Origin of the sequence: Stenotrophomonas sp. MMGLT7, assembly GCF_021168555.1 — a bacterium.
Classification (GTDB): Bacteria; Pseudomonadota; Gammaproteobacteria; order Xanthomonadales; family Xanthomonadaceae; genus MMGLT7.
The window spans coordinates 57,672-113,862 of the sequence record NZ_JAJOZS010000010.1; the positions used below are offsets into that span (position 1 = coordinate 57,672).

General features: G+C 65.1%; 51 protein-coding genes and 4 pseudogenes (1 of these 55 running past the window's edge). 18 read left to right on the forward strand and 37 right to left on the reverse strand.

Annotated features, from left to right (window positions below; translation table 11 throughout):
* Nucleotides 1-18: 18 nt before the first annotated feature.
* From LRX76_RS13105 to murU, 3 genes are read left to right on the forward strand one after another with little or no spacing between them, the layout of a single operon-like run.
* The gene (locus LRX76_RS13105; RefSeq protein WP_231805919.1) at nt 19-288 is read left to right on the forward strand and encodes a GlsB/YeaQ/YmgE family stress response membrane protein; all 270 of its coding nucleotides are present in this window, start codon (nt 19-21) and stop codon (nt 286-288) included.
* Nucleotides 289-327: 39 nt separating this feature from the next.
* Nucleotides 328-1,362 (forward strand): phosphotransferase, encoded by a 1,035-nt coding sequence (locus LRX76_RS13110; protein WP_231805921.1) that lies wholly within the window; start codon nt 328-330, stop codon nt 1,360-1,362.
* On the forward strand, nt 1,359-2,066 hold the full coding sequence (gene murU, locus LRX76_RS13115) for an N-acetylmuramate alpha-1-phosphate uridylyltransferase MurU (protein ID WP_231805923.1): 708 nt from the start codon (nt 1,359-1,361) through the stop codon (nt 2,064-2,066). Before LRX76_RS13110 ends, murU begins: the two co-directional genes overlap by 4 nt.
* 117 nt (nt 2,067-2,183) lie before the next feature.
* On the opposite strand, the gene hda is transcribed toward murU, so the two are convergent.
* From hda to LRX76_RS13130, 3 genes are read right to left on the reverse strand one after another with little or no spacing between them, the layout of a single operon-like run.
* Nucleotides 2,184-2,885 (reverse strand): DnaA regulatory inactivator Hda, encoded by a 702-nt coding sequence (hda, locus tag LRX76_RS13120; protein ID WP_231805925.1) that lies wholly within the window; start codon nt 2,883-2,885, stop codon nt 2,184-2,186.
* Nucleotides 2,882-4,048, reverse strand: a complete 1,167-nt coding sequence (locus LRX76_RS13125; protein ID WP_231805927.1) for an AI-2E family transporter — start codon at nt 4,046-4,048, stop codon at nt 2,882-2,884. The genes hda and LRX76_RS13125 overlap by 4 nt, the downstream gene beginning before the upstream one ends.
* The gene (locus tag LRX76_RS13130) at nt 4,045-5,151 is read right to left on the reverse strand and encodes a DUF2066 domain-containing protein (RefSeq protein WP_231805929.1); all 1,107 of its coding nucleotides are present in this window, start codon (nt 5,149-5,151) and stop codon (nt 4,045-4,047) included. Before LRX76_RS13130 ends, LRX76_RS13125 begins: the two co-directional genes overlap by 4 nt.
* Nucleotides 5,152-5,276: 125 nt before the next feature.
* On the opposite strand from LRX76_RS13130, the gene purM reads away from it, so the two are divergent.
* The 5 genes from purM to LRX76_RS13155 all read left to right on the forward strand — a co-directional run bounded on the left by purM (nt 5,277) and on the right by LRX76_RS13155 (nt 10,755).
* Nucleotides 5,277-6,302, forward strand: coding sequence for a phosphoribosylformylglycinamidine cyclo-ligase (gene purM / locus LRX76_RS13135; protein ID WP_231806046.1), 1,026 nt, complete (start codon nt 5,277-5,279; stop codon nt 6,300-6,302).
* Between the two features lie 98 nt (nt 6,303-6,400).
* Nucleotides 6,401-7,066, forward strand: coding sequence for a phosphoribosylglycinamide formyltransferase (purN, locus tag LRX76_RS13140; protein WP_231805931.1), 666 nt, complete (start codon nt 6,401-6,403; stop codon nt 7,064-7,066).
* A gap of 68 nt (nt 7,067-7,134) precedes the next feature.
* The gene (locus LRX76_RS13145; RefSeq protein WP_231805933.1) at nt 7,135-7,902 is read left to right on the forward strand and encodes a DUF3108 domain-containing protein; all 768 of its coding nucleotides are present in this window, start codon (nt 7,135-7,137) and stop codon (nt 7,900-7,902) included.
* Nucleotides 7,903-7,904: 2 nt separating this feature from the next.
* The gene (locus LRX76_RS13150; protein WP_231805935.1) at nt 7,905-8,588 is read left to right on the forward strand and encodes a DUF3108 domain-containing protein; all 684 of its coding nucleotides are present in this window, start codon (nt 7,905-7,907) and stop codon (nt 8,586-8,588) included.
* A gap of 163 nt (nt 8,589-8,751) precedes the next feature.
* Nucleotides 8,752-10,755 (forward strand): M13 family metallopeptidase, encoded by a 2,004-nt coding sequence (locus LRX76_RS13155; RefSeq protein ID WP_231805937.1) that lies wholly within the window; start codon nt 8,752-8,754, stop codon nt 10,753-10,755.
* Nucleotides 10,756-10,978: 223 nt separating this feature from the next.
* Here the strand turns inward: LRX76_RS13155 and LRX76_RS13160 are convergent, their stop codons facing one another.
* The 5 genes from LRX76_RS13160 to LRX76_RS13180 all read right to left on the reverse strand — a co-directional run bounded on the left by LRX76_RS13160 (nt 10,979) and on the right by LRX76_RS13180 (nt 15,920).
* Nucleotides 10,979-11,644 (reverse strand): rhomboid family intramembrane serine protease, encoded by a 666-nt coding sequence (locus LRX76_RS13160; protein WP_231805939.1) that lies wholly within the window; start codon nt 11,642-11,644, stop codon nt 10,979-10,981.
* Nucleotides 11,645-11,828: 184 nt separating this feature from the next.
* The gene (locus tag LRX76_RS13165) at nt 11,829-12,218 is read right to left on the reverse strand and encodes an MGMT family protein (RefSeq protein ID WP_231805941.1); all 390 of its coding nucleotides are present in this window, start codon (nt 12,216-12,218) and stop codon (nt 11,829-11,831) included.
* Between the two features lie 235 nt (nt 12,219-12,453).
* The gene (gorA, locus tag LRX76_RS13170) at nt 12,454-13,809 is read right to left on the reverse strand and encodes a glutathione-disulfide reductase (protein WP_231805943.1); all 1,356 of its coding nucleotides are present in this window, start codon (nt 13,807-13,809) and stop codon (nt 12,454-12,456) included.
* 267 nt (nt 13,810-14,076) lie between these two features.
* On the reverse strand, nt 14,077-15,303 hold the full coding sequence (locus LRX76_RS13175; protein WP_231805946.1) for a DUF418 domain-containing protein: 1,227 nt from the start codon (nt 15,301-15,303) through the stop codon (nt 14,077-14,079).
* Between the two features lie 137 nt (nt 15,304-15,440).
* On the reverse strand, nt 15,441-15,920 hold the full coding sequence (locus LRX76_RS13180) for a peptidylprolyl isomerase (protein ID WP_231805948.1): 480 nt from the start codon (nt 15,918-15,920) through the stop codon (nt 15,441-15,443).
* A gap of 74 nt (nt 15,921-15,994) precedes the next feature.
* Between LRX76_RS13180 and LRX76_RS13185 the strand changes: the two genes are divergently transcribed.
* Both LRX76_RS13185 and LRX76_RS13190 read left to right on the forward strand, forming a co-directional pair.
* Nucleotides 15,995-16,582, forward strand: coding sequence for a C40 family peptidase (locus tag LRX76_RS13185; protein WP_331716779.1), 588 nt, complete (start codon nt 15,995-15,997; stop codon nt 16,580-16,582).
* Between the two features lie 152 nt (nt 16,583-16,734).
* Nucleotides 16,735-17,463 carry a C40 family peptidase gene (locus tag LRX76_RS13190; RefSeq protein ID WP_231806048.1) on the forward strand — a complete coding sequence of 243 codons (729 nt, stop codon included), beginning with the start codon at nt 16,735-16,737 and terminating at the stop codon, nt 17,461-17,463.
* 364 nt (nt 17,464-17,827) lie between these two features.
* Here LRX76_RS13190 and LRX76_RS13195 read toward each other — a convergent pair whose 3' ends face one another.
* The gene (locus LRX76_RS13195) at nt 17,828-19,252 is read right to left on the reverse strand and encodes a pitrilysin family protein (protein WP_231805952.1); all 1,425 of its coding nucleotides are present in this window, start codon (nt 19,250-19,252) and stop codon (nt 17,828-17,830) included.
* Nucleotides 19,253-19,263: 11 nt separating this feature from the next.
* A complete protein-coding gene (locus LRX76_RS13200; RefSeq protein WP_231805954.1) occupies nt 19,264-20,655 on the reverse strand; it encodes a pitrilysin family protein in 1,392 nt (463 codons plus the stop codon).
* Between the two features lie 148 nt (nt 20,656-20,803).
* On the opposite strand from LRX76_RS13200, the gene bla reads away from it, so the two are divergent.
* A complete protein-coding gene (gene bla, locus LRX76_RS13205) occupies nt 20,804-21,685 on the forward strand; it encodes a subclass B3 metallo-beta-lactamase (RefSeq protein WP_231805956.1) in 882 nt (293 codons plus the stop codon).
* A gap of 19 nt (nt 21,686-21,704) precedes the next feature.
* On the opposite strand, the gene LRX76_RS13210 is transcribed toward bla, so the two are convergent.
* On the reverse strand, nt 21,705-23,036 hold the full coding sequence (locus LRX76_RS13210) for a dicarboxylate/amino acid:cation symporter (protein ID WP_231805958.1): 1,332 nt from the start codon (nt 23,034-23,036) through the stop codon (nt 21,705-21,707).
* Between the two features lie 152 nt (nt 23,037-23,188).
* Here LRX76_RS13210 and LRX76_RS13215 point away from each other — a divergent pair, with 152 nt between their 5' ends.
* A complete protein-coding gene (locus LRX76_RS13215; RefSeq protein ID WP_231805960.1) occupies nt 23,189-24,874 on the forward strand; it encodes an alkaline phosphatase in 1,686 nt (561 codons plus the stop codon).
* 548 nt (nt 24,875-25,422) lie between these two features.
* Here LRX76_RS13215 and LRX76_RS13220 read toward each other — a convergent pair.
* Complete coding sequence (locus tag LRX76_RS13220; protein ID WP_231805962.1) at nt 25,423-27,075, reverse strand: M28 family metallopeptidase; 1,653 nt, start codon at nt 27,073-27,075, stop codon at nt 25,423-25,425.
* A 140-nt stretch (nt 27,076-27,215) separates the two neighbouring features.
* Here LRX76_RS13220 and tilS point away from each other — a divergent pair, with 140 nt between their 5' ends.
* Genes tilS through LRX76_RS13235 form a run of 3 tightly spaced genes read left to right on the forward strand, consistent with a single transcriptional unit; the run spans nt 27,216 to nt 29,677 of the window.
* The gene (gene tilS / locus LRX76_RS13225) at nt 27,216-28,517 is read left to right on the forward strand and encodes a tRNA lysidine(34) synthetase TilS (RefSeq protein ID WP_231805964.1); all 1,302 of its coding nucleotides are present in this window, start codon (nt 27,216-27,218) and stop codon (nt 28,515-28,517) included.
* A gap of 31 nt (nt 28,518-28,548) precedes the next feature.
* Nucleotides 28,549-28,809, forward strand: coding sequence for an exodeoxyribonuclease VII small subunit (locus tag LRX76_RS13230; protein WP_231805966.1), 261 nt, complete (start codon nt 28,549-28,551; stop codon nt 28,807-28,809).
* Nucleotides 28,799-29,677, forward strand: coding sequence for a farnesyl diphosphate synthase (locus LRX76_RS13235; protein WP_231805968.1), 879 nt, complete (start codon nt 28,799-28,801; stop codon nt 29,675-29,677). Before LRX76_RS13230 ends, LRX76_RS13235 begins: the two co-directional genes overlap by 11 nt.
* Nucleotides 29,678-29,759: 82 nt before the next feature.
* Here the strand turns inward: LRX76_RS13235 and LRX76_RS13240 are convergent, their stop codons facing one another.
* The gene (locus LRX76_RS13240; protein WP_231805970.1) at nt 29,760-30,173 is read right to left on the reverse strand and encodes a DUF4870 domain-containing protein; all 414 of its coding nucleotides are present in this window, start codon (nt 30,171-30,173) and stop codon (nt 29,760-29,762) included.
* A 182-nt stretch (nt 30,174-30,355) separates the two neighbouring features.
* Nucleotides 30,356-31,735, reverse strand: a complete 1,380-nt coding sequence (gene pmbA, locus LRX76_RS13245; RefSeq protein WP_231805972.1) for a metalloprotease PmbA — start codon at nt 31,733-31,735, stop codon at nt 30,356-30,358.
* A gap of 76 nt (nt 31,736-31,811) precedes the next feature.
* Between pmbA and yjgA the strand changes: the two genes are divergently transcribed.
* The gene (yjgA, locus tag LRX76_RS13250; RefSeq protein WP_231805974.1) at nt 31,812-32,369 is read left to right on the forward strand and encodes a ribosome biogenesis factor YjgA; all 558 of its coding nucleotides are present in this window, start codon (nt 31,812-31,814) and stop codon (nt 32,367-32,369) included.
* A 148-nt stretch (nt 32,370-32,517) separates the two neighbouring features.
* Here yjgA and tldD read toward each other — a convergent pair whose 3' ends face one another.
* From tldD to LRX76_RS13265, 3 genes are all read right to left on the reverse strand, one after another.
* Entirely contained in the window at nt 32,518-33,963 is a 1,446-nt protein-coding gene (gene tldD / locus LRX76_RS13255) for a metalloprotease TldD (RefSeq protein ID WP_231805976.1), read from the reverse strand.
* Between the two features lie 260 nt (nt 33,964-34,223).
* A complete protein-coding gene (locus LRX76_RS13260; protein ID WP_231805978.1) occupies nt 34,224-34,904 on the reverse strand; it encodes a hypothetical protein in 681 nt (226 codons plus the stop codon).
* A gap of 701 nt (nt 34,905-35,605) precedes the next feature.
* Nucleotides 35,606-36,121, reverse strand: coding sequence for a hypothetical protein (locus tag LRX76_RS13265; RefSeq protein WP_231805980.1), 516 nt, complete (start codon nt 36,119-36,121; stop codon nt 35,606-35,608).
* 452 nt (nt 36,122-36,573) lie between these two features.
* Here LRX76_RS13265 and LRX76_RS13270 point away from each other — a divergent pair.
* Nucleotides 36,574-37,239: pseudogene (locus LRX76_RS13270) on the forward strand (IS1595 family transposase).
* A gap of 85 nt (nt 37,240-37,324) precedes the next feature.
* Here the strand turns inward: LRX76_RS13270 and LRX76_RS13275 are convergent.
* The 13 genes and pseudogenes from LRX76_RS13275 to LRX76_RS18830 form a co-directional block, all read right to left on the reverse strand.
* Nucleotides 37,325-38,089, reverse strand: a complete 765-nt coding sequence (locus LRX76_RS13275) for a hypothetical protein (protein WP_231805982.1) — start codon at nt 38,087-38,089, stop codon at nt 37,325-37,327.
* Between the two features lie 440 nt (nt 38,090-38,529).
* Nucleotides 38,530-39,312 (reverse strand): SH3-like domain-containing protein, encoded by a 783-nt coding sequence (locus LRX76_RS13280; protein ID WP_231805984.1) that lies wholly within the window; start codon nt 39,310-39,312, stop codon nt 38,530-38,532.
* 257 nt (nt 39,313-39,569) lie between these two features.
* Nucleotides 39,570-40,148, reverse strand: coding sequence for a hypothetical protein (locus LRX76_RS13285; RefSeq protein ID WP_231805986.1), 579 nt, complete (start codon nt 40,146-40,148; stop codon nt 39,570-39,572).
* Nucleotides 40,149-40,155: 7 nt separating this feature from the next.
* Nucleotides 40,156-40,380 (reverse strand): hypothetical protein, encoded by a 225-nt coding sequence (locus tag LRX76_RS13290; protein WP_231805988.1) that lies wholly within the window; start codon nt 40,378-40,380, stop codon nt 40,156-40,158.
* A 75-nt stretch (nt 40,381-40,455) separates the two neighbouring features.
* Entirely contained in the window at nt 40,456-40,830 is a 375-nt protein-coding gene (locus LRX76_RS13295) for a hypothetical protein (RefSeq protein ID WP_231805990.1), read from the reverse strand.
* Nucleotides 40,797-41,582, reverse strand: coding sequence for a hypothetical protein (locus LRX76_RS13300; protein ID WP_231805992.1), 786 nt, complete (start codon nt 41,580-41,582; stop codon nt 40,797-40,799). Before LRX76_RS13300 ends, LRX76_RS13295 begins: the two co-directional genes overlap by 34 nt.
* A 96-nt stretch (nt 41,583-41,678) precedes the next feature.
* The gene (locus tag LRX76_RS13305) at nt 41,679-42,995 is read right to left on the reverse strand and encodes a hypothetical protein (RefSeq protein ID WP_231805994.1); all 1,317 of its coding nucleotides are present in this window, start codon (nt 42,993-42,995) and stop codon (nt 41,679-41,681) included.
* A gap of 22 nt (nt 42,996-43,017) precedes the next feature.
* Nucleotides 43,018-43,428, reverse strand: a pseudogene (locus LRX76_RS13310) (DUF2345 domain-containing protein); the annotation flags it as partial.
* A gap of 15 nt (nt 43,429-43,443) precedes the next feature.
* Nucleotides 43,444-44,160, reverse strand: coding sequence for a hypothetical protein (locus LRX76_RS13315; RefSeq protein ID WP_231805996.1), 717 nt, complete (start codon nt 44,158-44,160; stop codon nt 43,444-43,446).
* Nucleotides 44,129-46,525, reverse strand: coding sequence for a hypothetical protein (locus LRX76_RS13320; RefSeq protein WP_231805998.1), 2,397 nt, complete (start codon nt 46,523-46,525; stop codon nt 44,129-44,131). The genes LRX76_RS13315 and LRX76_RS13320 overlap by 32 nt, the downstream gene beginning before the upstream one ends.
* Nucleotides 46,526-46,579: 54 nt before the next feature.
* Complete coding sequence (locus tag LRX76_RS13325) at nt 46,580-47,437, reverse strand: M23 family metallopeptidase (RefSeq protein ID WP_231806000.1); 858 nt, start codon at nt 47,435-47,437, stop codon at nt 46,580-46,582.
* Nucleotides 47,438-47,452: 15 nt separating this feature from the next.
* Nucleotides 47,453-47,929 carry a hypothetical protein gene (locus LRX76_RS13330; RefSeq protein WP_231806002.1) on the reverse strand — a complete coding sequence of 159 codons (477 nt, stop codon included), beginning with the start codon at nt 47,927-47,929 and terminating at the stop codon, nt 47,453-47,455.
* Between the two features lie 63 nt (nt 47,930-47,992).
* Entirely contained in the window at nt 47,993-48,907 is a 915-nt protein-coding gene (locus tag LRX76_RS18830) for a type VI secretion system Vgr family protein (RefSeq protein WP_331716780.1), read from the reverse strand.
* A 13-nt stretch (nt 48,908-48,920) separates the two neighbouring features.
* Between LRX76_RS18830 and LRX76_RS18835 the strand changes: the two genes are divergently transcribed.
* Nucleotides 48,921-49,244, forward strand: coding sequence for a hypothetical protein (locus LRX76_RS18835; RefSeq protein ID WP_331716781.1), 324 nt, complete (start codon nt 48,921-48,923; stop codon nt 49,242-49,244).
* A 308-nt stretch (nt 49,245-49,552) separates the two neighbouring features.
* On the opposite strand, the gene LRX76_RS13340 is transcribed toward LRX76_RS18835, so the two are convergent.
* The 7 genes and pseudogenes from LRX76_RS13340 to LRX76_RS13370 form a co-directional block, all read right to left on the reverse strand.
* Nucleotides 49,553-50,113, reverse strand: coding sequence for a hypothetical protein (locus tag LRX76_RS13340; protein WP_231806004.1), 561 nt, complete (start codon nt 50,111-50,113; stop codon nt 49,553-49,555).
* 44 nt (nt 50,114-50,157) lie between these two features.
* Nucleotides 50,158-50,601 (reverse strand): annotated as a pseudogene (locus LRX76_RS13345) (phage baseplate assembly protein V); the annotation flags it as partial.
* Between the two features lie 213 nt (nt 50,602-50,814).
* Entirely contained in the window at nt 50,815-51,606 is a 792-nt protein-coding gene (locus tag LRX76_RS13350) for a hypothetical protein (RefSeq protein WP_231806006.1), read from the reverse strand.
* A complete protein-coding gene (locus tag LRX76_RS13355; RefSeq protein WP_231806008.1) occupies nt 51,603-53,267 on the reverse strand; it encodes a LysM peptidoglycan-binding domain-containing protein in 1,665 nt (554 codons plus the stop codon). Before LRX76_RS13355 ends, LRX76_RS13350 begins: the two co-directional genes overlap by 4 nt.
* A pseudogene (locus LRX76_RS13360) lies at nt 53,264-53,958 on the reverse strand (DUF2345 domain-containing protein); the annotation flags it as partial. The gene LRX76_RS13355 and the pseudogene LRX76_RS13360, both read right to left, overlap by 4 nt.
* A 34-nt stretch (nt 53,959-53,992) precedes the next feature.
* On the reverse strand, nt 53,993-54,550 hold the full coding sequence (locus LRX76_RS13365; protein WP_231806010.1) for a hypothetical protein: 558 nt from the start codon (nt 54,548-54,550) through the stop codon (nt 53,993-53,995).
* Nucleotides 54,547-56,191: the 3' portion of a LysM peptidoglycan-binding domain-containing protein gene (locus LRX76_RS13370; protein ID WP_231806050.1), read on the reverse strand. The gene runs 110 nt beyond the window's last position; the window shows 1,645 of its 1,755 coding nt (coding positions 111-1,755); its start codon lies off the right edge, out of view; the stop codon is at nt 54,547-54,549. The genes LRX76_RS13365 and LRX76_RS13370 overlap by 4 nt, the downstream gene beginning before the upstream one ends.

The following is a 56,191-nucleotide window of genomic DNA, read 5'->3' on the forward strand; positions in this document are numbered from 1 at the left end:
CACTACTCTCCTCGCGCAATGAACGGACTGTTCGGCAGCAGCAGCTGGTTGTACATCATCCTGGTCGGCTTCGTGGTCGGCCTGCTGGGCCGCTTCGTGATGCCCGGCAACAACCGCATGGGCTGCCTGCTGACGATCGTGCTCGGCATCGCCGGGGCGATGCTGGCCGGCTGGTTCGGCCAGTACATGGGCTGGTACATGCGCGGCGAGCCGGCCGGCTTCTTCGGTGCCTTGCTGGGCGCGGTGGCGATCCTGGCGATCCTGCGGCTGTTCAGCGACCGCCGCTGACCCGGGCGGCCGATGGCACCCGGTTTTCCTGGATATTCGATGAGCGATACCCCGCCCCCGCTCGCGCGCGAGCAGGCACGGCTGCGCTGGACGCGCCAGGTGCTGGACGACGACGGCGCGCTGCCGCAGCGCGCATCGGTCGATGCCGGCTTCCGCAGCTACTGGCGCGTCAGCGCCGGCGATGGCCGCACGTTCGTGGTCATGGATTCGCCGCCCGAGCGGGAGGACGTGCGTCCCTGGCTGCACAGGCGCGAGCTGCTGCTGGGCGGCGGCGTGCGCGTGCCGCAGGTGCTGGCGCAGGACATCGCGCAGGGCTTCCTGCTGCTGGAGGACCTCGGCCCGCGCACGCTGGCGCAGTTGCTCGACGCGGACAACGCCGACGCGCTGTTCGATGCGGCCTTCGCGCAACTGCTGCGGCTGCAGCGGATCGCCGCGCCGGCCGGGCTGGGCCGCTTCGGACCGGCGCTGCTGGCGCGCGATGCCGGCCTGTTCGACGAATGGTTCCTGCAGCGCCACCTCGGGCTGGCGCTGGACGCGGGCGAGAGCGCCATGCTGGCGCGGATGCAGCAGTTGCTGGCCGACAACGCGCTGGCGCAGCCGCAGGTGCTGGTCCACCGCGACTTCATGCCGCGCAACCTGATGCCGGCGGCCGATGGCCCGGCGGTGCTGGATTTCCAGGACTGCGTGCTCGGCCCGGTGGCCTACGATCCGGTCAGCCTGTTCAAGGACACCGCGGTGAGCTGGCCGCTGGCGCGCGTGGACGCCTGGCTGGCGCGCTACCACGCGCAGGCCGGCGCGGCCGGCATCGAGCTGCCGCCGCTGCCCGCGTTCCTGCGCGATGCCGACTGGCTGGGCGTGCAGCGCCACCTCAAGTGCCTGGGCATCTTCGCGCGGCTGAACCACCGCGACGGCAAGGCCTGGTACCTGGACAACGTGCCGCGCTTCCTCGGCTACCTCGAGCAGGTGCTGCCGCGCCACGCCGAGCTGCATCCCCTGCTGGAGCTGCTGCAGCGGCGGGTCCGCCCGGCGATCGAACGGCGCGACGCGGCCCTGCCGGGCACCGCCGGCGCATGAAGGCGCTGATCTTCGCCGCCGGGCTGGGCGAGCGCATGCGCCCGCTCACCGAGCACACGCCCAAGCCGCTGCTGCGCGCGGGCGGCAAGCCGCTGATCGCCTGGCACCTGGAAAGGCTCGCCGCGCTCGGCGTGCGCGAGGTCGTCGTCAACCTCTCCTGGCTGGCCGAGCGGTTCCCGCAGGCGCTGGGCGAAGGCCAGGCGTTCGGCCTGCGCATCCGCTACTCGCGCGAGGGCGAGGCACCGCTGGAAACCGGCGGCGGCATGCTGCATGCGCTGCCGCTGCTGGGCGAGGCGCCGTTCATCGCCATCAACGGCGACATCTGGAGCGACTACGACCTGGCGCGGCTTCCGGCCGAACCCGAGGGCGATGCGCACCTGGTGCTGGTGGACAACCCGCCGCACCATCCACAGGGCGATTTCCTGCTGCACGACGATGGCCGCGTGACCGACCGGCAGACCACCAGCCCGGCCCTCACCTTCGCCGGCATCGGCGTGTATCGGCCGCGGCTGCTGTCGGACTGGAAGCCGGTGATCGGCGAACGTCCGGGCGCGGACCTGCAACCGCCCCGCTTCCCGCTGGCACCGCTGCTGCGCGCGGCGATGGCGCGCGGCGCGGCGACCGGCGAGCACCACCGCGGCCGCTGGACCGACGTCGGCACGCCGCAGCGACTGCAGGAGCTCGAAGCGGCGCTCGGCACGTAGGTCGCGCACGGGGTCGCAGGAGCCGTTGTAGGAGCGACTTCAGTCGCGATGGGGCGTTACCGGCAAAGCCCCATCGCGACTGAAGTCGCTCCCACGGGAGACCTGCGTGGTCCCGGCCTACCCGCTGCGGCCGTCCAGCACCTGCCGCAGGAACGGCACCGTCACCCGCCGCTGCGCGGCCAGCGATTCGCGGTCGAGCCGGTCCAGCAGCGCCACCAGTCCGCCGAGCTCGCGCCCGGTACGGGTCAGCAGCCATTCGATCGCCGCCTCGTCCAGCGCCAGCCCGCGGCGTTGCGCTCGCTCGCGCAATACCTCGGCACGCTGCGCGTCGTCCAGCGGCGAGAGCGCGATGCGGTTGCATTGCGACAGCCGCGAGCGCAGGTCCGGCAGGCCGAGGCCGAGTGCGTCGGGCATCGCCCGCGCGGTGTACAGCAAGGTGACGCCGGCGCTGCGCGCGCGATTGTGGAAGTCGAACACTGCCACCTCGTCGTCGCGGTTGCCGGCGATCGCCTCCAGCCCGTCCAGCCCGACCAGGTCGCTGCCCTCCAGCGCTTCCAGCGCCGCCCGCGCGCGGCCGGCGGCCGCATGCAGCGGCAGGTAGGCGACCGCGCGCCCGGCCTGCTCGGCGTCGGCGCACAGCGCCAGCGCGAGATGGGTCTTGCCGGTGCCGGCAGGCCCGCTCAGGTAGATCCAGTCGTCGGCCTGGCCCGCGGCGATGGCGCGCAGCTGGGCGATGGCGCCGGCCGGGGCGGCGACGAAGCTGTCGAAGCGCTGGTCCGGCGGATAGCGCAGCGCCAGCGGCAGTTGCGGAACGCTCACGTCGGGTCCGGGCCTTTCGGCAGCTCCACGATCGCCGGCCGCTCGGGCTTGGCGCCGACCATGATCGCCGGGCCGCCGCCGCTGTACAGGTCGCTCTGGGTGTAGCGCTCGTGCGCGTAGCGCAGCAGCACGTTGAACACCGCCGCCACCGGCAGCGCCAGCAGCATGCCGAGGAAGCCGAACAGCTGCCCGCCGGCCATCACCGCGAAGATCACCGCCACCGGGTGCAGGCCGATCTTGTCGCCGACGATGCGCGGGGTGAGCACGTAGCTCTCCAGCAGCTGGCCGACGGTGAAGGTGACGGCCATGCCGATCATCAGGTGCAGGTCGAAGCCGCGCGCCTGCACCAGCGCGGCCAGCACCGCCAGCACAACGCCGGTGGTGGCGCCCAGGTACGGGATGAAGCTGATCAGCCCGGCGACCAGGCCGATCAGCAGGCCGAGGTTGAGGCCGGTGACGGACAGGCCGATGGCATAGATCGCGCCCAGCGCCACCATCACCACGAACTGGCCGCGCATGAACGCGCCCAGCACCTCGTTGGATTCGCTGGCCAGCCGCCCGACGGTGCCGATGTAGCCGCGCGGGATCAGCGAGGCGACGCGCTCGACCAGCTTGTCCCAGTCGCGCAGGAAGTAGAACGTCAGGATCGGCAGCAGCACCAGGTTGACCACCCAGGTGACCATGGCGAAGCCCGAGCGCGAGACGTAGCCGAACAGGGTCTTGGCGAATCCGCCGGCCTGCTGCCAGTGGCTGCGCACCCACTGCACCAGGCGCTCCGGGTCCAGCCACGAGGACAGCTGCAGGCCGGTGCGCTGCTCCAGCCACGGCACCGCGGTGGCGATGAACCAGTCGCGCCCCTGCGGCAGCGCGTTGACCAGGGTGACGATCTGGCGCTCGATCATCGGCACCAGGATCAGCAGCGCCAGCACCAGCAGCAGGGTCATGAGCAGGAACACCAGCGCCACCGCGGCATTGCGCGAGCGCCCGGCGCGCTCGATGCGGTCCACCAGCGGGTCGCCCAGCCAGCCCAGCAGCAGCGCCAGCACGAACGGCGTCAGGATCGGCGCCAGCAGGCCGACGATCCACAGCGCCAGCGCCGCCAGCGCGATCCACTTCAGGCGGCGCAGGAACTGGGCGATCTCGGCTTCGGGGGAAAGTGTCATTTGAGGCGGTACTCCGCGCGCTCGCCTTCGAGGATGATCGGCCCCTCGGTCGGCATCGAGACCGGCTGCAGCGGGCTGTTCTGGCCCAGCATGCGGTTGAAGCCGGCAAGGCCGGTCAACAGGTCCAGCTCCAGCTCCAGCTGGTTGCCGCTGGCCCGCACCGGGCGGATCGCACGCACCACCGAGACCGACTGCAGCGCGGCCGACACTCGCAGGTAGTCGTCGGCCGAGCGGATGCCGCCGATGGTCACCCGGTACAGGCCGGCCGGCCCGGTATCGACGACCTTGGCGTAGCGCTTGACCAGCGCATCGGCGGCGCCGTCGGCGCCGGCGGCCATGGCCCGCCTAGCATCGGCATCGCTGCTGGACCAGCGCGACAGCTCGCGGCCGCCGTCCACGAACACCCAGTCCGCGGTCCAGCCGCCGCCGCTGCGGTACAGCTTGCCCACCAGTTGCATCGGCGGGCTATAGCGGGCCGAGGCGCGGGCGATGGCGGCGGTGTCCTGGCGCCAGATCGCCCCCACCAGCGCCTGCTCGGCGGCCGAGCCGCCGGGCAGGCCGAGCCGGTAGCCGCGCTCGATGGCGCGATCGAGCAGGCTGCGCGCGGCATTGGCCTGCTGCACGCCCACCAGCCGCGGGCCGCTGCCGTCGTCGATGGCCAGCCAGGCCACCGGCTTGGGCCGCGGCTGCGGCCACACCGGCAGTCCCAACGCCGCGGCCAGGGCATCCACGTCCTCGGGCCGGAAGCGCGCCACCAGCATGGTGCGGAAGCTCGGCGCGCCGCTGGCCGAGGTGCCCTGGTCCTGGCGGTAGTCGTAGCTGTCCACGTAGTTGCCGGCATTGCGCAGCGCCTGCGCCACGCCCGGCCGGCTCATCACCGCGCGGTCGCCGGACAGCTTGCCGAGCACGCTGCCCAGCGCGCGCGCCAGCGCGCCGGCACGGTCGGCGTCGGCCTGGCTGTTGACCGGCACCTCGGCGTCGTAGGCGCCCTGCGCGGCGGCGGCATCGCCTTCGGTACGCAGCTGCGCCAGCGCGGCGCCGGCCGGAAGGCACAGCAAGAGGGTCATCAGCAGGGCAAGACTGCGGCGCATTGCAGGTTCCATCATTCGGATCATCACCGGGAATTGTTGCCCGAATGGCGGCTGGGCGCCAATGCGGACTGTTAAAATCGCCAACTTTCCATCACCGGTGCCTGCTTGTGACCCCGACGTCTCCTGCGAATCCTCCGCTGACCTACCGTGACGCCGGCGTCGACATCGACGCGGGCAACACGGTGGTCGAGCGCATCAAGCCCCTGGTCAAGCGCACCTTCCGCCCGGAAGTGATGGGCGGGCTGGGCGGCTTCGGCGCGCTGTTCGACCTGGCCGGCAAGTACCGGGAGCCGGTGCTGGTCTCGGGCACCGACGGCGTCGGCACCAAGCTCAAGCTGGCCCAGCAGCTCGGCCGCCACGACAGCATCGGCATCGACCTGGTGGGCATGTGCGTGAACGACGTGCTGGTACAGGGGGCCGAACCGCTGTTCTTCCTGGACTACTTCGCCACCGGCAAGCTGGACGTGGACACCACGGTGGCGGTGGTCGGCGGCATCGCCCGCGGCTGCGAGCTGGCCGGCTGCGCGCTGATCGGCGGCGAGACCGCGGAGATGCCGGACATGTACGGTCCCGGCGAGTACGACCTGGCCGGCTTCACCGTGGCGGCGGTGGAGAAGTCGCAGCTGCTCGACGGCAGCCGGGTGAGCCAGGGCGACGTGCTGATCGGCATCGCCTCCTCCGGCCCGCATTCCAACGGCTACTCGCTGATCCGCAGGATCCTCGAGCGCAGCGGCGCCCCGATGGGCTTCGACCTGGGCGAGTCGACGCTGGAGGACGCGCTGATGGCGCCCACCGCGCTGTACGTCAAGCCGGTACTGGAACTGCTGCGCCGCCATGGCGTGGACGGCATCCACGGCATGGCCCACATCACCGGCGGCGGCCTGACCGAGAACATCATCCGCGTGGTGCCGCAGGGCCTGGGGCTGGACATCGCCGCCAGCGCCTGGCCGCAGCCGCCGGTGTTCGCCTGGCTGCAGCAGGCCGGCGCGGTGGCCGACGCCGAGATGTGGCGCACCTTCAACTGCGGCATCGGCTTCGTGCTGATCGTGCCGCCGGCCCAGGCCGCCGCCATCGGCAACGACCTGGACGGCCTGGGGCTGCAGAACTGGCAGATCGGCCAGGTGACCGCGACAGGCGGCGGCGAGCGGGTCAGGATCGGCTGAGTGCCGGCACCGGCCATGATCGCCAGCAAGGCCGCACCGACCCGGACCACGGCGATTTCCGGCCCGCCGGCATGGCCGCGGCACGGGGAGCGCCGCCGATGACGGCATCGTCGCCCGCCCGCATCGCCGTGCTGGCGTCCGGCCGCGGCAGCAACCTGCAGGCCCTGCTCGACGCCATCGCCGCCGGCCGCCTGCAGGCCCGGGTGGTGGGCGTGTTCTCCGATCGCCCGGGCGCGCCGGCGCTGGCCCGGGTGGCGCCGCGATTGCGCTGGGCGCAGGCGCCGGCGGGCTCCGCCGACCGCGCCGCCTTCGAGCAGGCGATGGCCGCCGCGATCGATGCCGCGGCCCCGGACTGGATCGTCTGCGCCGGCTACATGCGCATCCTCGGCGACGCCTTCGTGCGGCGCTACGCCGGCCGGCTGGTCAACATCCACCCTTCCCTGCTGCCGCGCCACCGCGGCCTGCGCACCCACGCCCAGGCGCTGGCCGCCGGCGACAGCGAGCATGGCGCCAGCGTGCACTTCGTCGTGCCCGAGCTCGATGCCGGCGCGGTCATCGCCCAGGCGGCGGTGCCGGTGCTGCCCGGCGACACCCCCGAAAGCCTGGCCGGGCGCGTGCTGGAGCGCGAGCACCCGCTGCTGGTGGCCTGCCTGCAGTGGCTGGCCGCCGGCCGCCTGGCTGAACGCGGCGGCCAGGTACTGCTCGATGGTCAGTGCCTGTTTAGTCCGTTGCGCCTAGATTGCCGGGACAGCCTGCATTCCTGAGATCGCGTCCACGCCCTGGAGACACGGCACGCGTGCATGATGCACGCTTCCTTTCCCTTGCCGTCGCCATGAAACCGATCCTGCTCAACGCCGCGCTGTTCGCCCTTGCCCTGCTGCCGATCGGCAGTGGTACGGCACAGGACGGCCCCGCGAGCGCTGTCGACTCCGGCAGCGCATGGTCGGCGCCTGCGCTGGAACCGTTCGTGGCCACCTACCAGGCCCTGTACAAGGGCAAGGAGGCCGGCGACGCCACCATGAAGGTGCTGCACAACCAAGGCAGCCAGTGGCGCGTGGACATGGCGGTGCACGGGCGCAAGGGCTTCGCCGGCGTGCTCGGCCTGAACCTCGAGCAGAGCACCGTGTTCGAGAACCGCGGCAACCGCTACTTCCCGCTCAGCCAGAGCACGGTGCGCAAGGGCCTGTTCCTGGGCAAGCGCGCTACCGGCGTGTACGACTGGCAGGCCCACACCGCGCAGTGGAGCGGCGACCTGAAGAAGGAGCGGCGCCAGCCGATCCCGATCCAGGCCGGCGACCAGAGCGCGCTGCTGCTGAACCTGTCGCTGATGCGCGACGCCCGCCCCGGCGCCAGCCTGCACTACCGCTACGTCGATTTCGGCCGGGTGCGCCAGCACGACTACCGCGCCGCCGACGTCACCGAGATCGTGCAGGTCGGCGACCTCAGCTACGACGCCCTGCGGGTGTACCGCACCAACGGCGGCAACGACGAAACCATCCTGTGGATCGCCGACGGCGTGCCGACGCCGGTACGCATCCTCCAGCGCGAGGACGGCGAGGACCGCATCGACCTGCGCCTGACCGAATACCAAGGAGCCTGAGCATGCATACGCTTTCCCGACCCCTGAGCCTGTTCGCCGCCGCCACGCTGGCGCTGGCCAGCCTGCCGGCGCTCGCCCTGCAGCCGTTCAAGGCCGACTACCAGGCCAGCTACATGGGCATGCAGGCCAGCGGCGTGATGACGCTGGCCCAGGAGAACGGCAACCGCTGGCGCTACAGCCTGTCGATCAAGAACCCGATGGCCGACCTGAGCCAGAGCACGCTGTTCGAGGAGAACGAGGGCCAGATGCGCCCGCTCAGCAGCAGCGACAGGTCGGTGCTGCTGGTGAAGAAGCGCAGCGTCGAGGGCACCTACGACTGGAACGCCGGCCAGGCCACCTGGAGCGGCGACGTCAAGCCCGAGCGCCGCGGCCCGGTGGCGATCAAGCCCGGCGACCTGGACGCGCTGCTGGTCAACCTGGCCATCGCCCGCGACGTCGCCGCCGGCAAAACGCTGAGCTACCGCATGGTCGACGACGGCCGCGTCAAGCCGATGACCTATCGCGTCGTCGGCAAGGAGGCGGTGACCGTCAACGGCAAGCAGCAGCAGGCCACCAAGGTCTCGCGCACCGACGGCGACAAGGAACTGATCGCCTGGATCGTGCCCGACCTGCCGGTGCCGGCGCGCCTGCTGCAGCGCGAGAAGGGCCAGGACGCGCTGGACCTGACCATCCGCTCGGTACGCTGATCGCGCCCGGCCCTGCCTGCGACGCGACGCCCGGCATCGTCCGGGCGTCGTCCTTTGCGCGGCATGTGCCGCTGATTGCCGCTGCGGCCCGCGGCTGCACGCCGCCCAGGGTCGCGCTTGCTAAACTCCGCCCACTTTTTTTGATCTCGCACGGATTGCCCAGATGCCCAACGTTCGTCCGCTTGCCCTTGCCGTCGGTCTCGGCCTGCTCGCCGCGATCACGGTCGCCGATGCCGCGCCCAAGAAGCGCGCCGCCAAGGCACCCGCCATTCCCGCCGCCTGCAGCGATTTCTACGATGCGGCCAATGCCGACTGGCTCAAGGCCAACCCGGCGCCCGCCCTGGGCTCGGTCACCGCGCTGGGCCAGCTCTCCGAGCGCGCCCTGCAGCAGCAGCGCGAGCTGCTGGACGCGGCGATGAACGCCCCGCAGGGCAACGTGCAGAAGCTGCTGGGCGATTTCTGGGCCAGCGGCCTGGACGAGGCCGCGGTCGAGCGCGACGGCTCCAACCCGATCGCCCCGCTGCTGGCCCGCATCACCGCCATCAAGCGCGCCAAGGACGTGCCGCCGGCGATCGCCGCCCTGCACCAGGTCGGCATCCCGGTGGCGTTCAACTTCGGCCCGGACATCGACCTGAAGGCGCTGGACCGCCACATCGGCTACTTCATGCAGGGCGGCCTGGGCCTGCCCGATCCGGCCTACTACACCCGCACCGACGCCGACACCGTGGCGCTGCTGGGTCGCTACCGCGCCTACGTCAAGCAGATCCTGGCGCTGACCGGCACTCCCGCCGACCGGCTCGATGCCGATTCGGCCTCGGTGATCCAGATCGAGACGCTGCTGGCGCGCCAGGCGCAGCCGCTGTCGCAGATCGCCAACCCGTTCAACAACTACGCCCCGGTCGCCACCAAGGACCTGGCCAAGCAGTACCGCAACCTGCAGATCGGCGACTTCCTCAAGGCGCAGGGCGTGAACGACGACCTGGTGTCGCTGTCCGACACCGCGTTCTTCCAGCAGCTCGACGGCATGATCAGCAGCATCAAGCCCGAGCAGTGGAAGGCCTACCTGAGCTGGCGCGTCGGCGATGCGATGGCGCCCTACCTGTCCAGGAGCTTCCGCGACGCCGAGTCCGGCTTCCGCGGCCGCGTGCTGCGCGGCCAGACCGCCCCGGCACCGCGCTGGCAGCAGGTGCTCGATGCCATCAACGTCGCCGCCGGCCCGATGCTCGGCCGCGAGTACGTCGCCCGCTACCTGTCGCCGGAGAACCGCCGCGTGGCCGCGATCGTGGTCGACCAGGTGCGCCAGGCGCAGGTCGAGGCGATCGAGCGCAGCACCTGGCTGAGCGCCGAGGCCAAGGCCGAGGCCAAGGCCAAGCTGGACGCGATGAAGATCGAGATCGGCGCCCCGCGCCGCGACCTGGACTACAGCGTGCAGCCGATGGGCCGCGGCAGCTTCGGCGGCAACATGCTGATCGCCTCCACCTGGCGCCACCGCGAGGAGATGAAGCGCATCGGCAAGGGCAACGCCGACCGCCGCTGGGACGTGCTGCCGCAGCAGCCGGCGCTGGCCTACGACCTGGCGCAGAACCGCCTGATCGTCACCGCCGCGGTACTGCAGCCGCCGGTGTTCGGCTTCACTCCCGGCGCCGACCCGGCGCCGCTGTACGGCTCCTATGGCGCGCTGGTGGCGCACGAGATCAGCCGCGCGGTGGACGCCAAGGGCGCGATGGTCGACGCCCAGGGCCAGCTGCGCAGCTGGTGGACCCCGGCCGACAAGAGCGCCTGGGCCCAGTTCGGCAATCGCATCACCGCGCAGTACGGCAGCTACGACGTCCCCGGCCTGAAGGGCGCCAAGGTCAACGGCACCCTCACCCAGGATGAGAACCTGGCCGACCTGGCCGGCGTGGAACTGGCCTGGGCCGCCTACGGCAAGGTGCAGCCGGAGGCCACCGAGGCCGGCAGGCACGCGTTCTTTAATGCCTGGGCCGGATTGTGGGCACAGCAGCTGTCGGAGGCCGATGCCGCGCAGCGGGTCGGCTCGGACATCCGTGCGCCCGGCAAGTGGCGCACCAACGGGCCGCTGTCCAACCTGCCCGAGTTCTCGGCCAGCTTCGGCTGCAAGGCCGGCCAGCCGATGGTGCGCAACGACGCGCTGCGGATCTGGCCCTGAGCGGTTCGGCCTGGCTGCAAACGGAAACGGCGCGGACATCCGCGCCGTTTTCCATTGGCTCGTCGGCCACGCGGGACGAGCTGCCAGCCTGTGGCCCCGGTAGGCAAGGCCCAGCCGGGATGGCTTGTTCCGGGTTCGCTTCGCCTACCCGGGCTACGGTCTTCCGCCGGCAACCGGACGCTCGCCGGTCTGCAGCCGATGCGGGGATGGCGCCCGCACAGGCCTACCTGACGATGCGCGGGCGCGGCGGCTTGCGTCCGCCGCCGAACGGCGGCTGCCCGCGCCAGTAGCGGATCAGCAGCCAGCCGAACAGCATGCCGCCCAGGTGGGCGAAGTGGGCCACGCCCGGCTGCCAGCCGGTGAAGCCGAGCATCAGCTCGATCGCGCCGAACACGATCACGAAGGTGCGCGCCTTCATCGGGATCGGCGGGAACAGCAGCATCACCCGCTGGTTCGGGAACAGCATGCCGTAGGCCAGCAGCAGGCCGAACACGCCGCCGGAAGCGCCCAGCGTCGGGTACGCGGCGCCGCCGCTGGACACCGTCCACCAGCCCACCAGCAACTGGCACAGGCCGGCGCCGGCCACGCACACCAGGTAGTAGGTGAGGAAGCGCTTGCCGCCCCAGGTCTGCTCCAGCGGCGCGCCAAACATGAAAAGCGCCAGCATGTTGAAGAACAGGTGGCTGAAGCTGCCGTGCAGGAAGCCGTAGGTCAGCAACTGCCAGATCTGGAAGTTCTGCGCCGGCGAGAACGGGTCGAAGCCGTACTCGCTGACGGGCCACAGCATGAAGGGGGCGAAGGTGGAATCACCCAGCATCCACTGCAGCAGGAACAGGAGGCCGTTGCCGATCAGCAGGGCCTGGGTGACCGGAGGAAGTCGGGGGAACATGAAGTGATCCGTCGGAGCCAGCCGACATGATAGCCGCGCGCCGGATGCCGGTCCGCACATCGCATCGACGTCGGCGCGGATGCCGGTACCGGCGGTATCCCTGGTCACGTTCGACGCCATCGCCGCAACAACGGCGGTGGCGGCGCTTCAACGCCGCAAGCGGCATTCGGGCATTGAAGTGACCCTAGGACTGCGGCCCCCACAGCGCCTGGTCGAGATCGCGCGGCGCCCGCACCCGCTTCACCCGGCCCGCCTGCACCGCCACGCCCTCGCTGCGCAGGCGCTGGCATTGCTCGCGCCAGCCTCTCGATCCCTCCGGCAGGGCGATGCGCCCGTCCGAACGCAGCACCCGGTGCCACGGCAGCGCCGGATCGTCGTTGCCGGCCAGGATCTTCGCCACCAGCCGCGCCCTGCCGGGCAGCCCGGCGTGTACGGCGACCTCGCCGTAGCCGAGCACCTGGCCGGCGGGGATCGCGCGGATGGTGCGCAGGATGCGCAGGCGCATCTCGTCGGCCGCGGGCCTTGCCGGCGGTTCGGAGGCCTGCGTACGCGGCGGCCGGAGGCGTTCAGCCATTGCCGGTCGTGGGCGCGGCGCAGCCATGGATCGAGGAAGGCGACATGGCGCCGATTCTAAGGTGCGCCACCGGTCGAGCCCAACGACAGCCGGCAACCGTAGCCCCGGTAAGACCAAGGGCCGTACCCGGGCGCACTTCCATTCCGGGCAAGGATTGCCGGATGCGCTGCGCTCACCCGGGCTACGGTTGCCGGCTGCGGGCGATGCCCCGATCACCCCCACCCGCCCCGCAGGCTCATCGCCCCATCAGCACCACTTCCTCGGCCGAGGTCGGATGGATCGCCACCGAGTCCTCCAGCTGCGCGCGGGTGAGGCCCATCTTCAAGGCCACCGCGAACCCCTGCAGGATCTCGTCGGCGCCTTCGCCCAGCAGATGAATGCCGACCACGCGCTCGTCCTCGCCCACGCACACCAGCTTGAACAGGCTGCGCACCGGCGAGCCCGCCAGGGCGTTCAGCATCGGCCGGAAATCGCTGCGGTACACCTTCACCGCATCGCCGTGGCACCGGCGCGCCTGCTCTTCGCTCAATCCCACCTGCCCCAGCGGCGGATGGGTGAACACCACGCTGGGCACGTTGTCGTAGTCCAGCCGCGCCTTGGCGCGGCCGCCGAACAGGCGGTCCATCAGCTTGCGCGCGGCGGCGATCGCCACCGGGGTCAGCCCCACCTTGCCGGCGACGTCGCCGATGGCGTGGATGCCGGGCACCGAGCTGTCCTGGTACTCGTCCACCACCACCTCGTCCTTCTCGCCCAGCGCCACGCCCAGCGCCTCCAGCCCCAGTCCCCGCGTGTTGGGGCGGCGGCCGATGGCGAAGTACGCCTGGTCGAAGACCTGCCGGTCGATGCCGTTGCCGGTGAGCACCCGTACCCGTCCGCCCTCGTCGCGCAGCTCGCGCACGCGCTGGCCGAAGTGCACGCGCACGCCCTGCTGGCGCAGGTTCTCGGCCAGCTGGCCGGCCAGTTCGGCGTCGAAGCGGTCCAGCAGGCGATCGCCCTGGACCAGCAGGTGCACGCGGCTGCCCAGGAGCTGCAGCAGGTTGGCCAGCTCCACCGCGATATAGCCGCCGCCGACGATCGCCACCTCGGCCGGGGCATGGCGCAGCGCGAAGAAATCGTCGGACACCCGGCCCAGCTCGGCTCCGGGCAGCTGCGGCCGCAACGGCTGCGCCCCGGTGGCGATGACGACGTGCTCGGCGCTGGTACGCACGCCATCGCTGCATTGCAGCGTATGCGCGTCCAGCAGGCGCCCGTGCCGCGGCACCACGCCGATGCCGGCCTCGTCCAGCCGCCTGCGGTAGCTGGCGTGGATGTTGGCGATATAGCCCTGCCGCGCCGCCACCAGCTGCGGCCAGTCCGGCTGCGCGGGCTCCACGTCGAAGCCCAGCTCCGCCGCAAGCGCGATGCGCTGGGTCAGCTCGGCCGCCAGCCACATCGCCTTCTTCGGCACGCAGCCGGCATTGACGCAGGTACCGCCCAACTGCGCGGGCTCGAACATCACCACCCGCGCGCCGTGCTCGGCGGCGCGGAAGGCAGCCGCCAGGCCGCCGGAGCCGCCGCCCAGCACGGCCACGTCGTAGTCGCGGCCGCTCATGGCGCGTCCCCGCTGCGGCGACGCATGCGCACGGCGGCAGGTCCGCCGCCAATGATTGGATCGACCATCGCCCGTCAGGCTCCCATTTGCGTGATGCGGCCAGCATGTCACGGCCAGACTCATGCACAGGTGAGGACGCGGCGGCCGACCGGTCACGCGTTCACGGGCCGTCGCATGGATGCGCCCCTGTGCCTCGGCTGGATCGCGGCGAGTTCGCCGGACTACGGCGGCAGTCCCGGGGAGACGCGCTGCCCGGCGTGAAAGCGCCTAGCGCCGCAGTGGCGGCAACCGCAGGTAGGTGACCGAGCGCCACAGCCATTCCATCGGCCCGAAGCGGAAATGCCGCAGCCACCAGCTGCTGGCCAGCGCCTGCAGCGCGAACAGCACCAGTGCGAAAGGCACCTGCCAGACCCGCGGCAGCCGCTCGAACCATCCCAGCCCGTAGCCATAGAAGATGCCGGTGCACACCAGCGACTGCAGCAGGTAGTTGCTCAGCGCCATGCGGCCGGCCGGCGCCAGCCAGCGCAAGCGCTCGCCCGCGCGCAGCACCCAGGCCAGGTAGCCCAGGCACATCAGCGCGTTGGCCAGCAGCGCCAGCGAGAACGCCGAGCTGCTGCGCAGGTCCAGCCGCGACGGATCCATCCAGGGCGACAGCGCATAGCTGGCCAACATCAGCCCCAGGCCCGCGGGCAGCGCCGCCCAGCGCAGCCATGCGAACAGCCGGGCGGACTGCGCCGGCTGCACGATCGCGCCGCTGCGCACGAACCAGGCGCCGAGCAGGAACATGCCGAAGATCGACGGCCCGTTGACCAGCAGCCCCTGCAGCGTGGCGCCGAAATCGCGCAGCCGCTGGGCGGTGGCCTGGGCGTAGCTGCCGGAACCGAAGGCCTGGCGCTGGGCCTGGTCCATCTGCTGCACCGCTTCGCCGGCCTGCGCCATCTGCTGCTGCCAGTGCGCCGAGGCCGACGGCACCGCCTGCATCAGCGAACCGAGCGCCCCCAGCGCCATGACCAGCGCCGGCGCGCACAGGTACACCGCCGCCGCCAGCCATGGCAGCCAGCGCCGCGGCGCCTCGCCGAAGGCCGGCAGCAGCAGCGACAGCAGCGCATAGCTGACCAGGATGTCGCCGGACCACACCAGCAGCGCATGGCACAGGCCGATGACCAGCAGCGCCAGGCTGCGGCGCAGGTACAGCAGGCCGAAACGCCGGCCGGCGGCCTCGGCCCGCTGCGCCATCACCGCAAAGCCCATGCCGAACAGCAGCGAGAACAACGTGTAGAACTTGCCCTGCACGAGGATGTAGACCAGCGCATCGACGACCCGGTCGGCGCCGCGCAAGGCCGGGTTCACGCCGGCCAGCGCCTGGTTGAGCGGGCCGACGAAGGCCTCGATGTTCATCAGCACGATGCCCAGCAGCGCGAAGCCGCGCAGCACGTCGAGGGCGAGGATGCGCTCGGCCGGGGCGATCGGCTGTAGCGGTTCGGCTGGACGCATGGGTTCGGCTCCTGGGGTGAGCGCGGATTACATCACGGCCGCCGGCACCCGGCGCGGTCCCGGCCGCAAAAGCAAACGGCCCGCTCGAAGGCGGGCCGTGCGTGACGTTGGCGATACGGCGGCAGCCGCCGTGCCGCTCAGTGGTGATGGCCGCCCTCGCCATGGACGTGACCGTGCTCGACCTCCTCCGCCGTGGCCTCGCGCACGTCGACGATCTCCACGTCGAAATGCAGGTCCTTGCCGGCCATCGGGTGGTTGAGGTCGACGTCGACAACGCTCATGCCGACCTTCTGCACGGTGACCGCGCGCGGCCCGAAGTTGGTCTGCAGCACCACCTGCTGGCCCGGCTGCAGCCGGGTATTGCCGAAGTGCTTCTTCGGCACGCGCTGGGTCATGCCCTCGCGGCGCTCGCCATAGGCGTCCGCCGCCGACACGTCCACGCCGAAGCTGTCGCCGGCCTGCTTGTCGGTCATCGCGTTCTCCAGGCCCGGGATGATGTTGCCGTGGCCGATCAGGATCGTCAGCGGATCGCGGTCCTTGGAGCTTTCGATCGGCTCCTGGCCGACCTCGGAGACGGTGTAGTGGAAGCGGACGACGCGGTCTTTCTCGATCTTCATGCGGGACTCTGTGCTGGTTCTGCGCGCGGCAGGCGGGTGGGAGCGGCTTGTCGGCCGGTGGCGGGGCCGCCATCATGCGGCTGTCCGAATCGGCGCATTATCCCGGCTCCATGCACAACAAGCCAGTTTCAAGCCCAATCCGTCGGCGCATGCACGACCTGCGGCCACTCCTCACGCTGGCCGCCGCCCTGCTGCTGGCCGCCTGCGGCCACGCTCCGGTCAAGAACAACGCCGGCCACGCCAGGCCGGCCGAATCCTGGCCCACCGTCGCTCCCAGCAATCCGGCCGCGGCCAACGCCGTGCTGATGCGGGCGCTGGGACTGGTGGGTACGCCGTACCTGTATGGCGGCAACACCCCGGAGAGCGGCTTCGACTGCAGCGGCCTGGTCGCCTACGTGTACCGCGACGTGCTGGACCTGCGCCTGCCGCGCAGCTCGCGGGAACTGGCCCAGGTACAGGGACCGCGCATCGATCCCGGGCGCCTGGCCGCCGGCGACCTGGTGTTCTTCGGCAGCCGCGGCAACGTCAGCCATGTCGGCATCTACGTCGGCGAAGGGCGCTTCGTGCATGCGCCTAGCAGCGGCGGAACGGTCCGCCTGGACTCGCTCGGCGGGCCGTACTGGCAGGACCACTACACCGGCGCCAGGCGGGTACTGAACTGAAGCGGGCAATTTGTCACACCCCGCATCACGGAAATTTAACAATATTTGAACATCCCTGTCGCGATCCCGGGGCACTATCGCGCATCGCTTTTTTTTGTGAGATCCGCGTGACGATCGATGCACTGTCCTGCCGGGACGCGAAATCCACTCGAATCAGCAAGTCCCTCCGGTTTATCTGCAGTGCCGCACTCTGTCTTGCCGCGCTGCCCGCGCTGGCCCAGACCGCGCCCTCTACCGACGACGACGAAGCCGGCCCGGTGATCGCCACCGCCGCTGCAGCCGGCAGCGACGCCAGGACCGTCCCCGCCTCGCGCAGCCGCAGCGATGCCGCCGCCACCGCGACCCTGGCCGCCCTGCTGCCCCATCTTGCAGCCAACGACACCATTCCTCTGATGGACCGCTCGGCGATGTTCGCCGGCGATCTCAGCCGCTTGCTTGCCAACTACGACGTTTCACAGGGCGCGGTGATCGCCAGCGAAGGCGGCCGCCCGGCAGAAGCCGGCAAGGTCCAGTCCATCCTCAGGGGCGCCATGGCGCTGCTGGGCACGCCCTACCGCTGGGGCGGCGACGGCCCGGACGGCTTCGATTGCAGCGGCCTGGTGAACTACGTGTTCAAGAACGCGCTGGGCATCGAGCTGCCGCGCGTGTCGCGCGAGATGGCGCGCAAGGACGACGCCCAGCTGATCAAGGACCGCGGGGCACTGGCCGCCGGCGACCTGGTGTTCTTCGGCCGCAAGGGCCGGGTGAACCACGTCGGCATCTATGTCGGCGACGGCCGCTTCCTGCACGCCCCCAGCCGCGGCAAGGACGTGCGCGTGGACTCGCTGGTCAGCGGCTACTGGAGCAACAACTTCATGCAGGCCCGGCGGGTAGTGCTGTAGCGGCCAGCCGGACGATGTGAAACAACACGGGAAGCCGCTGGCGACAGCGGCTTCTTCCGTTCCTGTGCGGGAACCACGACAACCGGCGCCTCGCCAACCGCGACACAGCGCGCGCCGGCCGCGTGCGGCCAGGCCACGACCGAGGCACCAGGCGCACAGGGCGGGCCTCGGCCCGCCGCAGGATGCTTGCGCACTTGCGCCCTGCCCGGGAAGCCATCCACCCGAGCCCGAGCCGTGATCGTGCCACGGGTCCACCGCCGCACCGTCGGCTACGGCGGAATCAGCCAGGGGGGGGCCAAAGGCCGACCCCATGCACCGCCGCCAGGGCCTTCCCGGGGTCTTCGCCGTGATCGCCCCCTGCCCCTCAGCGCTCGCGCGACTCGAATTCGCCGAACGGCTTCAACTGCGCGGACACCGCCTTGCCGTCGCCGACCACGATCACCGACAGCTGCGCCGAGTCGTAGTACCTGCCCGCGGCCGCCTGCACCTGCTCGGCGGACACCGCACGGACCCTGGGCACGTACTGGCCGAGGAACTCGGCGGGCAGTCCCACCAGCCAGTTGCGCGCCAGGCTGGCCGCCACCGAGCCCTGCATCTGGTTGGAGATCAGGTAGCCGCCGGCGACGTAGCGCTTGGTCGAATCCAGTTCCGCGGCCGGCACCGGTTCGCTGCCCAGCCGGCTGAACTCGCGGAAGAACTCCCTCAGCGCCGCGCCGGTGACCTCGTTGCGCACGTCGGCCTGGGCGACGATGCCGCCGCCCACGCGCGCGGCCTGCAGGGTGGCGCCGGCGCCGTAGGTATAGCCCTTGTCCTCGCGCAGGTTCTGGTTGAGGCGGCTGCTGATGCCGCTGCCGAGCACGGTGCTGGCCAGCTGCAGCGGCAAGTAGTCGGCATCGCTGGCCGCGATCGCCGGGCGGCCGATGCGGAAGGTGGACTGCACGCTGCCGTCGCGCTGGATGATCGCCCGCTGCGGCGTGGCCTCGCGGGGTGCCGGCGGCGGATCCTGCGACTCGGCCCCGCCCGCTCGCCAGTCGCCGAACGCCTGCTCGGCCAGGGCGAATGCCTGGGCCGGGGCGATGCGGCCGGCGATCACCAGCAGCGCATGGTCCGGGTGGAAGCGGCGCGCATGCTCGGCCTTGAGCGCCTCGGGTGTGAGCGCGGGGATCGTCGCCTCGGCCAGTTGCGTGCGCGCATACGGATGATCGCCGTAGATGGCCGCCAGCAGGGCGCGCGAGGCGCGGAACCCGGGCTGCGCCTCGGCCACCTTCAGCCCCTGCGCCGCGTTGGCCTGGGCCAGCCTGACCTCGCTGTCCGGGAACGCCGGCGTGCGCACCACCTCGGCCAGCAGCGACAGCATCGGTGCGGCGTGCGAGGCCAGCGCATCGGCGGCGACGTTGATGCCGTCGTTGCTGGCGGCGGCGGCGATGCTGCCGCCCAGGCCCTGCGCGGCCTCGGCGATCGCGCGCGAATCGCGCCGCTGCGTGCCCTCGGTCAGCAGCCCCGCCAGCAGCGAGGCGAAACCGGGCGTGGCCGCGGCATCGGCCGCCAGGCCGGCATCGCGCACCGCCAGCACGTAGTCCACGCGGGGGATGCCGTCGCGCGGCACCACCCACACCTCCAGGCCGTTGCCCAGGGTCTTCTTCTGGATGTCGGGCACCGGCAGCGGCTTGTCGGCCGCGTAGCCGGGCAGGTCCGGCGGCAGCGCCGGGGTGGCGGCCAGCGCGCCGCCGCAGCCCGCGGAAACGGCCAGCGCCAGCAGCGCACGGGATACGGTGTGCTTCATGCTCATGATCGTTCTCCTCAGTGCTTGCCGGCCGGCGCCGGGGCGGCGGCCGGCGACTGCAGCATGGCCGCCGGCTTGCGGTCGATGACGGTGCGGTTGGCGTCGGTCAGGTAGGTGCGCGCCACGCGCTGCAGGTCCGCCGAACTCACGTCCTGGATCTTGCCGGGGATCGCGTTGACCACCCTGGCATCGCCCCACAGCGCCTGCAGCTTGGCCAGGGTGTCGGCCCGGTCCAGGAACATCTCCAGGCCGTTGTACCACTCGGCCAGCAGCTGGGTCTTGACCCGTGCCAGGGTGGTGTCGTCCACCCCGTCGCGGGCGACCTTGGCGATCTCCTCGTCCATCGCCGCCAGCAGCGCATCGGCGCTGGCGTTGGGCTTGTACAGCGCGAACACGGTGAACAGGGTCGGGCCGTCGTACTCCCAGGCGCTGGTGAGGCCGTACAGCGACTCGACGTTGAGCGCCAGCTCGCGGCCCTTGACCAGGCCCTGGTAGAAGCGCGAGGCGTCGCCGCCGGCCAGCAGCGCGCCGAGCACCGCCATCGGCGCCTGGTCGCGGCTGCCGCGCTCAGGCATCTTCCAGGCCGCGGCGATGGCCGGCACCTGCGCCAGCGCGTCGCTCTGCTCGATGCGCTTCCCCTGCGTGTTCAGGCCCTCGGCGTAGTCCGGCCGCGGCGGCGGCGGCCGCGCCGGGATGTCGCCGAAGTACTTCTGCGCCAGCGCGAAGCCCTGCGCCGGCGTCACGTCGCCGGCGATCGCCAGCACCGCGTTGTTGGGACCGTAGAAATCGCGGTGGAAGCCGCGCACGTCGTCCAGGCTGGCGTTCTCCAGGTCCTCGAAGCTGCCGTAGCCGTCGTGGTTGTTCTCCCACTTCTGGAAGGCGTACTGGTTGATGTCCAGCCAGTAGAAGGCGCCGTAGGGCTGGTTCTTGACGTTGTTGCGGATCTCCTCCTTGACCACGTCCTGCTGGTTCTTCAGCGTGGCCGGGTTGAAGTCCAGCGTCTTCATGCGATCGGCCTCCAGCCACAGCATCGGCTCCAGCGCCGACACCGGCGCGGTCTCGATGTAGTTGGTGAAGTCCGGGCGGGTGGAGCCGTTGTTGCGGCCGCCGCCGCCGGTGATGACGCTGTCGAACACGCCCTTCTTCGCCTGCGGCGTGCCCTGGAACATCAGGTGCTCGAACAGGTGGGCGAAGCCGGTACGGTTGCGCGGCTCCAGCCGCATGCCGACGCGGTAGACCACGCTGATGCCGACCACCGGCGCGCTGTGGTCCTCGGACACGACCACGGTCAGGCCGTTGTCGAGCTTCTTTACCGCCACCGGGAGCTTCCACTGGTCGGGCGTGGCCGCGGTGGCACCGGCCACCACGAACAGGCCCGCCAACAGCAGCCCTACACGTCGGAATCGCATGGTCTCCTCCATGAGGATGGTTGGGATGCCGGCACGCTACCGCGGCGGTGGCCGCCGCGCCATCGCCCGTTGGTCACGGGTGCCGCCGGCGCTGGCCGCGGCCGGCGCTTGCCTCGACAATCACCGACCCGCCACCCCGGATCCCACCATGACCCGCTTCCGCTCCGTGCTCGCCGCCGCCCTGCTCTCCAGCCTGCTGCCGGGTGCCGCTGCCGCCCGGCCGCCCTTGCCGCAGCTGCAGGCCTACCGGGTCAACGAGGCCTGGCTGCAGCCGGTGGCACCGGTGCAGCTCGCCGACCACGTCTGGCAGGTCGGCAGCGCGCGGCTGACCGCGCTGCTGGTGAAGACCCCGGCCGGCGCGGTGCTGATCGATGGCGGCATGCCGCAGGCCGCCGACCTGCTGCTGGCCAACCTGCGCACGCTGGGCGTGGCGCCGCAGGACGTGCGGCTGATCCTGCACAGCCACGCCCACGCCGACCACGCCGGCCCGCTGGCGGCGATCAAGCGCGCCACCGGCGCGATGCTGGTGAGCAACGCCGAGTCGGCCGCGCTGCTGGCCCGCGGCGGCAGCGACGACATCGCCTACGGCGACGAACTGCTGTATCCGCCGGTGCAGGCCGACCGGCTGGTGCTGGACGGGGAGACGGTGTCGCTGGGCGGGTTCGACTTCACCGTGCACTTCGTACCCGGCCACACGCCCGGCAGCATGGCCTGGACCTGGCGCGACAGCCGCGCCGGCACGCCGCTGGCCGTGGCCTACGTGGACAGCCTCAGCGCACCGGGCTACCGGCTGCTGGACAACCCCAGGCGGCCGCGCATCGTCGAGGACTACCGCGCCAGCTTCGAGCGGGTGCGCAGGCTGCCGTGCGACCTGCTGATCACCCCGCACGCCGAGGCCGGCGGCTGGGACTATGCCGACGCCGCCCAGCCACATCCGCATCCGCTCACCTGCAAGGCCTACGCCGACGCGGCGCAGCGCAACTTCGAGCGGCAGCTGCAGGAACAGCGCAGCGGCAAGCCCGCCGGCTGAGCAGGCCGGGCCGGGCCGCTCAGCGCGACTCGGCCGGGCTGTCGTGGTCCAGGCCGACGTTGCTCGACGCCGCCTCGTAGACCGTCTTGTCCAGCAGCCCGGTCTCCTTGGCCACCAGCACCGGCACCAGCATCTGCCCCGTCACATTCGTCATGGTGCGCATCATGTCGAGGATGCGGTCGATCGCGTACAGGTAGCCGATCACCTCCAGCGGCAGGTTGGCCGCGCTCAGCACCACCGTGGCCATCACCACCGCGGTACCGGGCACGCCGGCGGTGCCGAAGCTGCCCAGCACCGAGGCGATCAGCACGATGAAGTACTGGTCGGCGCTCAGCGGCACGCCGGTGTACTGGGCGATGAACACCGCGCACAGCGCCGGGTAGATCGCGCCGCAGCCGTCCATCTTGATGCTGGCGCCCAGCGGCACCGCGAACGCCGCGTAGTCCTTGTTGACGCCCAGGTTGTGGGTGATCGCGCGCATCGCCACCGGCATCGCCGCGAAGCTGGACGAGCTGACGAAGGCCACCTGCATGCCCGGCGCGGCGCCGCGGAAGAACTTCCACGGGTTCAGCCCGTGCGCCAGCAGCAGGCCGGCATAGACGAACACGATGTGGATGGCGCAGGCGACGTACAGCGCGATCACGAAGTTGCCCAGCGGCAGCAGCTTCTCGAAGCCGTAGGAGCCGACCAGCCCGGCGATCAGGCCGAAGGTGCCGATCGGGGTCACCTCCAGCACGAAGCGGGTGACCTGGATCATGATGTCGCTGACCTCGCCGACCAGCTTGCGCGCGCCGGCCACCCTGTCGCCGAGCTTGACCATGGCAAAGCCCAGCAGCCCGGCGAAGAAGATCACCGGCAGGATCGAGCCGCGCCCGGCCGCCAGCACCGTCTCGCCGGCGGCATTGACGCGGGTGCCGATGCCGGCCAGGGCGTAGAACACGTTGCCCGGCACCACGTCCAGCAGCACCTGCACCGGGCTGGGCACGTCGCGCGGCTTCCAGTTGGCATCCGTCGCCAGTTGCAGGCCGCCGCTGCCCGGCTGCATCACCGCGCCCACCGCCAGGCCCACGCATACCGCCAGCGCGGCGGTGATCACGAACCACAGGAAGGTGCGCCCGCCCAGCGCGGCCACCGACTTCTGCCCGTGCAGCGCCGAGATCGCGTTGATCACCGCGAAGAACACCAGCGGGATGGCGATCATCTTGATCAGGGTGACGTACAGCTCGCCCAGCGGCCCGAACCAGGCCTGCGCGGCCGGCCCCAGCAGCCAGCCGGCCAGCGCGCCGAGCACGAAGCCGCCGGCCACGCGCTGCCAGAACGGGATGCGGAACCAGGCCGAGACCAGCTTCATGGAAGGCTTCCTGACGAAATCCGGGGGAATCGCACCATAGCCCAAGCCGCGGGCCGCGACGATGTCGCCACCGGAAAATCAGCGTGTCATCGATGTGCATTGTCCGGCCCGGCATAATGACGCGCCTTTTTTCAACGGAATCCCCAGCCGCCATGTCCGATCTGCGCGCCGCCGTCATCGCCACCTTATCCACCGTGCTGCTGGGCGCGTGTGCCTCCACCGCTGCGCGGCAGCCGGTCGCGGCGGCGGTCGAGGTTCCCGCCGTCGCCCACCCGCAGGGCGAGACGCCGGCCTGGTGGTACCGCAGCGGCGCTTCGCGGGCCGCCGCCAACGGCGCCATGGCGGGCAAGGCCAGGAACGTGATCCTGTTCCTCGGCGACGGCATGAGCCTGACCACGGTGGCCGCCGCACGCATCCTCGACGGCCAGCGCCGCGGCAACCCGGGCGAGGAGAACCTGCTGTCGTGGGAACGCTTCCCCGCCACCGCCTTCAGCAAGACCTACAACGTCGACTCGCAGACCCCGGACTCGGCCGGCACCATGACCGCCATCGCCACCGGCGTGAAGACCCACATGGGCGCCATCGGCGTGTCCGCCGGCCGACGCGACGACTGCGCCGACAGCCTCGACAAGGGCCTGCTGAGCTGGATGCAGCTGGCCGACAGCGCCGGCATGGCCACCGGCATCGTCACCACCACGCGCCTGACCCACGCCACCCCGGCCGCCACCTATGCGCATTCGCCAGAACGCAACTGGGAGAACGACAGCCAGCTGCCGGAGCCGGCCAAGGCGGCCGGCTGCCGCGACATCGCCCAGCAGCTGCTGTCCAGCGCGCGCTTCGGACGCGGCCCGCTGGTCGTGCTCGGCGGCGGCCGCCGCGAGTTCACCACGGTGGACGAGCGCGACCCCGAGTACGCCGACAAGGCCGGCCAGCGCCGCGACGGGCGCAGCCTGGTCGCCGAGTGGCGGCAGGCGCACCCGCAGGGCGCCTACGTCTGGAACACCGCGCAGCTGCGCGCCGCCGCCGATGCGCCGGCCGTGCTGGGCCTGTTCGAACCGGATCACATGCAGTTCGAGCACGACCGCGACAAGAGCGAGCGCGGCGAACCCAGCCTGGCCGAGCTGACCCGCACCGCGATCGCCAACCTGTCGCGCGATCCCAACGGCTTCGTGATGCTGGTCGAGGGCGGCCGCATCGACCACGCCAACCACTACGGCAACGCCTACCGCGCGCTGGACGAAACCGTTTCGCTGTCCGAGGCGGTCCGGGCGGCGGTGGAGACGGCGCCGGCCGACACCCTGATCCTGGTCACCGCCGACCACTCGCACGTGCTCAACTTCGCCGGCTACCCGGTGCGCGGCAACCCGATCCTGGGCAAGGTGCGCGGCACCGGCGGCGAAGGCGGCGACCGCAGCCAGTACGCCCGTGACCTCGGCGGCCAGCCCTACACCACGCTCAGCTACGCCAACGGCCCCGGCTACACCGGCGCCAGCAACGCGCAGCCGGCCGGCCCCAAGAAATTCCTCCACGAGCCCCGCCGCATCGATCCCGCCAACGGCCGCCCCGACCTCACCCACGTCGACACCGAGCAGCCGGACTACCTGCAGGAATCGCTGGTCCCGCTGCAGGCCGAGAGCCACGGCGGCGACGATGTCGGCATCTGGGCCACCGGCCCCGGCAGCGAAGCGGTGCGCGGCACCCTGGAGCAGAACACGATCTACCACGTGATCGTCCAGGCCACCCCGCGCCTGCGCCAGCGCCTGTGCCAGGCCGGCACCTGCAATGCCGACGGCGTGCCGGTCGAGCTGCCCGACTTCAAGGCATTCGAGCGGCGCTGAGGCATCCGGCCCGGGCTTTGCGCCGCACGCCTCGCATCAGCGTGCTCAACAGCCCGGGGGCTTCCGTGGCCCGCCTCGCGGGGTCGGTGGGCCTGAGCCCACCGCAGCGGAGCCAGCGGTGAACGCAGAGGTGGCGAGGTTACGAACCGACGGCACTCAAGCAACGATCAAGGCTTGAGCTGCGTGTGGCCGGCCGTGCGAGTGCCATGCGGCGGACCAGGGCCCGCCCCATGCCGCCACGAGACGTCGGCGATTTTCCAGGGCCATGGGTGGGCCCTGGCCCGCCGCGGCAGAATCCGCCGTGATCGCTGGAGTGACGAGATCACGGATCGGCGGCACGCGAGACACGACCAAGGCCCGGGTTGTACGTGGACGGCCATGCGAACGCCGTGCGGCGGACCGGAGTCCGCCCCATGCCATCGGCCTCAGGTGCAACCACGCGACGGGCTTTCTACCGGACCAGGCCAGGTCACGACCGAAGTCGCCCCTGCGCTGGGCTCATCGATGGCCCGCCCGACGGCGGACCATCGCACTCTGCCGCGGTCAGCTCACTCGCGCGAAGCCGCGCTGGCGTCGCGCCCGGCGCGGAACTCCGAATCCTCGCTCCAGTTCGGCCAGCGCCGCGAATTGGCCAGTTGCTCGCCCAGCGTGTACAGCACCTGCAGGTCGCGCGCGGCGCCGGCGAAGGTCCAGTCCGCCCGCCACTCGTCGCCCTGCTGGTGATAGCGGTGCGCGGTGTAGTCGTCCTGCGCGGCCTTGCCCGCGGCCACGCCGCCCACCTCCCAGTCCTGTCCGGCCGAGTACGAGATCGCCGGCACGCCGCGCTTGGCGAAGGAGAAGTGGTCCGAGCGGAAGAAGTAGCCCGCCTCCGGCTTCGGGTCCGGGGTGTAGCGCAGGTTGCGCTGCGCCGCGACCGCCTTCAGCTGGTCCAGCAGCTCCAGCTTGGCGGTGCCGTAGATGCCGAAGTCGCGCGAGGGCACGAACGGGCTCATGCCGTCCATGTTGATCACCGCCACCGTCTTCTCCAGCGGATACAGCGGCCTGGAGGCGTAGAACTCCGAGCCGAGCAGACCCTTTTCCTCGGCGGTCACCGCCAGGAACAGCACCGAGCGCTGCGGCCGCGGCCCCTTGGCGAAGCCGCGCGCCAGCTCCAGCAGCGCGGCGGTGCCGCTGGCGTTGTCCAGCGCGCCGTTGAAGATGGTGTCGCCGCTCGCATCCGGCTTGCCGACGCCGATGTGGTCCCAGTGCGCGCTGTAGATCAGCGTCTCGTCCGGACGCTGGCCGCCTTCCAGCCGCGCGGCCACGTTGTGCGAGGTGATGACGTCGGACTTGACCTGGTACTTCGCGCTCAGCCCCTGGCCCTTGAGCTCGACCGGGGTGAAGCCGCGGGTCTGCGCCTGCTTCTTGAGGGCCTCGAAGTCGAGGCCGGCATTCTTGAAAAGCTCCACCGCCAGGTCGCGCTGGATCCAGCCTTCCAGCCTGGGATGCACTGCACCGGGATTGTCACGCACCACGTCGAACATGGTGTTGGTGTTGGAGCTGGCGACCGTGTCCCAGCCGTAGGAGGCCGGCGCGGTCTCGTGCACCACCAGCACGCCGAGCGCGCCCTGGCGCGCGCCTTCCTCGTACTTGTAGGGCCAGCGGCCGTACCAGGTCATGCCCTTGCCGTCGAAATCGCCCTTGCCGGTCTCGAAATCCGGGTCGTTGATCAGCACCACCGCGATCTTGCCCTTCAGGTCCACTCCCTTGAAGTCGTCCCAGTCGCGCTCCGGCGCCTTGACACCATAGCCGACGAACACCAGCGGCGCGTTGGCGATGTCCACCTGCGAGGAGCCGTCCATCGCCGCGCGCACGGCGATCTGCCTGCCCTGGGTCAGCGGCTGCGGCTTGCCGGCCACGTCCAGCGCCAGGACCGGGGTGCCGACGATATCGGCGCGCCGCAGCGGCACCGCCTGGGTCCACAGCCGCGTGCCGTCGGCCTGCAGGTCGCCGCCCGGCTGCAGGCCGGCGGCGCCGAACTGCGCGCTCAGATAGGCGATGGTCTTCTGCTCGCCCGCCGTGGCCGGTCCACGGCCCTCGTACGCATCCGAGGCCAGCTCCTTGACGTCGGCGGAAATGCGCGCCGGATCGAATTGCGGCCCGGCCGCGCTGGCCGCCAGCGCCAACGACAGCAGCGACGCACCCACTACCACTCGTTTCATTGCCACTCCTCATGCGATACAGGGGAAACCGGCCGAGTATAGGCGGCAAGCCGCGTCCGGCGGCGCGCACCCGGGCGCCGCCGCGACCGCTTCGCTACGATGCTCCCTCCGCCGCGCCGCCAGCGACCATCGCCATGCCCATGTCCGATCCCGAACAGTCCGTCCGCGCTGCCGTCGCCGCGGCGACGGCGCCCGTGCTGGTCGGCTTCAGCGGCGGCCTGGATTCCACCGTGCTGCTGCACGCGCTGGCCGCCTCGCCGGCGCTGCGCGCGCAGGGACTGCGCGCCATCCACGTCCACCACGGCCTGATCGCCGCTGCCGAGCGCTGGACCGAGCACTGCATCGCCGCCTGCGCGCGCTGGGATGTCACGCTGGAAGTACGCCATGTGCAGGTCCCGCTCGACAGCGGCCTCGGCATGGAAGGCGCGGCGCGCCGGGCCCGGCGCCGCGCCTTCGCCGAAACGCTGCAGGCGGGCGAATGGCTGGCGCTGGCCCATCACCAGGACGACCAGGCCGAGACCTTCCTGCTGCGCGCGCTGCGCGCCTCCGGCCCCGACGGGCTGGCGGCGATGCGCGCGCAGGCTCCCTTCGCCGCCGGCATCCTGTGGCGGCCGCTGCTGGAGCTGCCGCGCGCCGCGCTTGAGGCCTACGCCCGCCAGCATGGGCTGCACTGGATCGAGGATCCCAGCAATGCCGACGACCGCTTCGACCGCAACTACCTGCGCCACCACGTGCTGCCGCTGCTGCGCCGGCGCTGGCCGCAGGCCGATGCCGCGCTGGCCGGCAGCGCGCGCCTGTGCGCCGAAGCGGTCGAACTGCTGGACGATGAGGACACCGCCCTGCTGCAGGGCGCGCTGCACGCCGACGGCACGCTGCAGGTAGAGCCGCTCGCCGCGCAGCCGCCCGCGCGCCGGGCACGGCTGCTGCGGCGCTGGGTGACGGCGCGCTGCGCCCCACCGCTGCCGGCCCACGGCGTGGCCGCGCTGGAGCGGCTGCTTGACCGCGAAGCGGACGGTGCCGAGGCCAGCTTCCGCTGGCGCGACCGCGAGGTCCGCCGCTGGCGCGATGCACTGCACCTGCTGGTGCTGCCGCTGCCGGAGCTGCCACCGAACTGGCAGGCCGGCTGGGACGGCCAGGCACCGCTGGCGCTCCCCGACGGCACCCGCCTGTCGCTGGAAGGCGCGAAGGAAGGATTCGGCAGCGTGCTGCAGGTCCGCCCGCGCCGCGGCGGCGAGCGCATCGTGCTGCCCGGCCGCAGCCATTCGCATGCGCTCAAGCACGTGCTGCAGGACGCCGGCATCGCGCCATGGCAGCGGCCGGTGCTGCCGCTGCTGTACGAAGGCGAACGGCTGCTGGCGGCCGGCGATCGCATCCTCGCCGCGCCGTTCGCACAGTGGCTGCGCGAACGCGGCGCCCGGCTGCGCTGGCGCACGCCGAATTGACCCCCTTGCCCGCGCGCCGCACACTTCCCCGATGGCAAAGAAGTCCCCCAGCGAAGAATCCCCGGTCGCCCGCTTCGAGCAATCGCTCGAAGAACTGGAGCAACTGGTGGAGAAGATGGAAACCGGCGACCTGACCCTGGAACAGTCGCTGGCCGCGTACGAGCGCGGCGTCGGCCTGTACCGGCAGTGCCAGGGCGCACTGGAGCAGGCGGAACTGCGCGTGCGCCTGCTCAGCGACCCGGCCCAGCCCGAGACCGCCGAACCCTTCGATCCACCCGTCAATGGCGGCTGACACCCGCCTGGCGCAGTGGCGCGAGCGCATCGAGATCCGCCTGGCCGACTGCCTGCCGTCGCCTGCACGCATGCCGCATCGGCTGCACGAGGCGATGCGCTACGCCACCCTCGGTGGCGGCAAGCGCATGCGTGCGCTGCTGGTCTATGCCGCGGGCGACCTGTTCGGCGCCGATCCGGCGCTGCTGGATGCGCCGGCGGCGGCGGTGGAGCTGGTGCACGCCTACTCGCTGGTGCATGACGACCTGCCGGCGATGGACGACGATGCCCTGCGCCGCGGCAACCCGACCGTGCACGTGGCCTTCGACGAGGCCACCGCCATCCTGGTCGGCGACGCCCTGCAGACGCGCGCCTTCGAGCTGCTGTCCGAGGCGCCGGCACCGGCCGCGCTGCGCGTGGCCTGGCTGCAGGCGCTGGCCCGGGCCTCCGGCAGCGCCGGCATGTGCGGCGGCCAGGCCATCGACATCGAAGCCACCGGCAGCGTGCTGCCGCTGGCGCAGCTCGAGCAGATGCACACGCTCAAGACCGGCGCACTGATCCGTGCCGCGGTGCGCCTGGGCGCGCTGGCCGGCGACGCGCCACAGGCGGACCTGGAGCGGCTGGACGATTTCGCCGGCGCGCTGGGCCTGGCCTTCCAGGTCCGCGACGACATCCTCGACGTGGAAGCCAGTTCCGCGCAGCTGGGCAAGACCGCCGGCAAGGACGCGGCCCAGCGGAAATCCACCTACCCGGCCCTGCTAGGCCTGGACGGCGCCCGCGCCAAACTCGACGAACTGGCGCAGACGATGCGCCGGGCGCTGCAGGCCGACGACGAGCGCGCCGACCCGCTGCGCGCGCTGGCCGAGGTGACGGTGCAGCGCAGCCACTGAGCGCGGCCGCGACCTGTGGTGCGCGCGAATGCGAAGGCCCCTTGCTGGGGCCTCCGTGTTGCCGCCGATTCGCCGCGACCCGTTACTTGACCAGCCGCAGCGTGAACGGGTAGCGATAGGCCACGCCCTCGTTGGCCCTGATGGTGGCGATGATGGTCAGCACCAGCCAGGCGATGCCCAGCACGATCGCGATCGGCAGGGTGAAGATGATGCCGAAGCCGAAGGTGACCAGCGTCAGCAGGAACAGCGCCACGCCCACGATCAGCAGGGTGATGTTGAAGTTCAGCGCCTCCTTGGCCTGGTCCTCGACGAACGGCATGGTGTCCTTCTTGATCAGCCAGATCACCAGCGGCCCGACGATGTTGCCCACGCCGCCGGTGAACAGGCCGGTCAGCGTCGACAGATGCGCGAACAGCGCCCACTGCCGCTGTTCTGCGGTCGGTGCAAGCCCGGTGGGCGGTGGCGGCGGCGTGGTGTAGCTCTCGAAATCGCTCATCGGCGGACTCCTTTCTGGATGGGGGGACTTGCAGGCACTTTGGCAGCCTGCCCGGCCATGTCAACATGCCTGACGGCAGGGTTACGAACGTCAGCGTCCACCTGCCCCGGCCACGGTGCGCAACCTGCGTCCGGCCTCACCACGGCCGGACGCATCGCCACGCGCCGCGAAGCCGCAGGCAGCTAGTGCTCGCCCGCCACCGTCATCGCGCCGATCAGGATGGAGCCCACGCCGACGTGCGAGCGCCGGTCCACGTCGCTGCCCACCGCCTCGATGGCGGCGAACATCTGCTTCAGGTTGCCGGCGATGGTGATGCCGTCCACCGGCCAGGCGATGGCGCCGTTCTCGATCCAGAAACCGGCCGCGCCGCGCGAGTAGTCGCCGGTCACGCTGTTGACGCCCTGCCCCATCAGCTCGGTGACCAGCAGGCCGCTGCCGATGCCGGACACCAGCTCGGCCTGGTCGCCGGCATTGGGCTTGACGATCAGGTTGTGCACGCCGCCGGCATTGGCGGTGGTGGCCAGGCCCAGTTTGCGCGCCGAATAGCTGCCCAGCACGTAGCGCTGCAGCACGCCATCGGTCACCAGCGCCGAATCGCGGGTGGCCACGCCCTCGCCGTCGAACGCGGCCGAACGCAGGCCGCGCCGCAGGTGTGGACGCTCGTCGATGGCGAACCACGGCGGGAACAGCTGCGTGCCGACGCTGTCGAGCAGGAAGCTGGCGCGCCGGTAAAGCGCCCCGCCGGACACCGCGCCGAGCAGGTGGCCGACCAGCGAGCGGGCGACCTCGGCCGAGAACAGCACCGGATACTGCCCGGTGGCGATCGAGCGCGGCTGCAGGCGCGCCAGCGTGCGCTCGGCGGCACGACGGCCGATGGCGGCGGCGGCCTCAAGGTCCTCGCGCGCCAATGCACTGGAATACCAGCCATCGCGCTGCATGCCGTCGCCCTGCCCGGCGATCAGCGCGCAGCCGATCGAGTGGTGGGTGCCGCGCTCGCGGCCGACGAAGCCGTGCGAGTTCGCGTACACCGACAGGCTCTGGCTGCTGCCCACCGAGGCGCCATCGGAATTGCTCACGCGCGCATCGGCCTCGCGCCCGGCCGCCTCGCAGGCCAGCGCCAGGTCGATGGCCTCGTCGGCCCCCAGCGCCCACGGGTGCCAGCTGTCCAGGTCGGGGAACGCGTGCGCCATCAGCGCCGCATCGGCCAGCCCGGCGGCCGCATCGTCCTCGGTGTAGCGGGCGATGTCGCAGGCCTGCTGCACCGTCGCCTCCAGGCTGGATTCGTGCAGGTCGGCGGTACTGGCGCTGCCCTTGCGCTTGCCGAAGTAGACGGTGACGGCGATGCCGCGGTCGCGGGTGGACTCGACCGTCTCCACCGCGCCCATGCGCACGTTGACGTCCAGTCCGCGCTCCTCGCTGCAGCTGACCTCGGCCTGGCTGGCACCGAGCGCGCGCGCGCGTTCGAGCAGGCGCTGGGACAGCTCGGCCAGCGTGTCCAGGCGCGCCTGGCTGTCGTCGCCGCGTACCGGCGTACGGACGATGTCGGAGGTGTTTGCGTTCAATGCTTTATCCTGTGCGGGTAGGTCCCGCGTGCTGCGGGACGATGTGACCATGTTGATTCGGAAACTGGAAGGGACCATGCGCGGACGCGACGAAGAAACTGGCGAATACCTCGGCGCCAGCCGCAGCCAGCAGCGGCGCGAAGCGCTGGAGGTGCTGGCGCTGGGCGAGAAGCTGGTGGAACTGACTCCGGCGCAACTCGAACGCCTGCCCGTGCCCGAGGCGCTGCTGCCGCACATCGCCGACACCCGCCGCATCACCTCGCACATCGCCCGCAAGCGCCAGCTGGCGTTCCTGGCCAAGCAGATGCGGCGCGAGGACGATGAGGCGCTGGAAGCCATCCGCGATGCGCTCGACGCCAACAGCGAGGCCGCGCGCCGCGAAGTGGCGGCCATGCACCGCGTCGAGCGCTGGCGCGAGCGGCTGCTGGAAGAAGGCGACGAGGCGCTGTCCGAACTGCTGGCCGAATACCCGGCGGCCGACCGCCAGCGGCTGCGCACGCTGTTGCGCAACGCCAAGGAAGAAAAGGCGCGCAACAAGCCGCCGCGCGCGTTCCGCGAGATCTTCCAGCTGCTGCGCGAGCTGGTACTGGAAGAACCGGGAATCGAGGAGCCGGGAGTAGGGAACCGGGAATAGGGAATCGCAACGGCGAAGGCCGTCTCCGGCTGCCTCATGCGCTGGAACCGGCTTACGCCCTGTCTCGTTGCACCTCGAACGGGCACCGCCGTCCCCGCCGCTGCCGCTGCCCTACCCATTCTCCATTCCCGATTCCCACTCCCAGCCGTCAAGCCTGCGTGCCGCCCACGGTCAACCCGTCGATCAGCATCGACGGCTGGCCCACGCCGACCGGCACGCTCTGGCCATCCTTGCCGCAGATGCCCACGCCCTCGTCCAGTGCCAGGTCGTCGCCGATCATGCGTACCTTCTGCATGGTTTCCGGGCCGTTGCCGATCAGCGTGGCGCCCTTGACCGGCGCGGTGATCCTGCCGTCCTCGATCAGGTAGGCCTCGGTCGCGGAAAACACGTACTTGCCGCTGGTGATGTCCACCTGGCCGCCACCGAAGTTGACCGCGTACAGGCCCTTCTTCACCGAGCGGATCATCTCCTCGCGCGTATGCGAGCCGGCGAGCATGTAGGTGTTGGTCATGCGCGGCATCGGCAGGTGCGCGAACGACTCGCGGCGGCCGTTGCCGGTGGGCGCCATGCCCATCAGGCGCGCGTTGAGCGTGTCCTGCATGTAGCCGACCAGGATGCCGTCCTCGATCAGCGTGGTGCAGTTGCTCGGCGTGCCCTCGTCGTCGATGTTGAGCGAGCCGCGGCGACCGGCCAGGGTGCCGTCGTCGACGATGGTCACCCCGGGCGAGGCCACCCGCTGGCCGATGCGGCCGGCGTAGACACTGGTGCCCTTGCGGTTGAAGTCGCCTTCCAGGCCGTGGCCGACCGCCTCGTGCAGCAGCACGCCGGGCCAGCCTGACCCGAGCACCACCGGCATCACCCCGGCAGGGGCGGGGATCGCATCCAGATTGACCAGCGCCTGCCGCAGCGCCTCGCGCGCCAGGCCTTCCGGACGGCCGTCGGCGAAAAGCTCGGCGTACGAGTAGCGGCCGCCACCACCGGCATAGCCGGATTCGCGGCGCCCGTCCTGCTCGACGATCACCTGCACGTTCAACCGCACCAGCGGCCGCACGTCGGCCGCCAGCACGCCGTCGCTGCGCGCCACCAGCACCGTGTCCACGCCGCCGGACAGGCTCACCATCACCTGCTGCACGCGCGGATCGGCCGCGCGCAGGAACTGGTCCAGGCGCCGCAGCACCTCCACTTTGGCGGCATTGTCCATGCCGTCCACCGGGTCCTCCGGCCGGTACAGGTCGCGGCCACCGCCACGCACCAGCGAACGCGCCGCCTGCGCCCCGCCATCGCGCGAGATCGCCCGCGCCGAATGCGCCGCTCCCAGCAGCGCGTCGCGCTGGATGTCGTCGGAATAGGCGAAGCCGGTCTTCTCGCCCGAGATCGCGCGCACGCCCACACCCTGCTCGATCGAATGGGCACCATCCTTGACGATGCCGTCCTCCACACTCCAGCTCTCGCGCCGCGAATGCTGGAAGTACAGGTCGCCGAAGTCGATACCCGGCCCCAGCAGGGTGCCGAAGGCACGATCGAGTTGACCGGCATCCAGCCCGGCAGGCAGCAACAGGCGGGATTCGGCGAGGGTGAGAGCGTTGTCGGTCATGGGGGACAGATGGGGCCGCACGGGCCGCATACAAGAAGGAACGGCCGTCATTGTCGGCGGCTTTGGCGTGCTTGGGAAATGAGCGCGCCCCGGCTACGGGGAACTCGTCATCACACCGCGCTTACTTTTCCGTCTATCCCAGCAAATGCTTGACCAAGCCCCATTCTCCCGACGGTCGCCCCATGACTTCGATCCGGATCTGATTCCGCATACCGCCGCGTCGGGCACCCACCACGGCGATGCTGCACGCTCAGGCGAGATCAGTCGGACCTGGGCATGCGCTTGACTTGCTCCCAAACCTGGTTCAAATGGGCGCGGAAGACTGCCGGCGCTCCGGCCAGGTTATCGCTATCGCTGCGTTCGCCGCCGAACGGTGTATCCCCATCGATCTCGATCAGCGACTCGCCATCGATCGCATAACGTTGCCTGCCCTGCAACAGCTCGATCTTCAATTGCTGCGGATCCACGCCGCCGCCACAGGAATTGTGGCTGGCCAAGGTGATCTCGGCCCGGCCATCGCGGTCTAGGTCCGTCGCCTGCACCTGATTCAGGAAATAACCCACATCCAAGTCTAGCCCTTGGCATTCGACGGATTGCTCTCTTTGCCATGCCATCTCGAAGGGCGCCCCCGCATTGACCCGACGGTAAAGTGCAGCCCTGAGTACGACCTGCTCGCTGTCATCCTCAACATCCTTGCCCTTCATCACACCACTTTCTCGCGACAACAGCACAACCGCTTCGCCATCCTTGTCTTGAAAATGCAATTGCTTGAGCAATGAGCCATGTTTCAGCCTGCTGGTTTCCAGCACGGGGAGATCGGGTAGCAGATGCAATTGCGGCATTGCCTCCAACGTGCCGTTGGCAGTTGGCGCCGGGACGGACGTAACCTCGGCCAGCGCGTTGCCGTCGCAACCCGCTAAGCCGGACACCAGCAGTGCCATACCCAACAGGTCGCCGTGATCAACGCGTGCTACCACTCGCCATGCGCACGACAAAGATGCCCAGTGCTTCATTGAGTGCAGATATGGTGGTTCCATCTAACAGTCGCGTGGCACGTTCATGTACCTCGGCATAGTTTGGCAATTCAAGCGCCAAGGCAACTGCCGGCTACCGTTGCGGCGAGGCGATGCGTTGCCTCTCCTTGTCCCAGTCGGCCCTGCAGGATTCATAGATGTCCTTATCGATCGCATCACACTGCGTCGCCGGCGCCCCACTGGTGTGACGGATGATCAGGCGCGAGAGTGCATCGCCAGCCGCGGCTTCTTGCGTAGCTCGTCGGGAGTCAGGACCTTGTGGTCCATATCGATCATGTCGCAGATTTGGGGAAACACAGAGGGGTCAGAGGAAAAATCTGTTTGAAGCACATATTTCTTCCAACCTTGGCAACCCGTGCCGTCATCCGCGCCACGATCAGGGCACTCAACCGCGACCAGGACGCCATCTCCAAGAGATACCTATCAACACTCTGATCCAAATAATCTTCCCTTTACGCGTGGTGTATCAAGAGACACCGGCTCAATCGGTTTGTATTGAAACTCCTTGAGATCAAAACGAAGCAAAAAAAAAGAATGGCTAACACCCACTTAACTTCACCTCAAGATCAAGGACTATTCAAAACAATCATGAACTTCCTAAAAGAATCCTACTTGCGCGCTTTCACTATAGGTTTAGATCCCTCACAAACAATTTTCTCTTTTGTCTCTTTATCCTCGATACCTTCAACAGTTTGAATAGGCAATACAGCGTTGACCACTGACACGCTTGGGTCAAAGAACTCTGAAATAACGGAGCTTAGATCCCTAGAAAAAATTATGCGATAAAAACTTCTAAATTCCAAGTCAGCGTGTGACTCTGGCCCAATCTGAATGACGGCATCTACAGATTTCCCGCCACACCCGTTACTACTAACATAAAACAAACGTTCCATGTTTGACAATCCAGCTTCCGGTAGCTTGACTTTATTTATTTTCCCACTCGACGCTCGCGCCAACAAATATGTCCCGTCACGAGAATGTTCCACCTCAAATTTATAACCATCAGACTCTACCGACATCCCTTTACTCAAAGTCTCCGGCGTAAATATCTCTGAGCCAGATGGAACTTCTGCATACGCGAAACAGGATGTCAATAACAACACAGCCAGGAAATTCGCCTTCATCTCATATTCCTATTAAATTTTAGTGTTCAGTCGGCACAAAATCAGTCAAAAGGCATCCCTAAACACGTGTTCGGCCCATATACCACTCACAAACCCCCACCTCTCCCCATAACTTTTTGTACTCTTATTTATAACACTCGTTATACTGTCAGTCGCATCCCGCGTTATACCCTTATCGGCATGCAGATAAAGCTTATGCTTAACCCAAAAGTACAGCCCAGAACGAACGGCGTAGAGAGGCTCATTCACCTTATCTGGCTCAGCTTCGAAGTCAACATATTCGCCCTATATTTCTTGGTGCGACACCGTGAAGTTTCGATAGTTTGTTCGATCAGTCAATTGTTTCAACCCTCTCCCTCGGTATCTCCATCCATCGCCGGGCTGCGTGTTTCCCAGCTTATAACCAGGTCTTAGGAAGCAAACGCTGCCACTGAAGCGGCTATCTTCCTGATGTGACTCAGAAAAACAGGTACTTCGCCCGTTCCAAAATCAGCGAGGCTCGATTTCGAGCCCTCTTGCGCTACTTTGCCCTGGATCTGACCGGCCGAACTGACCGGCATCAGCCTCCGCTGTGTCAATGCCATCTTCCTGCGAATCCGGCAACGCATAGCCGAAGAATGCGAGCGACACTCGCCCTTTAACTGCGAGGTCGAAGTCGATGAATCCTTCTTCGGGCCCTGGCGTGTACGCAGCAAGTGCGGACGCGGGGCGTACAAGAAAACCATCGTCTTCGGCATGCTCAAGCGCGACGACTGCGTCTACACCCAGATCGTCCCCAATTGCCGAGCCGCCACGCTCCAGGCAGTGATTCGAGGCCATATCGCGCTCGACAGCACGATCCTCTCCGATTGCCTGTCCAGCTACGACGGTCTGGTGGATCTGGGCTATGCCAAGCACCTGCGCATCCGCCACAGCGATGACCATGGGCTGAAGGACTCAACCACATCAACGGCATCGAAAGCTTCTGGAGCTATGCCAAGCGCCGTTTGGCCAAGTTCAATGGCTTGTCCAAACAGACCTTCCAACTGCACCTGAAGGAGTGCGAGTACCGCTTCAACCACCGCCACGACGATCTCTATCGGGCCGTCCTGAAGTTGCTACGATCCCACCCAACCTAGAGCGTTTGCTTCCTAAGACCCTAACCATTGGTATCTTTGTTGATAATAGCCGAAATTGAATTGATCCTGATATCTGAGCCCCTTCTCAGCGATTTGGCTCTACGGGCTCCAGGAATTCACAATGCATCCACTTGATGATCGACTTCGACTTGCCTCGATAGCGAACATTGCACCAACCGGCTGTGGCGTCTTCCACGGACAGCACATCACCTTGAATCAAGTATGTTTTGCTAATTTCTCTAGAGCTTGGCTCCAGATAGAGAAATGCCTTGTTAGTGACGATCGCAGATACCGGCGCTTCAGACGCGGCACTGTATATAGGAGAGTGCAACGCTGAGATAACTTTCTCGCGTGTTTTGTATGGGTAACGATATGTAATGTTCCCGTTCGGGCCACTAAGATCGCCGCCACCATCGAAGAACTTATTTGCTGAAAAATCTAATTCCGGGCGTTTTCCAGAGGTGTCGAATACGGTTACATCATAAAGTCTACCTGCTATCTCGAACGTACTCGGAGCATCACTACTATGAATGACAGCGATACGCTCTGATTCTCGACCTGTGACCAGGAATGCATCCTCGATAATGCTTTCTGTACCGGAGTAAGGTAGCTCGTAAAGAAATTCCGGCTGCGCCTTACCGGACGAAAAGTAGACGGAAATAGCCTCCGGATCGGTAGAAGTAGCGGTTGTTGTTCCTTCATTCGCCGAAGTGAAGAAGAAGCAAAAGGAAAATTTCTTCGATTGTATGGGCTTTCTAGCCTCTTTAAGACCGGGAATATTACAGAGTAGCTCACTCGCTTGTGACGAGAAGGAAAAAGCTAGAAGTGCGATGATGAAGAACTTAGTCATTGCTTAGGCATCCGCCATTAAACTCCTTATTGAAGATCGGAGAAATCTACTTCCTGTATATTTTCTGATTTGCTGAGACAGACAAAGCTAGCATTGATGAGCCTCGTCAAAAAAATTCTAAAAATAGCATCTATACGGAGCACATGTTTTCTCTCACCCTTCTTCCGGTCCCTTCGTACAGCGGGCCGTTAGCATAGGGCAAGCAACCTGTTTTTGGAGGTGCTGCAGAACAGGTAGTTGGGGCCCTCTCCTGCAACGTCAGGGGAGCTAAGCTCCCCACTGGCGGATCGTCGTCGTTACCCGACATCGGCTTGATGGTGGACTAGCCGTTGACCAAGGCGCGGTAGCCCGTCCAGACCGGGATCGATTACCTCCAGCAGCACCTGATGGCGCAGATTAGCCAACAAGCATCGCTGACACCAACCGAATACCATTGAGGGCTATTTCGTCAACTTAACGTCTTTCTCATCCACCCAGCCTACCGTCGTTTTCTTGCCTCTATATTCGAACTGGTAGTAGGTAGCGCCGCGCGTACTTTTGAAATCCAGCAATCTGACTTTATCACCTTTGATTAGGTAGGAGCGCAGGGGCGCAAAACCACCGCCGGAGGAAACCTGCCAGATAGTGGCTTTGACGTTTGTCACGTACGCGTTTACAGCCATTTCAGAAGCAGAAAAAACCAACCGTGTCGCAATGCAATCACCGTTGGCTGTGCATTTCCGTACGCTTTCAACACTGTCGTCCAAGCTATCGCGCTTCTCGCAAAGGTAAGGTAACTCCCCTTGCGGATAGCAGAGCTTCTCCTTGTGCCAACGCGCCGCATCACGATAATTACTGATGACGATGCCCCCAATGAAGTCGGGATTCATGATACTGGGAATTCCAGGCACTTTGCTGGGCGCAGAAGAGGGCGATACCATATAGATATCATACGACTCATTGACGTCGCTTTCTGCTGTCTTCAGCGCGATGAAGCACTGGCGGTTTCCCCAGAAGTCGCCAACGATTGCATCCACTGGCTCATCTCCAAGTTCGTTATGCACGACCAATTGGCCTGCCGCAGACTTTAACTCGATCCCACTATCCGTCAGGCGCACAGAAAACGGCGTACTGTGGCATTTGTCGATCTTGGTCGGCATCGCTGCTTTTTGTATTTCGATGTAATCGTAGTTGACAGAGGAAGCCAAAGCCGCGGGGACACTAGAAAACATCAGGCAGAGCATATAGAGAAACCCATGGTTCGAATAATGGTCATTTGAGATTTTTCTTATATGCCAGAATTGATTTTTACATTCCATAAACCCCCTATCGCCCCGAGTGATAGCCCTATACTGACTTCCATCCTAGTACGCTGAACTCGCTTATTTACCGAGCGCCTTGGCCGCGCCGATGGTGATGGACCGGACTACTGATTGATCAAGAACATCCCTTGCTTTAAGCTACCATGATCTTTATAAGCTCTTTTTACGCTAATGATTATTCAGGGACGTATGCGCGTCTTGTCCAGAAGCTTTTTGATACTTCCCGCATCACGATAGGGATAGTGGACTTTTCTACCTTCTCTTACGCCATCCATCCCCGATCCAATCACCCTCTCCACTTGCTCCATCCGCGAGAATGAATTCCCGTTGGCAGATGTTTTATAGACATATGTCCGGTAGAAATTTCCGGACGTCCTGAGGCCTGGGTGACTTACTTCCCAGCGTGCTATTACGAATAATTCTTTCTGCCCGTCACTATCGACATCCCGGGTGAATACTGATTCGATTTGAGCGGCACCGCCTTCGGGCTCAATCTTACCCAGGAAGCGCATATTCCTCTCGGCATCAGCTGCTGTAGAGATGTACATCTCTATGTCAGGATCGCGTCCATCACTCTTGGAATAAAAGAACCGAATTAGCGAGCCACGGACAGGAAAGTCGATCTTCAATTGCGGCGCGGCAACTACTCTATCGCCCTCTGAATATATCGCACCAGCATACGTGACACCCAAAGGCATCATCACAAATATGGCCAAAATGGCTATGCGAAGAAAACGCCAAATACCATTCATCAACATGACTCGATTAGTTCTTAACGGGTTCGAATGTTTTCCAATTCCATATTATTTTGAAATGCCCCTTGCGGGCGGCATAACTGTCGGTATCCTTGTTGATGACAGCTGCGATTGAATTGACATTGGCATCTGTTGCCCCCTTGTCAGCGATTTCGTAAAGCTTGTTGTGTAGCCAGAAGTATACTGCAGAACGCACTGCGTACTTGGGCTGAACCAGCAGATCCGGATTATTCACGTAGTCGGGAGATTCATCGGGCCATACGTTGCGGTAGTTATCCTGGAAACTTTGATAGTTACCCTTCCAGGTAAGTTACTTAAGTCCGCGACCACGGTACTTCCACCCCTCGCCCAATGAGGGGTCGCCATGACCCTCCCGATTGGAATAGGCACGATTGGCTATCGCTTCTTGGTCGGCGGAATGTGCCGATGTGCGGCCATACAATTCGGCTTCGGAAGGATTACGACGGAAGTAGGAGAATGTTCCCTTCAATCCTTCAGGCGAGTAGTCTAGGTTTTCTACCGTGCGCGCATTAGCTCCAGCCTCTTCTCGAACTTGTGCGAAGAAGTGAGAAAGTCTCAAGTTAGTATCCAGCTTGTATCCTTCTATGTTCTCGTTGATCTCATCGACAAAGGATTGCAATTTTGCCGTATCTACTGAACGTGATTCAAATACTGCCCTGAGCATTCCAAAGTCAACTTTTCGGTTTTATTGGCAAAACTTCTTATCAATCCGATCGGATGGAAATGATAGATTTTTGCATCCTTAGGCAGCCCTGTCTGGGGAGCTACAGCACTCCACCATTGCAATGTCTGGAATTTTTCCTTCTCCCTTTCCCAATCACCCTTACGATTTTCCGGAATATCCTTGTCGATCGCATCCCACTGCGCAGCCGGCGTTCCCCATTCGCTGGTGTGATGGATGATCAAGCGGGAGAGCGCATCCGCCAGCCAGGGCTGCTTGAGCGCCTTGCGTAGCTCGTCGGGAGTCAGAACCTTATCGTCGTCCAGGTCGATCGCGTCACAGACCCGGGAGAACAGGGGACCGCCGTTGGCTTCGGCGGCTCTGGCCGCCATTGCCGCCTGCTCGTCCGGCCGGGCCTGCTTGGTCGCGTCGATATGGCGGGCGTACAACTGCTCGGGCGTACTGGCCTCGCCCTCCACGATCTCGAAGCCGGGCCAGTCCCATGGCGAGCAGAGCGTGACCTGGGGATGGCCCTTCTCCCGCACCCAGCCGATACGCGTGCTGCCCTCCACGGTGCCGACATCCACCTCCCACCAGCGGGTACCGTCGGCCTCAGCGGCGACCTTGGTCAACTGCTTGATCGCCACGACGCGGATGGAGTTGGCAGTCGGTCCGTCGCCCTGTCCGACCTGCAACGGGAATTGGCTCCAGGCCTGCATGTCGCGCCCGGATACGCTGCCGTCGCTGCCCATCATGTCCGCTTCGATCCACACCGGGGTGCCCGCGGGGACCAGCACCTGGCGGCGCGTGTAGGCGGCTTTCGCTTCCTTGCCGAGCGCATTGTAGGCAGACTAGGTAATGGCATCGGCATCCTGCGCACCGACGAAGCGGTGGGGAATCTTGCCGCCCGGGTAGCTGTTGGTGGCGGCATCGTACGTGCCCAGTGCACTGCGCTCGGCGATCTCCAGCGTGCCCTTGCGTACCTGTATCCAGCCATCGGACGCCTTGGCCGTGCCGACGGGGAGGAGCGTGTCCTGGGCCGTTATCCGTTGGTCGGCCGGGGGCGGCAGCGTCAGCTTGGCACCCTTGTCGATCTTCAATAGCACCTTTTGCCTGGCGTCCAGTTGCCTGGCACGTTCACGGCTCTTGGCAATGAAGGCCTTGACGTCATCCGCTGTGAAGACATCCAGTTGCATCAAAGCGCGGGGACGGGCGCTCGCCAGCGGGTCGGTGTCGACGTAGCGCTCGTATTGCCCAAGATGGCCGATCAGCGCATCCGCCTGGATGGGCTCCGACTTGGGCAGGACATGGACCGTGTCTCTCTGCGCCGGCTGGGTCGAGGTGTCCAGCTCCTTCTTGTAGGCATACAGCCCCGTCGGATCAGCTGGATTGGTCTGGCCGCCGACCAAGCGGGTGATGGCAAAGTAGCCCTTCTTGGCCGGGTTCTCTGCGCCCAGTTCCAGTTGGGCGCCACGTGCGGCGTAGCCGGCACAACGGTTGGCGGCATCACGCAGGTTCAGCCCGATGCCGCCTTCCGGAATGAAGCTGTTCTTGCGATGGTCGTGGTCTTTGGCGCGCTCGCCCACGACGTAGACGCTGCTTCCCCAGTATCCCGGACGCTTGAGCTTGGCATCGGCCTGGTAGCCGGCCCAATCCATCAGGTGCAGGTAGACGCTGTAGAAGATCAGCGATGGCTCTTCGGTCTTCTGGTCGCTGGCCTGGGCATCTTCTGGCGTGGGCGCCGCCATGCCGGAACCCTGCTGTTGATTCTGGTTCTGCTTGGCCGTGGGCGCGGGTGGTAGCTCCAGCCTGTGCCGCACCAGAGTGAAGCTGCGCGAGTAACGTGCCTGGCCGGTGCTGTAGGAAATCGAGGAGTCGCTCGATTCGACCTGGTAGGCGACGACTTCACCGTTACCGATGCAGCCAATGCCTTCTCCCTGCGATAGCGTCGCGCCGGTCTGCGCATCGAAATGGATGCCGCCATGCCATTGACCATTGGCGCCGATGGGATAGAAGCCATCGGAGGCGGTGGAGAGCGCCAGGAAGTAACTCTGCGCGTCGTCCACTGCGGTAGGTTTGGCGTCTGCCTTGTCTGACTCCGCCTTCTTCTTGAATGGATAGACCAGCTTGCCGATCTTCGCTGGCATCTGCTTCCCATCGTCGGCCATATCAGTGTCTTCCTTGTAGAAATCAGCCCGAGAAGTCGAGCATGCGATCCGGCTCCAGATGCACCAGGCCATATGGCAGGGACACGCGCAGATCGCCACTTTCTCCCCCCAGGAACGGCTGCTGGCTCGCCTTGACCGTGAACTCCCCCGGGCAGGCGAAGGTGATGTCCCCACCCTCCAGCGTGATCGCGCTCTGACCGGCCTGCAGCACGATCTTCTGCTGCGCCAGCACCTCGACCCGGTCGTCCGTAGCGGTGACCGTCACGTCCTGGTCGGCCAGAAGTTCCAGTTCGCCGGCATGCGCCTGCAGGCTTACCGGGCCGGCGGCAGCGATTGCCTTGATCGGGCCGGCCTGGGCGAACAGGCTGGCGTGCTGGCCGGCCACCGCCGACAGGGTCTGGCCCGCGGCCAAGTGGGCGTCGTCCTGCACCGTCCAGTGCATAGTGCGCTAGCCGCCGCTCTTCTCCGCACACTGATTCCTACGCTTTTCTTCTTCAGGCAATTGCTTTATCCGAGCAGAAACGTCCGGCTTGGGCAGATCGGCCATTGGCAAATCCTGGCTTACCTCACAGACGTAGCGAATACCATCGTGGTCACGCCAGTCAGATACGGAGTATACAGTACGCGATAGCTGCCAACCACCATCAGCATAACGGATGTAATGCACGGCCTCATCTTCACCCTGCGGGAAATAAGTCTCGATCTTCAGCACTTCCGGGTGCAAGTTCGTCGGCGTTGGGCTGACCGAGCGCAGGACACGCCCCCCATCCTCCGTCAAGTTGATTGAGGTCAGCGCCTGATAAAATTTGGCCCCATCATTAATGAAAAACAGCAATGTGTTCCCTGCATTTTCGGCACTGCTCACGACACGATCGAGACGCCCATCCAGATTGAGATCGACTTCGACGATAACGTAGGCACTGTCGTCCACGTACTTGCGCAAGGCTGAATCTTCAACCAGTGCGTGTACGCGCCCGGTTTTCACTGGCGCAACTGTCGCGTCACTGGTGGATGCAACCGAGGATTTATTATCTTTTATTTTCGGATGTGATATTTCCGCTACTGCATTTCTTCCACTATCGGCAGAGCCTTGGCAGGCTCCCAGACCAAATAGCAAGCCAATTAAAAGAAAATCAAGAACCCTTCTTGTTAGCACATTGGTCATATTTCATAATCTCCTTCAGGCGCCGCACGTACACGCGACGCTCAGCCAAGCCATTGCTGCCACCGTTCACCAGCCAACTGATGACATCAACGTAATCATCATCGGCGATCAAGCTTAGGTCTACCGTTCCATAACGACGCGATTCACCATCGTAAACATAACTGTGCGTAGTCTTTGGATAAGCTGGATTGTGGCGGCGAACATAATCGGGTGCCGACGAAGGGGCCGACCAACGATCGCCGGCACTCAACTCTTTGCCCTGACGCCAATACCATGCGGCCGAATCAACAGAATGATGGAGGCTGTTTGAAATATTATCCGGAGTCTGGACACAACTGGTGCCAGTCTGAGATTCATACATCTCGTAAGCGCGCCTCCAGGTCAACTGCATCAGACCACGACCATCATACGGCGCATATCGATGCCCTGAGCCATACTCCTTCGTCGTTCGAAAACGGTCTGACTCCCAGTATGCCTGGGCCAAGAAGTGCAAGCGACGGATGCAGGTATCTATGCCATAAGCATCAAAAGCAGCATTCAGTTCGTCAGTCAGCCTTGCATAGGTCCTGTCCGCTTCCGGAAGAGATACGTTGTTTTCGGTGAAAAGTCGATCTCCGACACGATCGTAAACCGCCCCTTCCGACTTGCGCATGGCCAGCACGATTTCCCGTATCTCGTCTTCCGTCATGTCGCGATGGCAATAACAGCCAGACACAACCTGACCATGAAAATTAGTCACAAGCGCTATCGGATGGATATGAAATACATTTGGATCCGATGGGAAGTCGTGCTTGCCAGCAACATGCTGCCACCAGCGTAGTTTCTCGATGCGCTGTTTCTCCGCCACCCAGTCTGGTGCCAATTCGCCCTGCATATGTGGATCGAGTGCGCTCCACTTTGACATCTCCCCACCCCATTCACTTTCATAATGCACGATAAGGTGGGAGATGGCTTGTGCGAGCCAAGGGCGACGCAGAGCCGCGCGCAACTCATCTCGGCTGACACCATCTTTCCCATCCAAATCCATTATGTTACGCAGTTTCCGGAACAAAGTGCTGCCATCAACTTGGTCGGCCGTGGCCTTGAAATTTTCGTCTGGCTGGACTTCGCCGTTCACATCGAGGCTGTACTCATGCATGTCTTTGGTAGGCGTACCCTCGCGAGTAACATCAAAGCCAGGCCAGTCCCACGGCGAACACAGCCTTACCTTCGCCTGGCCTTTCTCGCACGCCCAGCCGCTGGCACTGCTGCCCTTTTCAGTCCCGACTTCGACCTGCCACCAGCGTGGGCCATCTGCCTCGGTCTCCGGCTTGCCGAGTTCCACCACTGTCAGCACCCGTGGAACGCTGACCCTCGGGCCGCTGGTGTCGCTCGTCTGCATCGGGAAACGACTCCATGCCTTCAACTCATGACCACTGACGACATGGCGACCTCCCAGCACATCACGCTCAACCCACAGCCTTTCATCCCCAGCCAAGAACACCTCGCGGTTCGGATAGCCCGTCTTAGCCTCGCTGGAAAGTGCATTGAACTGCTCCAACTCGATGGATTTTCCGGCGTTGTCCATGATGCGTAGCAGATGGTAGCGACCGCCATAGACGCGCGTGGCATCACCGCTGTAATTGCCTAGTCCAATGCGTGGCAGTATCTGCACATTCCCCCTGCGTACCTGTACCCAAGTCACGTCGGCCGCCGCACCTTCCACCATGACAGCCTCGGTTGCTGCAATCGTTTGGTCAGGTTCGCTGGGCATTGCCAGTTGGGCGCCTTCCTCGATCAACAACATGGTAAGTGAGGAATCCGGCAACTCAGCGGCGCGCAGGCGACTCTTGGCTATGAATGCATCTAGGTCGTCGCCGGTGAATACCTCCAGATGAACGATCGGCCGACTGCTACAGAACGGGCCGGCATCACGACGACGCTTGTACTGGCCGAGATAGCCGACGAAGTCACCCGCCTTGAGCGTGACCGGCACTTCCGGGATATGCACCATATCGATCGCTGCAGGATGGCTGATGGTGACTATGTCTAGCTCTCCGATATAGATCCACCCTTTCGGAGCATCCTGGGCCGGCGCATTATCAGGGTCGGCGACCATGCTCCCTTCCTCGAAGCTGCTGATCTTGCGCCAAGCTCCGTTGCCGCCTTCGACCACTATCGCCGTACCAGGCGGTAGCCAGCCGATACATTGGGTTCTGCTGCCGCGCCCGCGGCGCACGCGAATGCCCTTTCGACGGCCCTCCCGGTCGTACGGGTTGGCATCCACAGCACGACTGGCGACACGATACTTGTTATCCGCAGTCTCCCAATATGAGGGGCGCTGCCGTTCCTGCCCCTCATAATCATCCGCCTTGGCCAGATGCATGTAGAGACTATAGAAGTGCAACGTTTCTTTATGTCCCTGCGAATCTTCCGTATCTTACTTGACCGACGCATCCTGCGATTGCCATCCAGTCCCTTGTGCGGCGTTGTCGCCACCTTCGGCTCTTGGTGCTGTCGGTAATTGCAGCTTGTGGCGTACCAGTACGAAACCTGTCGAATACTCGGCATCACCAGTGGCGTAGCTACTAACTGGATACTTGCCATCGACGCGGTAGGCGACCACTTCACCTCCTGTCAGACAGCGCACACCCACGTCTTGATTCAACATAACAGCCGTTGCCCGGTCAAAATGCAGGCCGCCGTGCCAGATCCCATTCGACCCGATCGGGTATGCGCCACTTTCAGCATTTGCTAGCGATTCATAGTAAAGCACGGACAATGGATTCTTGATTTCCTGCGTCTGACCCTCGTCCCCTTTGTATTGCAGCGGTTGGAATGGATAGGCCCAGTTGCCATCATTTCTCACGTCATCGTCAGGAAAATCGAACGTCGACGGATCCACCGGCGTGTTGTTCACTATGACTTCGAAATGCAGGTGTGGGCCCGTGCTGCCGCCGGTACTTCCAGCTTCGCCGATTACCTGTCCCTTGACGACCTTGTCGCCAACCTGCAACGGAGATCGCTGGCGCATGTGGGCATAGCGCGTTTTGACTACCTGACCGCGAACACTGTGTTCAAGTAACACATACCATCCCCAACCCGTACCGCTAGCGGGATTGAATTGATTACGAATCTCTTTCACCTCACCAGCATAGGCAGCCGGAATGGGCGTCCCTTCCGGAGCTGGCCAGTCGTCACCCGCATGACCAGTGACTTTTTTGGTGATCGGATGCACCTGACGGCCGAATCGACGATTACCGCGCCGAAAACCGGTGCCGGGATTGTAAGCAGGCATGAAAGCTCTCTCTCCTTAGAACTGCTTGGTGCAGATAAGTATCGATGCTCTGTCGTTTTCAGGATCCTGAATCAGTTCCGGAACTTTTCCCTGCGCCGAAGCTGGGGAGGCATGAAACTCACTTCCCAACGTCTGCTTGAGCGTGGCTCGCGCAGTTTCTAGATCCGCATCCAAATACAGGGCGAATATAGGCGTCGTCGTCTTTGGAACTGCCAGCCGGATCACCTTTAAGCCATTGAACCGCTCGGCAATGCAGAACTGCGCGAGCGTATCTTCACGGTCACAACGTTTACCGGCTAGGGATTGCAGATAGCGGCTGCGTGTGGTGCCGCTATATTCGTCCAAGTACAAATCGCCAAGCTGACAATTGGCAAAGCCGGCGGTTTCCTGCCCGAATCCGCTCTCATCCCCGTATTGATTCTGGTAGCGTGGAACTTTTTCGCCGGCAGCAGATAGCGGTGCTGTGACAGCGCAGCCGGTAGCAGCAAGCATCAGACTAAGCAGAGTCGTCTCTCGAAAAGATGGCATATGTCGTTTCCTATGATTGCAGTGCGATCAATCGGAGAACTCAAAAAAACGATGTGGTTGGAAGCTCGCTACCCCTTGCGATAGTTGCAACTCGTAGCTGCCACGCTCCCCCCCCAAGAACGGCTGCCGGCTCGCCTTGACCGTGAACTCCCCCGGGCAGGCGAAGGTGATGTCCCCACCCTCCAGGGTGATCGCGCTCTGACCGGCCTGCAGCACGATCTTCTGCTGCGCCAGCACCTCGACCCGGTCGTCCGTGGCGGTGACCGTCACGTCCTGGTCGGCCAGAAGTTCCAGTTCGCCGGCATGCGCCTGCACGCTCACCGGGCCGGCGGCGGCGATCGCCTTGATCGGGCCGGCCTGGGCGAACAGGCTGGCGTGCTGGCCGGCCACCGCCGACAGGGTCTGGCCCGCGGCCAGGTGGGTGTCGTCCTGCACCGTCCAGTGCAGCGCGCCGCCGGCGTAGGCCACGCCGCTGTTGGCGCTGGCCAGCGCGATCCGGTCCGGGCTCTCGGCCAGCAGCCGCGGCTGCGCCAGCGCTTCCACCGGGGCGTCGCCCGGTTCGCGGCCAGCGCCCGGCTTGAACGCGCTCTGGCCGTTGACGCTGCCGCCGTACTTGCCGTCGGCTTCCGGGTCGATCGATTCGCGCAGCGCGGTGAGGTTCTCGCCGGTCTGCAGCGTCGGCACCTGCTGCTGGACCAGGGTGTCGGCCAGCGCCTGCACGGTGCGTTCGGCGCCCTTGAGCTGGGCCACCGCCTCGCTGGCGTCCTGCGCGTTGGAGACCGCGCCTTGCCGGGCCGTGGTGGACAGCAGCAGGCCCTGGGCGGCGTGTACCTGGCCCCAGCCCTGGGTCGCCAGTTCGAAGCCCTGCCCGCGCAGCGCGCCGCGCCGGGTGTGGGCATGCTCGACCAAGTAGCCCAATTCCAGCCAGCTGTCGGCAAGCAAGGTGTGCAGGCGCGTGTGCGGCTCGCCTGAGCAGCGTGGCGATGTCGGTATCGAGGTTGTTGCGCTCGGTGTGCTCGAAAGTGAGCACAGTGAAGCGTTGGCCACCGCACTGCGGATGCTGGCTCGACGTGAAACTGCCGCCGCTGACCAGAGCACGCACGCCGCCCGCCCCGGCGTGCAGGAGGGCCGCCACACGCAGGGCGTCGAGCCAGTGCTTGGCCTCGTCATCCCCAAGGCCGCCTCGCCGAAGCGGCTCGCGCGCAGCTGCACGTGGCCCCCCAGCGGCGGCAACGTGCCGGCGGTCGGCCTCGCTGATGTCGCTGTGATTAAAGCCTAGCGTGCCCACATCTGCCCGTGTGGCCAACAAATCGAACACCGCCAATGGTGTCTTCGCTGCCGTCCTCGCCGCTGGCGTGGTCGAAGCGCCAGACCGGCCCGGCCTTGGCCAGAAGGCGGTTACGAAGTCCGAGTCCCAGCCGCTCTCGCGGTACTGGGTGGTGATCGGCCGCACCTGACAAACGTCGAAGTGGAGGGGGGCCTGCGGATACTGCGCAAAGATCCGCAATGGAGTTCACTTACTACCCGTACCGTGCCTATATGCCTTCAGCTCTCATTATTTCCAGTTATCGAATGAAGTCGTGTTACTCAGATATCTTTGCACGCATCACGCAATGATTGCTGAGGAGGTATCTGATACTGAAAAATCTTGGGATCGAAATAGAGTTTGAACTGTTTCGTGAGCGTGTCTTGGCTTTTAGAAGCAGGGCAGTTTAGAGTTGCGATCAATTCTGGCCAGTTGGCATATGGAGGCTCGGGAGCGACTAGAGTAGTAAAGGATCCTTCTAGTAATCGGATGTAGGTCCCATCAGCGCATTGAGCGAGGACCAGCTTGTCAACAACGTCAATGCCGCCATAGCTGCTACCGAGATAGCTGATGATGGCATCCTTACGCCCATCATGGTTGAAATCTGGCGTGTCATCTAGATAGGTCTGGCCGATATTGGCATTGTAGGGGCAGCCTTCCTCTGCGTCCGGCGGGCATGCACTGACCTGCTTCCCGTCAACAATCCGAAGTTCGATATGATCATCGATGGGCGTGGCGATGCAACGCGCCTGTAGGCTGTCTTCCCCTGGAGATGTAGCTGCGCAGGATGTGGCGGTGCACAGGCCAAAGGTAAGGATGGCAACACGCGAATACAAAAACATAGTTCAGATTCCAGTTGTATCTAAGTTGAAGGAGCCACGCCCTGCTGGTCGATGTCGCCGCGCTGGAACTCCACCAGCACCTCGGCACCGATGCGCGGCAGGAAGTGGCTGCCCCAGTTGGGACCGGCCACCGCCTCGGCCACCGGCACCCAGGTGCCGCTGCCGGCATCGCCCGGGGCGTGCTCGTGGGCGGCGCCTTCGGCCCCCAGCCCGCCCGGGTTGGAGGCGCTGCCGCGCTGCCAGGCGAACTGGATGCGCACCTGGTGGTCGCGGTTGGGCGTGAGGGCGGCATCGGGCAGGCCGACCACGCGCGCGCTCTGCAGGCCGTGCACGCTCGGACGGTCCTGCGGCAGCGGCCGCAGCGGAGTACCCGCCGGCACCGCGACGAAGCGGTTGCGGTAGCTGCCGCGCTCCAGTTCCGGAGCTGCGAGCAGTTCGGCAATGCCGGCCTCGAGGTTGTTGCTGGCGTGGTGCTCGACGGCGAGCACGGTGAAGCGCTGGCCGCCGTACTGCGGATGCTGGCTCAGGCCGAAGCGGGTACCGCTGGCGAGGGCGCGCACGCTTCCGGTGGCGCTCGGCGCAGCCGGCCTAACGCAGGCGCAGGGTCAGCAACTGAGCCGGCAGCGACGCCGGGTCCAGCCCGGCCGAGGGCAGGAACATGTCGATGTCGAAACGGAAGCGGACGCATATTTCTATTGATGTTAATAACTTCGTTGAAGTTCCGAGGGCACGATATATTTCCCGACCGTAGAATCAAACTTCAATGTGTAGCGTTTCTCCTCGGAGGTGCCATTGGTTTCATTCTTCTCAACAATAATCAGTCCTGCATTTGCATCCGGCGTTCCCGAGTCGAGAAATTTTCTGAATATGCGCTCGCAACCATGCTCGTAACCCTTGCAATCGGGATCGGATGTGTTGTCAAGCTGGTCGATGAACTCCGCAACTGCGGGCAATTCCTCGTCTCGCTTTGCGTAGAGGGTAGTCGCGCCGGAAATGAGGCCCTGATTGATCTCGCTCTGAGACACCGCAAAACCCAATCGCTCGCCACCCAGAGATACTAATGACACATTCGCAGATCGGATCAGGATGCCAGTGTTTGAGGCCACGACATTGTTAGCGTCGGCGGTCAGAATATACAGATCAACCTGCTTTTCGGGTGCAAAATCGTCCGCACTGCACAATGCTAGGTAATGATATTTGTCCGGTGTTTTTGCTTGGCGATATGCGCAGATCGTGTAGCGCATGTCATTCTGTACGTAGGCTCCATCGGTTGGATTTTGTTCGGAGTAGTTCGTCTGGACAAACTCGATGACATCGGGCGACGGTCGCGCTTCGTCAACGGAAGACACAGATGGCGACTCCGTCGATGCTGACGCAGCATCGGTAGGCGCGGACCCTTGTTCCTGAATTTTAACTTCGCCGGTATTCGCCTTGCAGGCTACTAGCAGCAGCACGAATATGCCGGTCGCAACGAGCTTCTTCATAGGTTTCATTTTTTGATTGGATCAGTAATGACAGTTAGCTCGCGTACAGTCGGTGCCTTGGATGGATCGCACATGAACTTGGTGAGGATGATGCGATTGTTTTCGAAGGTATTCAGCCAGACCCGATGACCTTCGACATAGGTTCCACCAGCGTCCTTGGCGTACTTCTCGGCCGACGAGTTACCCACCTGGGTTACCAGCAGCGTCTTCGCACGATCTTCGCCAATGGTCTTCTGAATAAAGCCTTTGGCATCAGCCAAGCCTAGGTGATGACATAGATAAACGATTTTTGCGCGCTCACCATCATTGAGTTTGGATAGATCGTAGCCGGCGTCCTTCAAGCCCTTCAGGTTGATCGTGCCGTAGTCGACGGCTGCATCAATCGCGCACTCGGCATCAAAGCGCATGTCTAGCAGAGCCTGTACGTTGGCATCGCTCGCCGTCGCGCGTCCGGTGATATATGGCCTACTCGACAGAACTCGCACCAGCGGCCGTCCTTTCGTCGCTGTGACTAGCTTGCCATCAGCCAGCTTAAAGGCAGGCACTTGTTTCTCATTGCCCTTCTTATCCTTGACGGTCGAAGTGGTCAGCCAGCCCTTTTCCTTGACCTTGTCGTTGAGGCGGGTGCCACTAGTCAGAGCGTTGTCGATCCAGCTTCCATCAAGGAACTGCGTCATGCCACGCGCGCTTGAGGCCGGCGAGGCGGACTTGGTGTTCCATTCCCCGTAGTTTTTTGTGATCTTCTTGGTCTTCGGTTTGCCGGTCTTGCTGTCGATGACCGGTTTTTTGTCCTTACCCAGTATGGGCTGGTATGTGACTTCAGTGATCGTCGCCGCCTCGGCGTTCATGATCGCGGCGATTGCTTGGGGCATGAAGCCGCTGCGCTTACCTGCTGCGATGATGATGTCTCGATATTTGAAATTGAGGTCGAGTCGCAGGTTTTCAGGATTCGGACACTCCAAGGTCACCTGCGTCACCGGATGGCCCGCCGGGCTACGAGCCTGCGTCACCTTGCCAAGCTGTTGTTGAGCTTGGGCAGTTGTTGCTGTATCGGGCGATGTAGGAGCAGTAGCCGACGGTTTGATTTTGACCGGCGGTGGCCGTCCCTCGTGCGGGCGTTGGTCGGAGTTCAGACGTAACTTGGGAGTGGTCAGCAGCACGTGCTGCCAGCCGGGTGCAGCATTGAACTTAGCGACTTCCTTGGTGCCGCCCGTTACCTTCTCCACCTCCACTTTTACTTCGGGCAATGCGGAGGATGTCTTGATCTCAGGTATCTGGCCATCCTTATCGGTGAGATATGAGAGCGCCTGACCGCCAGTCGCGATAATGACTTTTAGCCCTTCAATCGGCTTGCTCAATACGTCGAAAAACTGGAGCAGAACATTGCTGGCGCCATCGGCACTTTCTTTCGACCTACCATGCGGCTCATTCGATAAAGCCTGATCAGATTTCCCAGTTGGAACATTGGCTCCGGATGAGGGCACGCTCACGTTCGTATTTTGTGGTGCAACAGAATTTCTTGCGGGTAAGCGAAGTCGTTGCCCGACACGGATGACATCGGGATTATTGATGCCGTTTAATTCGGCCAAGGTCTTTGCTTGAGTGTCGTGAGTGCGTGCAATCTTCGTAAGCGAGTCGCCACGCTTGACAATATAGATGCTCTCGCTCATTCGTCTTCATCCTCGATGGCTTCCCAATCCATCCAATCGTGCAAATCCAATTGCTGAGGAGTATGTTCGCCTGTCCAAAGCATTGACCATCCCCCGCTGCCGATAAGCACGTCATATGTCTTTGCAAGCTTGTCTTCGCGTAGGCGCCCGGTACGTCCATCTCCAGCGGTTTGCATGATGATTGCCGGGTTTGATCCCTTCTTCGATTCGACAGCAACAACATCGACGTCTTGCGTAGGGGTCGCGGTCACGGCCGAGAGGGTTTGCCAGCGAAGGCTGTAAGGCATTCTTTGGGACAGCGAGTACGGCAATTCCTCGAGTTCAGCACCATCGGCTTCAGCACCCAGGAACGGCTGCTGGCTCGCCTTGACCGTGAACTCCCCCGGGCAGGCGAAGGTGATGTCCTCGCCCTCCAGCGTGATCGCGCTCTGACCGGCCTGCAGCACGATCTTCTGCTGCGCCAGCACCTCGACCCGGTCGTCCGTGGCGGTGACCGTCACGTCCTGGTCGGCCAGAAGTTCCAGTTCGCCGGCATGCGCCTGCAGGCTTACCGGGCCGGCGGCGGCGATCGCCTTGATCGGGCCAGGCCTGGGCGAAACAGGCCGGCGTGCTTGCCGGCCACCGCCGTCTGCCCTACCGCTAAGTGGGCGTCGTCCTGCACGGTTTAGTGCAGCGCGCCGCCGGCGTACGACGGAACCAGCCAGCAGACTGGCGCAGTCGCACGCCTACTTGGAGTTGTACTGCATCCCGCAGCGATACTTATACCCGTCAATGGATAATGTGAAAAAGGGACGCTCATCGAAATCCGCCTTGTCGGCATCGGCATCTGGCAGTTGGCCATAACGGTCGAACTCAAGACGCATCCCATTGGCCAGCAAGACTGAAGCGTGGCGGGCCTGCTCGTCCGTATCGAAAGACGGATGCCCAATGGAGGAAAACCAACGCTGCGGAGATGCCTTGGGCTGAGTCCGGAGCACTTCGACCCGAAGCCTGTCCGCTGTTCCATGCGGTACTGTGCCGGGAGCATTTCCTCCTGAAGCGACTCCGGATACCGAAACGTCAATGGTGCCGCGAACCTTGTCAGTGCAGGAAAATATCTCGTTCCAAGTGAAGCGCCTCTCGAAGCTGGACCCGGCATCCTCGGCAGCCGTGCGTTTCAACGAGGCTGTGTCAAGGTCTTTGGCTGCCGTCAAAGACGAAGACAAGGCATCGGATCTATCAGCGAATCCAAACACTACAGAAATGCCGACAAGCAAGACAGGAATCATAGCATTGACCTTCATGACTTAACCCATATTCCAATAACCTTTCTTTTGCGACCAATCATAGTAGTTGGTTCGCTCTTTCTCATTACCCGGCTGTTCGGACTGCGGTAATCACTTGCAAAGGAGCCGTCGTCCATTCGGATCTCGATATGCCCCCAACGAGATCCATCGGTCACGTCGTAGACAATAACGCTACCGACCGGTGCGTCGTATGGGCTATTGATTTCATGGTCAGGCATGTCGAGTAGATTCCGAAAACCCTCCGCCTCAAGTTCTGCACCGGCCTCCTTTGCTGGAGCCCCTTGAAGATAACGACCAGTCATGCCAGAAGCCTGTAGAGCCACTTTTACGTAGAGATAACAACGCCCCAAAGATTTGTTCTCCGCCTTAGGGACGCTTGATATTGGTGTATTGCTCCGTGCCTTGGTCACGGCGGCCGGTCCGTTGGGCTTCTTCTGAGGATCTCCCCACTTCACATTCATCGCCAGGATTTCGAGCATACGCTTGACCTTATCCCCTTCCTGCACTTGCTCAGGAGAGACAGGAGAAGCAATAGTTACAGGATGACCATTGCGCGTGCGATCGCTCTTTGTGCTGGCGCTAGGCGCCAAGTCGCTGTTACCAGAATTACTCTCAACCTTGTTGGGGCTGGACTGGGCCGAAGTCCCAATAGTCGATTGTGCCGGCTGTTCGGACGAAGAGGTTGCCGCGGATGCGTCCGCAGCACTATTGCCACCCTGTTGTTGCGGCCCAGTTGTTTTGGGCAGCGTGTTCGTGCCACTGAAAGAGCGCACGACTAGTGTCTGACCCGGTTTGATCAGATCCGTATGCGCCAATGACGGATTCAATTCTCTCAGATCCTTCACGGTCGTGCCATGCCGTTTGGCTATCGCCCACAGAGAATCACCACGCCTTACCACATGAGCACCTGATTTACGCGCTTGCTCTGTACGATTGTTGTGAGTACCTGGAGATCCGGCATGAGATTTCGTCTTACCAGCGATCTTGATCTTGGGACTTTTCAGAACAATATTGTGTTCAGAACTTCCAAGCCGGCCATTCCAGATCTGCTTTAATCCCCCCTGAACACGCTCGATCCAAAATTCAACAATTCCTGAAAAAGAAATTTCCGGTATTGGCTTTTCAATATTTCCGTCGACAGTGGTTGAACCATTCTGCAAAACACTTCCATTATTACGAATCTCGTATCCCACCCCCGAAATAGGGCTGCCGGCACGATCCTGAAGTGCTACATTGAGCGTTCCGGAACAACAACCAAGACTGTATCCCCCGAAAAGCCGGATGTATTCGGATGCAGCTGTACCAAAGCCATCTACCGGATCTTCCTTCCCTTCTGAGAAAAGAAACTTAGCAACGCCAGCAGGATTTTTCTTGGTGCCAGTCCCGACCAGATGCATGCCTGCCAAGATACCGGACTCGGTAATATAAATTCCATTTATTGTTTTCCCAAAATACTGATCGAGCCCCATTTTCTTTGCACGCTTGCACAATAATTTGAACCACTGGTCGCCAGCCATATCCTGAACATCGGGCGAAGAACGAAAATCCTCCAAACTGAAGATACCATTTTTCCCAGCCCATTGTCCTTTCCAATTGTTTCTATAATCAGAACCGTCAGAGAGATAATAGCCAAGGTCA

Excerpts from the sequence above, each read along its gene's own strand:
- LRX76_RS13105 (WP_231805919.1), top strand. The coding sequence starts at position 19 with ATGAACGGACTGTTCGGCAGCAGCAGCTGGTTGTACATCATCCTGGTC.
- LRX76_RS13110 (WP_231805921.1), top strand. The coding sequence starts at position 328 with ATGAGCGATACCCCGCCCCCGCTCGCGCGCGAGCAGGCACGGCTGCGC.
- murU (WP_231805923.1), top strand. The coding sequence starts at position 1,359 with ATGAAGGCGCTGATCTTCGCCGCCGGGCTGGGCGAGCGCATGCGCCCG.
- LRX76_RS13125 (WP_231805927.1), bottom strand. The coding sequence starts at position 4,048 with ATGACACTTTCCCCCGAAGCCGAGATCGCCCAGTTCCTGCGCCGCCTG.
- LRX76_RS13130 (WP_231805929.1), bottom strand. The coding sequence starts at position 5,151 with ATGGAACCTGCAATGCGCCGCAGTCTTGCCCTGCTGATGACCCTCTTG.
- purN (WP_231805931.1), top strand. The coding sequence starts at position 6,401 with ATGACGGCATCGTCGCCCGCCCGCATCGCCGTGCTGGCGTCCGGCCGC.
- LRX76_RS13145 (WP_231805933.1), top strand. The coding sequence starts at position 7,135 with ATGAAACCGATCCTGCTCAACGCCGCGCTGTTCGCCCTTGCCCTGCTG.
- LRX76_RS13150 (WP_231805935.1), top strand. The coding sequence starts at position 7,905 with ATGCATACGCTTTCCCGACCCCTGAGCCTGTTCGCCGCCGCCACGCTG.
- LRX76_RS13155 (WP_231805937.1), top strand. The coding sequence starts at position 8,752 with ATGCCCAACGTTCGTCCGCTTGCCCTTGCCGTCGGTCTCGGCCTGCTC.
- LRX76_RS13160 (WP_231805939.1), bottom strand. The coding sequence starts at position 11,644 with ATGTTCCCCCGACTTCCTCCGGTCACCCAGGCCCTGCTGATCGGCAAC.
- LRX76_RS13165 (WP_231805941.1), bottom strand. The coding sequence starts at position 12,218 with ATGGCTGAACGCCTCCGGCCGCCGCGTACGCAGGCCTCCGAACCGCCG.
- gorA (WP_231805943.1), bottom strand. The coding sequence starts at position 13,809 with ATGAGCGGCCGCGACTACGACGTGGCCGTGCTGGGCGGCGGCTCCGGC.
- LRX76_RS13175 (WP_231805946.1), bottom strand. The coding sequence starts at position 15,303 with ATGCGTCCAGCCGAACCGCTACAGCCGATCGCCCCGGCCGAGCGCATC.
- LRX76_RS13180 (WP_231805948.1), bottom strand. The coding sequence starts at position 15,920 with ATGAAGATCGAGAAAGACCGCGTCGTCCGCTTCCACTACACCGTCTCC.
- LRX76_RS13185 (WP_331716779.1), top strand. The coding sequence starts at position 15,995 with ATGCGGCTGTCCGAATCGGCGCATTATCCCGGCTCCATGCACAACAAG.
- LRX76_RS13195 (WP_231805952.1), bottom strand. The coding sequence starts at position 19,252 with ATGAGCATGAAGCACACCGTATCCCGTGCGCTGCTGGCGCTGGCCGTT.
- LRX76_RS13200 (WP_231805954.1), bottom strand. The coding sequence starts at position 20,655 with ATGCGATTCCGACGTGTAGGGCTGCTGTTGGCGGGCCTGTTCGTGGTG.
- bla (WP_231805956.1), top strand. The coding sequence starts at position 20,804 with ATGACCCGCTTCCGCTCCGTGCTCGCCGCCGCCCTGCTCTCCAGCCTG.
- LRX76_RS13210 (WP_231805958.1), bottom strand. The coding sequence starts at position 23,036 with ATGAAGCTGGTCTCGGCCTGGTTCCGCATCCCGTTCTGGCAGCGCGTG.
- LRX76_RS13215 (WP_231805960.1), top strand. The coding sequence starts at position 23,189 with ATGTCCGATCTGCGCGCCGCCGTCATCGCCACCTTATCCACCGTGCTG.
- LRX76_RS13220 (WP_231805962.1), bottom strand. The coding sequence starts at position 27,075 with ATGAAACGAGTGGTAGTGGGTGCGTCGCTGCTGTCGTTGGCGCTGGCG.
- tilS (WP_231805964.1), top strand. The coding sequence starts at position 27,216 with ATGTCCGATCCCGAACAGTCCGTCCGCGCTGCCGTCGCCGCGGCGACG.
- LRX76_RS13230 (WP_231805966.1), top strand. The coding sequence starts at position 28,549 with ATGGCAAAGAAGTCCCCCAGCGAAGAATCCCCGGTCGCCCGCTTCGAG.
- LRX76_RS13235 (WP_231805968.1), top strand. The coding sequence starts at position 28,799 with ATGGCGGCTGACACCCGCCTGGCGCAGTGGCGCGAGCGCATCGAGATC.
- LRX76_RS13240 (WP_231805970.1), bottom strand. The coding sequence starts at position 30,173 with ATGAGCGATTTCGAGAGCTACACCACGCCGCCGCCACCGCCCACCGGG.
- yjgA (WP_231805974.1), top strand. The coding sequence starts at position 31,812 with ATGCGCGGACGCGACGAAGAAACTGGCGAATACCTCGGCGCCAGCCGC.
- tldD (WP_231805976.1), bottom strand. The coding sequence starts at position 33,963 with ATGACCGACAACGCTCTCACCCTCGCCGAATCCCGCCTGTTGCTGCCT.
- LRX76_RS13260 (WP_231805978.1), bottom strand. The coding sequence starts at position 34,904 with ATGGCACTGCTGGTGTCCGGCTTAGCGGGTTGCGACGGCAACGCGCTG.
- LRX76_RS13265 (WP_231805980.1), bottom strand. The coding sequence starts at position 36,121 with ATGAAGGCGAATTTCCTGGCTGTGTTGTTATTGACATCCTGTTTCGCG.
- LRX76_RS13275 (WP_231805982.1), bottom strand. The coding sequence starts at position 38,089 with ATGACTAAGTTCTTCATCATCGCACTTCTAGCTTTTTCCTTCTCGTCA.
- LRX76_RS13280 (WP_231805984.1), bottom strand. The coding sequence starts at position 39,312 with ATGCTCTGCCTGATGTTTTCTAGTGTCCCCGCGGCTTTGGCTTCCTCT.
- LRX76_RS13285 (WP_231805986.1), bottom strand. The coding sequence starts at position 40,148 with ATGTTGATGAATGGTATTTGGCGTTTTCTTCGCATAGCCATTTTGGCC.
- LRX76_RS13295 (WP_231805990.1), bottom strand. The coding sequence starts at position 40,830 with ATGCTCAGGGCAGTATTTGAATCACGTTCAGTAGATACGGCAAAATTG.
- LRX76_RS13300 (WP_231805992.1), bottom strand. The coding sequence starts at position 41,582 with ATGATGGGCAGCGACGGCAGCGTATCCGGGCGCGACATGCAGGCCTGG.
- LRX76_RS13305 (WP_231805994.1), bottom strand. The coding sequence starts at position 42,995 with ATGGCCGACGATGGGAAGCAGATGCCAGCGAAGATCGGCAAGCTGGTC.
- LRX76_RS13315 (WP_231805996.1), bottom strand. The coding sequence starts at position 44,160 with ATGACCAATGTGCTAACAAGAAGGGTTCTTGATTTTCTTTTAATTGGC.
- LRX76_RS13320 (WP_231805998.1), bottom strand. The coding sequence starts at position 46,525 with ATGCATCTGGCCAAGGCGGATGATTATGAGGGGCAGGAACGGCAGCGC.
- LRX76_RS13325 (WP_231806000.1), bottom strand. The coding sequence starts at position 47,437 with ATGCCTGCTTACAATCCCGGCACCGGTTTTCGGCGCGGTAATCGTCGA.
- LRX76_RS13330 (WP_231806002.1), bottom strand. The coding sequence starts at position 47,929 with ATGCTTGCTGCTACCGGCTGCGCTGTCACAGCACCGCTATCTGCTGCC.
- LRX76_RS13340 (WP_231806004.1), bottom strand. The coding sequence starts at position 50,113 with ATGTTTTTGTATTCGCGTGTTGCCATCCTTACCTTTGGCCTGTGCACC.
- LRX76_RS13350 (WP_231806006.1), bottom strand. The coding sequence starts at position 51,606 with ATGAAACCTATGAAGAAGCTCGTTGCGACCGGCATATTCGTGCTGCTG.
- LRX76_RS13355 (WP_231806008.1), bottom strand. The coding sequence starts at position 53,267 with ATGAGCGAGAGCATCTATATTGTCAAGCGTGGCGACTCGCTTACGAAG.
- LRX76_RS13365 (WP_231806010.1), bottom strand. The coding sequence starts at position 54,550 with ATGAAGGTCAATGCTATGATTCCTGTCTTGCTTGTCGGCATTTCTGTA.